Raw genomic sequence first — 57,671 nt, forward strand, 5'->3', positions numbered from 1 at the left:
TGCTGAATTCAAGTTTAACTGGAAAGGAGACAGTGGTTATTTAGCTAAAGGTTCATTCAACTACGATACAACAACTGCTCCCAACATTATTTCGGAAGCAGGTTTGGGAACTACGAAGAACTTGCAGTCGCTCTCAATTTCCTTCTTCGATCCGTTGAATAATCTCATAAATAGTTTAACTCCAGTGGTTAATGGTGTATCTAACTACAGTTTTTTGAGATTCAACTTTAATAACACTCAAGAGCAAATCTTTGGTCCATTTGATGTTGGCAAGGATGATAACCTTTCTGGTGACACGTGGCTCAATAATAATCTGGCACTCATAGATGAAGGTTTCAGTAATGAGGTTCTCACTAAAGAATTTGGTTTGAATAATAGAGATGCAGTAGGCACAAAACAAATACTAGATTTAAGTAACGATTCAGTTCAGGTATCCAAAGTACCCGAAGGAAGCATAATTATAGGTTTACTAGCAGTGTGTAGTTTGGGATTTACCCTCAAGCAGAAAAAAACTAATCCAATACGGCGTAAATTCCGCTACTATCTCAATTAATCAGTGGCTCAAAGAACTGGTTAAACCAATTCGTAATTCCGTTTTGTAACTGCGATTTTAATTAGGTATGAAAACTTACTGCCTGTAGAAGTATGGGAATTAAGCCCCTAAACTTTGTTACATTGAAGGATCAAGAAAAAAGCCGGAGGCGATCGCTATGCGATCAATCAGTGATGCACAAGCAATTATCTTAGATTTAGTGCAGCCGTTGGATAACCGACGAGATACAGAAGTTGTCGATTTATTAGCAGCCGATAGTCGAATTTTGGCAACACCTGTCACCAGTCCCCTAGATTTTCCCCATTGGGATAACTCGGCGATCGATGGGTATGCAGTCCAATACGAAGATGTGCAGGACTCTAGCGCCGAAAAACCAACCCTCTTGGAAATTGTTGAAGACATTCCGGCGGGGTATCAGCCCAAGTCTGCGATTGGGCCAGGACAAGCGGCGCGGATTTTCACAGGTGCCCTGATGCCAGTAGGTGCAGATACTGTCGTTATGCAAGAAAAGACACGCCGAGAACAAAACCGCGTTTTCATCTTGGCTGCGCCAAAACCGCAAGAGTTTGTCAGACATAAAGCATCTTTTTACCAAGCTGGGACACAACTATTACCAGCGGGTATTAAATTAAATGCCCCAGAAATTGCGGTGTTAGCAGCAGCACAATGTTCGCAATTAAATGTTTACCGTCGTCCGCGTGTGGCAATTTTTTCTACTGGTGACGAGTTGGTAACAGTTGATGAATCATTACAACCAGGGCAAATTGTTGATTCTAACCAGTATGCGCTGGCAGCTTTAGTCAGAGAAAGTGGGGCAAAACCATTAGTGTTAGGCATTGTCAAAGATGAACCAGTTGCCCTTGAGAAAGTCATGACTCATGCCATTGCGATCGCTGATATAGTTATTTCTTCCGGTGGTGTTTCAGTGGGAGATTATGACTATATAGACAAAATTCTCGAATCACTCAAAGCCAAAATCCACATTAGTGCTGTAGACATCAGGCCAGGTAAACCCCTCACTGTCGCCACACTCCCCGTTGTCCCTAATCCCCAACTTCCCTACTCCCTACTCCCCACTCAAAACTCAACACTCTACTTTGGTTTACCAGGAAATCCGGCATCTGTATTAGTAACTTTTTGGCGTTTTGTGCAGCCAGCCATCAAAAAACTTTCAGGAATTACTGGAGATTGGGAACCAGTCTTTCTGAAAGTGCGATCGCATCATGAATTGCGATCGGATGGTAAGTGTGAAACTTACCTTTGGGGTAGATTGCATTTAATTGATGGAGTTTACGAATTTCACAAAGCTGGTGGTAGTCACAGTTCTGGTAATTTAGTTAATTTAGCTCAAACCAATGCCTTAGCTGTTCTACCAGTGGGTAAAACATTAATTTCTCCCCAAGAAGAAGTGCAAGTTTTGCGGCTTGGGTAAAGGGGACAAGGGGACAAGGAGACAAGGAGATAAACAAAACTCCTAACTCAGCATGGGCTAAACGCCCCGCTATTCATGTACAGCACTCCTAACGCCTAACGCCCCATATCAAAATATCTGCTCAAAAGCCTCAATCAAACTGTTAACTTCGTCAAGGGTGTTGTAATGTACCATACTCACCCGAATGATTCCACCTTGGGACGCTAACCCTAAATATTCAATTAGCCGTTTAGCATAAAAGTCTCCGTAGCGAATTCCGATATGATGTTGGTCAACTTTTGCCGGAATAGTTGAGCTATTGATTCCATTTACGACAAAAGATATAGTTGGCACACGGAATTGGCGGTCAGCTTTTGATTGACCAATCACTCGCACGTTAGATTTGCTGTTGAGGTAATTCAGTAGGCGATCGCTAATCTTTTCTTCATGTATGCTAATTAAATCAAATGCTTGCACCATCTGATTTCTCAAATCAGGCGCAGTCTGATTGTCGTAGTGCAGTTGTGCTAACTCACTGAGATAATCACATAAACCCAACATGCCATAACTTAATTCAAAATTCACATTTCCTAGTTGGAATTTATAAGGTATATCTGTTTGTTCAATAAAATAATGGTTGAGACCAGGCAATTTTAATAAATGTTCTTCTTTTCCATAAAGTAAGGCATGATGTGGCCCATAGACTTTATAAAAACTTAAAGCATAGAAATCAACATCTAAATCTCGAACATCAACTAATCTGTGTGGTGCATAAGCTACGCCATCGACACAAATCATTGCACCGCGATCGTGTACAAAGGCAGCAATTTCTTTAATCGGATTAATAGTCCCTAGAACATTAGAAGCATGAGTTAAGGTTACTAATTTTGTCCGCTGACTCATTAATGGCTCTAAATCTGCTAAATCAAGTTCCAAGGTATCTGGGCGAATTTGCCACATTTTAACCTTTATTCCTTGTTTTTGCAGAGCAATCCAAGCACCAATATTAGCCTCATGGTCACAATTAGTAACAATAATCTCATCACCAGGTTTGAAGGTTTGACCCAAGCATATTGAGAGAACTTTCAACATCATTGTAGTAGATGGACCCATCACCACTTCTTTAGGAGAATTGGCGTTAATAAAAGTAGCTATTTCCCTAGTTGCTAAAGCTAATCGTTCTCCTGCAAGTTGGGAAACTCCATAAGAAGCTCCTAACTGAACATCAGAAGTCAAGAGAAATTCGCTAATTCTATCTACTACTTTTTTGAGAGTTTGCGATCCGCCAGCGTTATCAAAAAAAGTCCATTCACCAGCTAGGGCAGGAAAATATTGACGAACTTTATCAATATTAAGGAGCATGGTAGAAATCCTCTAAATAATGTTCTTTACCCTAGCCTACCTTTTAGCAAGTCGCCCAGAGAGCATCTATATCCTTTTTTATTTAACTGGCATATTATTTTGAGTTTGTAGTGTACCCCTCCAGGGAAGCAAGCTACGCGCAGCGTCTTGCAGAGAGGACTTTAGTCCTCAAAATCAGGGCTTCAGGCATTAGTACAAACTAAAAGTTTTAATTTTTTGTGACACTTGCGTAAGTCCTAACTTACTTAAGAGACCATTTATAAAGTAAATGTTAAGGGTAAATTAGGCTTTCTCAAACCCTCAAACTCCTAGACAACTAGGACACACTCTACTTAATATTTACTTTATAAATAGACTCTAAGCAATCAAGCTTTTTGATTAAAAACGCATTGGGTATGGGAAAAAGAAGATGGGGAAAAGGAATGTTTGATTGTTTAGGGACATCCAAAAATTAAATTATCCATTTTTCAGAGCGAAGACCATAATTGTATTCTTCCTCCTCTGCTCAAGAACAGCTTGCCAAAGAGATTGATTATTTTTTTATTTGGGAGTTCCTTATTGGCGTCGCTGTGTCTCTCACTCTCCCTTGCTTTTTTCTATTTGTGCCAGGTAATACCTTGTGAGTCGGCTATAGCCTCATCGTTTATCGCAATTCATTACTGTCATACAGTAATGAAATGAATTATACTTTTTGCGTTTTAAGTAACAAGTATTAGGCAGACAACTCTTGTATCCCTATCCATCCGCTAATTGATTGGCGTTGGCTTGCGTAGACAGTACTATTGCTACGTTCTGATTTTTGAGATGTTGTAAGTATTTTCCCTATGACAGCCTCTGCAAACGAACTAGATTCATTCCAATTATAAACAGGCATTTCTTGCCAGCAGTGGCGACAAAACCAGTAAGTTTGTCTACCGCGTACATGTTCTAAAAGTAAGCCAGAACAGCAAGGACAGTAATTCATATTTTTCAAATCCTGTTAATAAAAAGGTTATTGCAAATTAGAGCAGCCAGTTGACAACTCCCCGCTTACTTAAAACAAAGTGTTTATATTTTGACTATAGTGTCAGAATATGAGTAAGTTGTGAGGAAATTTAAAATACTTATTATTTTTATAATATTTATACATATTTATTGAGTAATGACCACAGGTTATTTAACTAAAATGAAGGCCTTGTCACAACCCAAAAAATATTCCATTGCTATATGCCCAATTTGTAATGATTCCCTCACAACTTCCTCAAAATGTTTTCCTAAATTGAGACTGTAGATAACACGTCGGCAAAATGGGGATAATCCTGCTGATGAATATTGTTAGGAAAATTAATCATGAATTAGCGATCGCTGGACAGATTACACTAAATCAGTTAGAACAAATCGCTGAGGAGGGTTATAAGTCTATACTTAACCTTCGTTTGTCCGACGAAATGGGTTTACTGCTTAATGAAAAGGAGAAAACCGAGCTTTTGGGATTATACTATTTGAACTTCCCGTTAAAAACTGAAGACATTAATTATCAAAATATGCTCCAAATATTTCAAGCTATTGTTGAGTTACCAAAACCGATTTTAATGCATTGTGATAATTCAATTCGTTCAGCCACAATAGTATTACTGTATATTGCCATCAAACAGGGTATGACATTTGAAAAGGCACTAGAAAAAGTTATTAATTTAGGGTTGATATAGCGATAAATTATGAGTCATAATTCAATCCAGTTCAGATAAGACCAAAACACTTGTAGAAATAGTGATAAATCGTTTCTCGACAACCAAAGGTAGAGAGCATGATTTTCGTATATTTAAAAAGACTGAAGTCAGGTTAGAAGAAAACAGTGAGTGTTTACGAGATAAAGGTTATCAAGGTATTTAAAAACTACATAGCAATAGTCGGATTCCCAAGAAAATGCCTCGAGGAGATAAATTAAGTTATCAGGATAAAAAGAGAAATCAAGAATTAGCCAGAATTTGAGTTTTGGATGACCATGTAAATCGTCATCTGAAGGTATTTAAAATTTTTGTCTCTTACTTAAATCGCCGAAAAAGATTTAGTTTAAGGTTTAATCTGATTGCTACTCTCTACAATTACGAGCTTTCTCTCCCCCAAATGAAATCTTCCTGAGCGACTTGTGCAAGAGGTCTAAAAACTTCCTGAATTAGTATGATTTTTCACATCATCTGGAAAAAGGGACAGGGTGTGGGGTTTAGACTTTCATAATTTCCCTTACACCCGGATATTGGAAATTAACAATAGACCTCTTGCAAAAGTGCTTTTTGCAAGAGGTGGGTTTGGGGAAAAGGTTAAAGGGGAAGCAATACTTTTCGGTTAAACCCAATAATCTCTCTTTTGGTCTGGGTAAAGGTTAAAGGGTAATGGGGAAAGGGAAATTCAAACCCTTCCCCTTTCCCCTTTCCCCCAAAACCCGAAAAGTATTGAAAGGGGAAGGGGAAAATACAAAACCTTTCCCCCTTTCCCCCGCCCCTTATCCCCTTCTTGGGAACCCACCTTCCCCTTTTCCCGACTTCTGCAAGAAGTCTAATTGTTTTGGTCAATCTTTTTTTTATTAGACTGATGCTGAAAAGCCTTGCAGTCGCTTCTTCGATGTCAAATGTGTTCTATATCAACTCCATTTCTTGCAATCCTTGGCGTAGTCTATTCGCCTCTTGGGGATTATACTTTTCATGAAGGGCAATCGCTTTTTTAAAAGCTGTTAAACTTTCTTGATGATTGCCAACTTTCAGCAAGACTACGCCTAAATTTTGATACGCTTCGGCATAGTTGGGATTTAAGCTGATTGCATTTTGATAACAAGCGATCGCATCTATAAATAAACCCAATGCTTTAAATGTCATCCCCAGATTATAATGTCCAAAAACAAAACTCGGATCAATTTTCAACGTTGCGGCGTAAGCAGTTTTTGCACCATTGAAATCTCCTGCTGCTTTGAGTAAGTTACCCAGATTGTTGTATGCTCCTAATTTGAGGATCGGATAAATTGGCAATTTAATGGCCGCTTGATAATGAGAAATAGCCTGTGGTAAATTTTTTAAGCGGCTGTAGGCAATACCCAAATGATAGTGGAGTTCATACAAAATATCGTAATTTTCGTCGTTACCTGGGTGAGTTTCACTCATCTGCTTTAATCCTCGTCTCAACAACTCCATCCCTTGGGAAATTTTGCCAGTTTCCACATACAATGCTCCTAATTTACTGCAAACATAGGGGTCATGAGGATGAGTAGCGAGAAATCCTTCCATTGCCGCTGCGGCTTTGGCATATTTGTTATTTTGAGCGATCGCACTTTTTTGATATCCTGAATGGAGAATTGCGACACCTGGTAAATAGCCTACCTGCCAATGTGGTTCTTTGGTTAAAATTGCTGACACGCTATCATCCACCAAGGCATGGTAAGGACGGTCAAAGCGAATATCTGGATGATTGCGGAATAATCTCGAAACGAGAGAATAGGGAGATTGTTCTGCGCCAACTTCCTCGCGGACAAGGTTGATTAACAGATATTCGTCTCTAGCGATCGCGTCTCGCAATAGCGGTATAATTCCTGGCGTGAGAGTTTCATCAGCATCTAAGACCAAAATCCAATCACCACTGACATATTTTAAAGCAGCATTTCGAGCAGCACTAAAGTCATCGCACCATTTAAAATGATGGACTTTTGCACCCAACTGTTGAGCAATATAGGGAGTGCGATCGATTGAGCCTGTATCTAACACTACCATTTCATCTACCACTTTGTTCACACTGCTCAAGCATTTAGGCAGTGTTGCAGCTTCGTTTTTCACAATCATGCACAGACTCAAACTCATAAGCTAATCGTCATTTAATTTACTGTCTTTAAAATTGGCAATTGGGAATTGGGTATGGGGTAAAACAGTTCCGTTAGCGGGGCGTTTAGCCCGTTCCGAGTTCCGAGTTATGACTCCCGTTCGCTCATTTTTTAATGAGTTAGGAAAAGTAGATAGTCAAAAGTATACCAAAGGACATATTCCTAAAAAGACTCCATTAGATATATGTTCGCACTGATGGCTACTGAACCCATAATCACAAACGAACGAGTCGATGATATACCTATACTTCTAACTCAAATAGAGCGTATGGGCGTACAATCTCTAATCGATAAACATTTTCCCAGACACGGAAATTAGCAAGATGTTGGCAAATACACGGCTAGAGATTAATCAGCAAAAAATTTCTTTAAGTCATCAAATACTTGGGAGTGAAGATGTATGAAGAAAACTCTAATCTCCGGCAAGATATTAACAAGTTAGAACGTATTAAACGCCAAATAAAACTTCGTTCTTTACCTGAATATGCACCTGACTACTTAGGTAGTATATATGAATCTGAAATTATTATTTGGGCTGGGGAATCTAAATACAGGATTTCTATATCTTTAGTATCTGAAGATGAACTTGATTGGTTAGCTACTGAACTAAATGACTGGTTAGGATTACCCATTGATAAAGCATAATTAAATTTAAGTTTGTATCTAAAAATTGAGAATTGCGAATTGTTATTACATCCCCTCTCCGCTGTGAAGAGGGGTTGGGGGTGAGGTTACGCCGGATAAATCCGCAAACGCCGATTTGGTTCTTCACCAAAGCTGTGCGACTTGAGTCGATAATGTTCTACCAACTCATGTTGCATTTTCCGAACTTGGGGAGAACGCGGTAATAACTCCACTGGCTGTCCCTTAGGAATTACAATTTGCTCTACAGCAAGTCTGGCTTCTTCGAGGGCGTCCATCTCGTCATCGCTAGCACTGTGCAAAAACAGTTCTAGTTCTCGGTCGTCGCCCATTTCTGGATCGTCGAGATTCAGCAACCGCCGCAAGCCACGGGTAATTTGCGGAATGGTGCTGGATTTAATCATGTGGATAGGCACATGACGGGCTTTGGCCATTTGGCGTAATTTGGCGTGGTTTTTGACGTGCGATCGCAGTGCTAAAATTGCGTCAGCACTATCTATATCTTTTGTCAATACCACAGGTAAAGTTAAGACGCTAATTACCTGTTCCAGTTGGTGGCGGCTGACGCCATAGGGATAAATATGCAGGGGCAAATCTTCGCCATTTGGTCCTGCGTGCCTAGTGGCACCCAAATCAATGGTTTCTGAATAATTGAAAGATTCATCCAACAAGCGGTCAAACTCGCTTCGCCCAGTCACCCGCTCCCGCTCTACGGGCAACTGGGGTAGTGCTACCATTTGTCCAGATGAACGCCAGCCATTAGACTGTCGCGCCGATCCGAAAGATTCTTCCCCTGTGGTTAGTTGTCCACCACGACCGTTAACAACAGCTAACTGCCGTGTAACAGCGATTTTGCCCTGGTCATCAACGGTTCTGGTTTGTGGGCTAGCCTGACGCCCCCGCAACAAATTATCTACTGTGTCAGCAACACTTTCGTGTATTGTCCAGCGTTGGCGTTCCAACATTTCCACAGCAATTTCAAAGGTAGGAGGGGCTTTACGCTCCAAAACAGTCTTTTGAGAGCCTCGGCGTCTGGCTTCGTCATCTCCCAGAGTCACAGCTTGGATACCCCCAACTAAATCAGCCAGGGTGGGGTTTTTAATCAGGTTTTCAATCTGATTACCGTGGGCAGTACCTACCAGCTGTACACCCCGTTCAGCAATGGTACGAGCCGCTAAAGCTTCCAGTTCTGTGCCAATTTCATCAATGATGATGACTTCTGGCATATGGTTTTCCACTGCTTCAATCATCACTTGATGCTGTTGATCTGGATGAGCTACTTGCATCCGCCGAGCGCGACCAATGGCGGGGTGAGCAACATCACCATCCCCAGCAATTTCGTTGGAGGTGTCAATAATTACTACTCGCTTGTTGAGATCGTCCGCCAAAACACGGGCAATTTCCCGTAACGCAGTAGTTTTGCCCACACCAGGACGCCCCAGCATGAGAATCGATTTACCCGTTTCTACCAAATCGCGGATCATGCCGATGGTTCCGAACACCGCCCGACCGACGCGACAGGTCAAGCCAATAATCTTGCCAGTGCGGTTGCGGATGGCGCTGATCCGATGCAAAGTTTGCTCAATTCCTGCCCGATTATCTCCGCCAAAGATTCCAACTCGTTGAATGCAATCATCTATCTGTTCTTGAGTAACGGGTGTTTCGCTCAGATACTCGGCTTGATTAGGAAAGCGAGCTTCTGGACGACGACCCAAATCTAAGACCACTTCCACCAAACTATCTAGTTTGGGATGACTCTCTAGTACTTGTCGCAGGTCTTGGGGCAAAATGTCTAATAACTTTTGGAGATCGTCTGTAATCGTCATGCTTTCTATGGTGACGGAAACAACGGTAAATCGATACTTTCAGCTTTTAATTGCTCTCAAATGCTCACGTAATGCTCAAATATCCTACTTTCGGTATTTGAGGATGATTTTTTGGTATATTTTCATGCTCATCAACCATACTTAACAAATGCTCATTTCCTCTTTCCTGACAACAGAATTGAGAGAGTAAACATACTTCTATCTTAGAGCGATTAACGCTTCTGCTGTGATTTGATCTGGGAAACAAGAGAATGGGCTAGCTCTACAGCTTGCCAAAGTAATACTTCATCTTCTTCTAGGCGAAGAGTCGCCTTAACAGTGGTGTTACTTACCTCCTTATTCTCTAACTGTTCGAGAATCGGTGACAGCAGTACACGGGCGTAGCTACCGTAGGCAATGCCGGAAATAGAGGAGGGGGGAGACAAGGGAGAAATTCCCTCTTGTCCCCCTTGTCCCCCTTGTCCCCCTCTCTTCAGCAATCCCATTGCCTTTAACTTGGCAGCAGTATAGCTATTCGTGCCGCCTGCTAACTGCACATATCCGGGTAATTTAGCTGCCAAAACTTTTTGCCCTAATTTCACTGCTGCTATTGTGGTGCCATCGCCAATATCACCGCTCATGGGGCGACCGTCGGTTTGCCAAATTAAAGCACTCTTGAGTGGGGTAATCAGGTCATACAGTGCTTTCAGGTAGTCAGTCATTCCCTCGCCATCGGGACAACTGATGGCTATTACCTTTAGTTCATCGACCCACGGTGAAATTGCTTGCCACAATCGTTCAAATTCTGCCAACCGCCCGACTTGTGTATGGATTTCTACGGCATCTACTCCCGTTGAGATTACCAATGGCGCGATCGCTCCCGGCGTTGACATATATGAACTTGTATAAATTATATCATATGGACAAACTGGTATACAACGACCACAGCCGTAGCATTTTTCCGCTATTACTCCTGAAAAGTCTTCTTTTATACTGTTAAACACGATTGCTTGTGCTGGACAAATCCTTTGGCAGGGTCTAGGGCAATCGGTAGGGCACTGTGTAGAATTAAATTCTGCTTTCCGAAAATGGGGATCTTCTCCATCATTCAAGCTGACCATCAAAAAGGGTAAGTTGCCTTTGTAGCCAAAGCCTCGCTTTTGGGCATCTTTAGTCAAATCTCTAGCTGCTTCTAGCCCTGCTTGAGCTGCTGCAATCACTGCTGGATCAGCTGCGACATCTATGCAGTCAGCACCCGCCAAAGTATAGGCTAAGGTTAAACTTCTGACTGCTGGGAGATGTTGGAAACTGGCTCCGCAGATGAGCTTGAACCAGTGACCTTGTTTGAGAGATTGTAAAGGAGCGAACAGATTGGTCACTTTTCTATTATGCGACTAAAAATAGTAGTCTGCGATCAATAAAATTGGGCAAGGGGCGTTAGGAGTGCTGTACATGAATAGCGGGGCGTTTAGCCCGTGCTGAGTTAGGAGTGAGGAGTTGTGTTTATTTCCTTGTCCCCTTGTTCCCCTCATCTCCCCTACCTTTCTTTCTTAGGAGGTCGATATACATGAGAGTCCATTCAATAACTGTATTTTTTGTCGAAGACTCTGCTGAAGACAGAGCTTTATATCGACGCTTGTTGGAGCGGGACGATCGCTACACTTACAATATTTACGAATTTGAGTCTGGGCATGAGGCGCTGCAAGGTTGTCAAGGACAAATACCGGATCTGATTTTGTTGGATTACCAATTGCCAGATTTAGATGGGCTGGAATTTCTCACTGAGTTACAAAGGCAAATCCCCGGCAATCAAATTCCAGTAATTATATTGACTGGGCAGGGGGACGAAACCATCGCTGTGGAAGCCATGAAAAGCGGGGCACAAGATTATTTAGTCAAGGGAAAACTGACTAGTAAAAGTTTGCGCCGAGTAGTTCATGGGGTAATCGAACGAATGCAGCTAATGCGGCAAATCGAACAACGGCAGGAACAACAACGCCTAGTAGGAGCGATCGCTCTGAATATTCGCCAATCTTTGAAGCTTCAAGATATCCTTGCCACTAGTGTTAAAGAAGTTCGCCAGTTACTCAAAGCCGATCGGGTAATAGTGTATCAAATCACACCTGAAATGAGTGGTAAGGTTGTGGCGGAGTCGGTGTTACCTCAATGGACACCAAGTTTAGGCCTGGAAATTGAAGATACCTGTTTTCAAGAAAGCCAGGCACAAGAATACCACCAAGGAAAAATTTGGACAGCGGCGAACATCTACGAAGTGGGTTTAAGTGACTGCCATATTCAAGTTTTAGAACAGTTTCAAGTAAAGGCGAATTTAGTTGTCCCTATTCTGGTAGAAAAGTCTGGAACTTCAGCACTTTCTCTATGGGGGCTTTTTATTGTGCATCAATGTTCTGCTCCCCGGGAATGGCAGACATTTGAGGTAGAATTGCTCAAACAACTGACACTTCAACAAGCGATCGCCATTCAACAAGCCCAACTCTACGACCATCTGCAAACTCTCAACACTCAGTTGGAAGCCAAAGTACAGGAACGCACTGCTGCACTACAGGAAAGCGATCGCCGATTTCGCGCTATCTTTAATAATACTTTCCAATTCACAGGTTTACTAACACCAAGTGGCATTCTTCTAGAAGCAAACCAAACTGCATTAAGTTTTGGTGGACTGAAGCTAGAAGATGTTGTCAATCGTCCCTTTTGGGAAGCACACTGGTGGACAATTTCATCGGAAACCCAAGAAAAATTAAAACAAGCGATCGCCCTTGCAGCCAAAGGGGAGTTTATCCGTTATGAAGTTGATGTTTTGGGGGCAAATAACCAAGTAGCAACAATCGATTTTTCCCTGCGTCCGCTGCAAAACGAAATCGGTCAAGTGGTTTTGTTGATTCCAGAAGGGCGAGATATCACTCAACGCAAACAAACAGAACTTGCCTTGCATGAGCGTGAGCTAATGTTGTCCTTGATTGGAGATAATCTGCCCAATGGCGCAGTTTATCGAGTAATTCGGGAACTGGATGGTAGCGATCGCTTTTCCTACCTGAGTGGGGGAATTGAAAGACTGATGGAAGTCAGGGTAGAAGATGCACTTAGAGATTCATCTCTGCTTTATCGTCAGTTTATCCCAGAAGATATCCCCCGCCTACAGGCAGCCGTTGAAGAGTCCCGCCTGAATTTGTCTGTGTTTGATATTCAACTGCGAATCCAAACGCCCAGGGGTAATCTGAAATGGTTCCATTTTCGTTCTACACCACGTCAATTGTCTGATGGGCGTGTGGCTTGGGATGGACTGGTAGTAGATGTTACCGACCTTAAGCGTACCGAAGAAACACTACGCAAGAGTCAAGCTTTGCTAGAAGAATCCCAGCGAGTTGCTCGCCTTGGCAATTGGGAATTTGAACTTGCTAGCGGCAAAATTACCTGGTCGAAGGGGCTTTTCGACCTCTTCAATCGAGAACCCGCACTTCTTGAGCCAAACTATGAAGAAAATCTCCAATTGTATCATCCTGAAGATGGGAAGAAATTGCACCAAGCTGTTGAGCGAGCGATCGCCACAGGTGAGTCCTATAAAGAGATTCTCCGTGTACCCCAGCCAGATGGTTCTCATCGCTACTTCGAGGGCATTGGACATGCAGAATTTAACGCCGATGGACAGGTGATTCGCCTTTATGGTACTGCCCAAGATGTGAACGAACGAGAAGTTGCCCTGGGCGATCGCCAAAAAGCGGAAGAAACCTTGCGCCAAAGTGAAGAACGTTGGCAATTAGCGATCGCCGGGACTAATGAAGCAATTTGGGATTGGGATATTTCTACGAATCAAACCTTCCGATCTGCACGTTGGTTCAGCATCTTAGGATACGAACCCAACGAAATTAGCGATCGCGATGATGAGTGGAGTAATCGCATTCACCCTGATGACTATACCAGAGTGATGGCTGCACAAGAAGCTTATTTGCTCCAGCAAGTTTCAGATTATAACGTTGAGTATCGTCTGCGGTATAAGGATGGCAGCTACCTATGGGTTAGATCCCGCGCCAAAGGTATTTGGAATGAGCAAGGAAATCCAGTGCGATTGGTGGGTTCACTTGCGGATATCACCGAATACAAACAAGCTCAGGAAAAACTCCGACAAAGTGAAGCACAGCTAGCCACGACTCAACAGATCGCCCATGTCGGCAGTTGGGAATGGAACTTAGAAACGAAAAAGCGTTGCTGGTCAAGGGAAACTTTTCGTATTTTTGGTCTAAATCCAACTCAAAGCGAACCGACCCAGCCAGAATTCCTCCAGATGGTTCACCCAGAGGATCGCGAACTGTTTCAAACCAATTTTGAACGCGCCATCGCTCAAGAAATTCCTTTCAATATTGAGTATCGAATTGTCCGACCAGATGGCTCAGTCCGTTACCTTGAGGCTAGAGCAGAGATAGCTTACAATCCTCAAGGACAAGCAGTTAAGCTGTTGGGATCTATTCTAGATATTACAGAACGCAAACAAACTGAATTAGAAATCACCAAAAGCCGCGACCTGCTAGAAGCTGTTTATAATGAGTCTGCTGACGCGCTGTTTTTGGTGGATATAGAAACATTACTCACCACTGAATGTAATGAACGAGCAGTGAAGCTATTTGCAGCCTCTAACAAAGCTGAACTGATTAATATCGAAGTTCATACACTGCAAAAACAACACTTCACTCTTGATGAGTTAGACTCCATAACCGAAGAAATTAAACAGCAAGGGTTTTGGAGTCGAGAAATTGAATATGTCACCAAGCAAGGGAATTCCTTTTGGGGAAATATTGCCGCCAAACAAATTACGGTTGCTGGCAATGTGATGAATTTAGTACGAGTCACAGATATTACTGCGCGTAAACATGTTGAAGAAGAGAGTCAACGGGCAGAAATAGCCCTGCGAAAAAGTGAAGAAAGATTACAATTAGCACTTGAAGCATCTGGGGATGGTTTGTGGGATTGGAATATTCTCACTGGAGAGGTGTATTACAGCCCCCGCTATTTAGAAATGCTCGGATACGGGCTTGATGAACTTCCCCAGGATTTGAGTACTTGGAACCGATTAGTTCATCCAGAGGATCTGCGTTGGGTAGAGCAAAATTTAGCAGAACACTTAAAGGATAGTTCAGTACCTTACAAATTTGACTATCGACTCCAAACTAAATCGGGCGAATATAAATGGATTGCCAACTACGGTAAAGTTGTTATGCGAGATGAAGAGGGTAACCCTCTGCGGATGACTGGTACTCATCGGGATATCAGCGATGTCTACGATGAGCTTCGCTTACGCAAGCAAGCCGAAGCAGCTTTAGCCAAAAGTGAAGAACAACTGAGACTAACGTTGGAATTTAACTATATCGGTACTTGGGACTGGAATATTCAAACAGGTGAAGTTATCTGGAACGACAACCATTTTCGCTTGCTGGGGTTGGAGCCAGAAAGATCAACAGAGAAGTATCTACTATGGTGTAATTCTATTCATCCAGAGGATGTTGACCGAGTTGAACAGGCTTTATTCAACGCCCTAGCAGAGCATATTAATTATGAAGCTGAATATCGTGTAATTTACCCCGATCGCAGTATTCACTGGCTGACTGGCAAAGGACGCGGTGTTTATAACGAAGCAGGGGAAGCTATACGAATGTTAGGTGTAATTATTGATATCAGCGTTCAGAAACAAGCAGAGGCAGCCCTGCGAGAAAGTGAAGCCCGGTTCCAAGCATTTATGAATAACAGCCCGGTGCTGGCCTGGATCACCGATCCAGAGGGGCGTGTACTTTACTTAAACCAAACATACTTGCGAACATTTAACTTACGACCCGAACAGGTGATCGGCCAATCCATTTATCAACTCTACCCAGCTGAAATTGCTCAGAAGCATTTCGATCACATTCACACAGTTATACAGACAAATCAGGTACTTGAGCTAATCGAAGTTGCTCCCCGACCAGACGGTAGCATTGGTGAGTTCTTGGTATATAAGTTTCCCATTCTGGGATTGTCTGCACAAAAGTTAGTTGGTAGGGTGGCGATTGATATCACAGAACGGAAAATTCTGGAGCGAGAACTGGCTCATAAACAACAGTTATTAGATGCTTTTATCAGCAGCGCACCCGTTGGTCTGACTGTACTCGATCGCCAACTGCGTTTCACATTGATTAATCAAGCATTAGCAGAGATGAATGGGATTCCGGCAGCAGCACATATTGGTCAGACTGTATGGGAAATTATCCCTAATTTGGCGCCACAGCTAGAACCTGCCTTTCAACATGTTTTAACCACAGGTAAACCGATTCTGGATTTGGAAATCAGCGGCGAAACTGCCAAATTCCCTGGTGTGAAAAGGACTTGGTTAGCTTCCTATTTTCCCATTCAGTCTGAAACCGAGCAACCAATTGGCATCGGTATTGTAATTGTGGAAATAAGCGATCGCAAACGCGCCGAACAAATGCTAGAACTGCAAGCAGTAATTACCCGAAACATGGCTGAGGGACTTTGCCTGGTTAGAGCCACTGATGCCATTATTGTCTACGCCAATCCTAAATTCGAGCAGATGTTTGGCTATGATACTGGTGAATTAATTGGTCAGCATGTATCGATTGTGAATTATGGCGATCGACATACTACACCTGAAGATGTAAATCAGGCGATTAGGAATGCTGTTTTACAACATGGTGAAGCCACTTATGAAGTTCATAATGTTAAGAAAGATGGCACTCCCTTTTGGTGTAGTGCAATTTGTTCTGTCTTTGAACATCCTGAGTATGGCAGCGTCTTTGTCGCTGTCCAACAAGATATAACTGAGCAAAAGCAAGCAAAGGAAAAAATCAAAGCTTCCCTCAAAGAAAAAGAAGTATTACTCAAAGAAATTCACCATCGTGTGAAGAATAATTTAGGAATTGTCAGCAGTTTGCTACAAATGCAGTGCAGACGTACACAAGATCCTCAGGTAACTGCAATTCTGCGCGATAGCCAAAACCGCATTGCTTCTATCGCCCTAGTTCACGAAAAGTTATATCGCTCTGAAGACCTCGCTGATATAGATTTTGCTCAATACATCCCAGATTTAACAACTCATTTATTTGATTCTTATAACGTCAGTTCCAGCCAAATTCAACTAAAGATTCAAGTTGATAATGCTAACCTCGACATTGAGGCTGCTATTCCTTGTGGTTTGATTATCAATGAACTGATTTCTAATGCTTTGAAATATGCCTTTCCTGATAATCGTGGAGGAGAAATTGAGGTTAAGTTTTATCAAGAATCAGAGTGTACCTTGATACTCATTATTCGAGATAATGGTATCGGGTTACCGGAAAATTTTGATACCAAGAAAGCTAAAACGCTCGGTATAACTCTTGTCCAGGGTTTAGTCAAACAGCTGAGGGGAAAGCTGGAAATTCATTGTCACCAGGGAACACAATTCAAAATTAGTTTTACAAACAGCCGGACATAAACATGATGAACACCCCATCAAACACATCGACGAAAGAAACAGTTAGAGTCCTAATTGTTGAAGATGAATATATTCTTGCTATTAACTTACAAGAAAACTTAGAGTCTCTGGGATACACTGTTTTAGATATTGCCGATTCCGGACAAATGGCTATTGAAAAAGCAACTGAGTTGCTCCCTAACTTGATTCTGATGGATATTCGGTTACGGGGTGAAATGGACGGTATTCAGGCAGGAGAGCAAATTTGGCTTCGTTTGCAAATTCCTATTATCTACGTTACAGGCCACTCAGATAAGAGTACTGTGGAGCGGGCAACGCTCACATCCCCCTTTGGATATATTCTTAAACCCATCAAAGAGCAAGAACTCTATGTTGCCATACAAACAGCACTCAATCGCTACAATCGCGAGCAATTTTTGACTTCTGTGCTTCGAGGTATGGGTGATGGGGTGATTGTAGTAGATACTGAATTACATGTTAAATACATCAATCAGGTAGCTGAAGCTCTGACAGGGTGGCAATGGGATGAAGCCAAAGACAAAATGTTAACTGAAATCATTCAACTCATTGACGAACAAACTCAGATGACTGTAGAAAATCCAATTATCGCCGCCCTCCAACAAAAAACTGTTATCTATTTAGGCAGTCGTGTCTTACTCGTTAGTAAAAACGGGACAACTGTTCCAGTAGCTGATAGTGCCACTGTCCTAAGAAATAATCAGGGTCGAATTACAGGAGCCGTACTAGTTTTTCGGGATGACACGCGACGACGGCTAATTGAAGAACGCAATATCGCTACTGAACGTGCTAAACAATTAGAAATTCAAGTGGCAGAACTAGAAAAATTAAACAAATTAAAGGAAGATTTTTTACTAACTACCTCTCATGAAATGCGAACGCCATTGTCAAACATCAAAATGGCAATCAGTGTGCTAGAAAATATTTTAGATCGGCAGCCCGTTTTAAATGCAGATACACTTGTTAACTCTGAGATTGCCGGTCGTTATCTAAGCATTATGCGTGACCAATGCGAACAAGAATTAGATTTGGTAGACGATTTGCTGCATCTGCGAATGATTGATGCAGATGCGTATCCATTGGAATTAACTTTAATTCAACTCCAAAACTGGCTTCCTCATATTGTCGAGGCTTTTGAAGCACGTGTTCAAGATAAACAACAGATGTTGCAAATTAGCATCCCTCCAGATTTACCACCTTTAGTTTCAGACTTGGCTAGCCTAACTGAAATTATCTCAGAGTTACTCAATAATGCTTGTAAATACACTCCTACTAATGAACAGATTAGGATAAGTATCGAGATCGTTCATATCACAAAAAATCTCATAAATAAAGATACTGAATCTAGCCAAGCAAATAATCTTCAAATTCCCTTTTTTCAAATCACAATTAGCAACTCTGGGGTTGAAATTTCTCCAGAAGAACAATCTAGAATATTTGACCCGTTTTACCAGATTTCAAAAAATAGGAGACAAGAACAATCTCAAGTCTTTGACCAGATTTATCAGGTTGGCCAGAGAGATCGCCGCCAATATGGTGGCACAGGATTAGGCTTAGCATTGGTTAAGAGATTAGTACAATATCTCCAAGGCACTATTGAAGTTACTAGTTATCAGGGCTGGACAAGTTTCATAGTTCAACTGCCCTGGAGCTTCTCAAAGTAATTACCAAATATCTGACACAACCAATTAATCAACTGTTAAACTCAAAGTGTGGTGAAAATTCAAACACTCAACAGTAATTTAATGTGATTTTGATCTGACTTTTCACGGTATGTGGAAAACCTCTCTCTAAATCTCTCTCCTACAAGGAGAGAGACTTTGAATTTTCCCCCTTCCCGTTTCCGGAAGAGCAGGGTGGTTTCATACAAACAGAGAAAAACTAAAATTGGGTTTCAAAGCCTCTCCCCCGTGGGGGAGAGGTTTGGAGAGAGGGAAAAAGGCTGGAGACAAAACGAGAAATCAAGACTTATGTATTTTTCTTTTTTCGTATGAAACCACCCTGCTTCCCGAAACCGGAAGGGGGCTAGGAGGTTAGGTCAATCGTTAGCTTTTCCACATGAGGTGAAAAGTCAGCTCTACAGCATGGTCTATTTGTCGCATTCTTTTTTCAAATTGATATCACTTTCAATTAACGCTCAGATTGTTTGATGGGAATTTCGATCGCAAATTCTGCTCCTTGTCCAATAACTGAGTTACAGGTGATTTTTCCTTGGTGTTTTTGGACAATGATTTGATAGCTAATGGACAATCCTAACCCGCTACCTTTGCCCACTGGTTTTGTAGTAAAAAATGGATCAAATAAACGCCCTAGCAATGACTCTTCTATTCCAACGCCATTATCGGCGATCGCAATTTTGACCATATTCGAGTCTACCATCTCTGTGCAAATCCGAATTTGGGGCATGGGGCATGGGTCATTTCCATCATCCCCTTGTTCTCTTATTCCACCATCTCTCCATTCCGGATTACCCCTTATCCCCACTCCATTTTCTAAAGCATCAATCGCATTATTCAACAAATGCATAAATACTTGATTTAGTTCACTTGCATAACAGGTAACTGGAGGTAAGTTACCATAATCTTTAACTACAACAATTGCCAAGCGATCTACTGTTTCCTTCAATCGATGCTGTAACATTACTAAGCTGTTTTCAATACCTTCATGGATATTTACCTGTTTCATGTCGGATTCATCGTGTCGAGAAAAATTTTGTAGTGCCAGTACTATTTCCCGAATGCGATTAGAACCTCTATACATTGCACCTATTAAATTTTGCAGATCGTTAATCACAAAATTTAGGTCTATGTCTTTGGCTATTTGCTGAATTTTTACTGTGGGTTTTGAATATTCTTGTTGATAGACCTCAATTATATTTACTAGGTCTTGGACATATTGACCAGCATATTGGAGATTCCCATAAATAAAACTGATCGGGTTATTAATTTCATGAGCAATTCCAGCTACTAACTGTCCCAATGCTACCATTTTTTCGTTTTGAATTTGTTGAACTTGAACCGCTTTTAAATTGTCAAGAGCCTGTTGAAGTAAAAAGTTTTTTTCTTGTAGTTTAACTTGCAGCAAACGTAAATTAATCTGATTTTCAATTCGCAACACAACTTCTGCTCCATGAAAAGGCTTGGCAATATAATCTACACCGCCAACATCAAAAGCTTTTGCCTTATCTACAACATCATCAAGGGCACTAATAAAAATCACTGGAATTTCGCAAGTTTTATCGTCAGCTTTGAGTTGTTGACAAACTTGATAGCCATCCATACCTGGCATATTGATATCGAGCAAAATAACATCTGGCAAAACCATTTGACAAGCAGTCAGTGCCATTTTTCCATTTAAGGCTTTGCGAACTTCAAAGCCTTGTGCAGTCAACATTGCCGACAAAAGTCGCAAATTATCTGGGGTATCATCTACCACCAAAATATTTCTTTTATGATGGTTAGTTTGATTTAAATCCATTATTTATGAAAAACTATGTTTATGAGGATTAAGGATAGTAAATGCTGATTTGAAATCACCCTGACAATATTGCTCAATTTCGCCGAAATAGTTATATTTATAGTTTAACTTTCACAGTACTTGGAGAGTTTTACAGAAAATGAAAGCTATGACCCAGTTAGGAAACTTGCGAAGCTAAAAGCCCAGTTACAGCAGTATACTAGATAGCACGCACAAAGGATCTAAGCGAAAGTCAATAATAAAGTTTTTCTGAGGTGGTATTTGATAACTACCATTGAGGTAATGCGGCAAGTAACTTCATAACTAGTTGTTCTTCTATGGGTTTCGAGAAAAGATATCCTTGAGCAAAATTACAGTTTAGACTTTTCAGTTGGGCTAACTGTTCTTCGGTTTCGACGCCTTCAGCGATCGCACTCATTCCCATTGAGTTGGCAATACCAATCATCGCTGGTACTAAGCCCATATTTTCTTGGTTTTCCTGCATCCGTTTGACGAATGACTGGTCAATTTTCAGTGCATCTAAAGGAAAACTATGCAAGTAACTTAAAGAAGAATATCCTGTACCAAAGTCATCCATAATTAATTTTATTTTACGCTGCTTTAGTTCTTGAAGAATTATTTTAATTGCATGAGTATTTTCCATAATTACACTTTCTGTAATTTCTAATTGTAAGTATTCTGGATTTATTTTGTTTTCATAAATTATTCGATCAATTTGTTCTACAAAATTGGGCTGTGAAAATAATCTTGCACTCAAATTTACACTAATAGTTAAGGGTTCTGGTATTACTGGATGATGTTGCCAGATGCTTAGTTGATGGCAAGCTGATTGTAATACCCACGTATTAATGGTATTAATCAAACCTGTTTCTTCTGCCACCGGAATAAATTCAATCGGAGAAACTAAACCGCGAATCGGATGTTGCCAGCGTACCAAGGCTTCAAAACCAGAAATTCTACCTGTGGTTAGCGAAACAATTGGTTGATAGTAAACGAGGAATTCTTGTCTTTCAACAGCCCTTCGCAAGTCATTTTCTAACTCTAAAATCTGAATGGCTTGCTGATGCATCACTGGGTCAAAAACGTGATATTTTGCTCTTCCTTGAGCTTTAGCGCGATACATTGCCGTATCAGCATCACGTAGTAAATACTCTGGACGGTCGTAATCTTTATTGCCCCAACTAATACCAATACTGGCATTCATAAATACCTCGTATCTTGACAGTTTAAAAGCAAGTGATAGCTGTTGGAGAATGCGTTCGGCAACCTGGATTGCTATATTGATATCTGTGATATTTTCTAAAAGAATGCCAAATTCGTCGCCGCCTAATCGTGCTAGGGTATCAATAGGTATCAGACATGCTTGCAGTCTGCGGGCAATGGCTATCAGCAATTCGTCTCCTACTAAATGGCCCAGTGAATCATTGATAACTTTGAAGCGATCGCAATCTAAAAAAAGTACGGCAAACTGATAACTAGATTCTTGTTTAGCACGAGTTAGAGCATTTTTTAGTTGCCTGATAAACAAAACTCGGTTTGGTAACCCAGTCAGTGAATCATGCAGTGCTATATCTAAAATTTGACTTTGTAATTTCTGGCGGTAAGCAATTTCTTGATGGAGTTTTTGCAGAGCATTTTCTAGCTCCCAAGTACGTTCTTTGACCCGATGTTCTAAATCTACGTTTAGTTTCAATATTTCTAAGCGCGCCGATCTCAACGCTAGTTGATTTTGCACCCGCACTAAAACTTCTTGAAACTCAAAAGGTTTAGTGATGTAGTCTACCCCACCGACTCTAAAGGCTTTAACTTTGTCAAAAACATCATCCAAAGCGCTAATAAAAATTACCGGAATATCGGCTGTTAGCTCCCAAGCTTTTAACGTTTGACAAATTTCATAGCCATCTACTTCTGGCATCATAATATCGAGCAAAATCAAGTCAGGTAATACTGCTTGAGTTGCTGTCAATGCCATTTGCCAGTTCAAGGCTTTACGAACGTTATACCCTTCCCTTGTCAATATTGAAGATAAAACCCGCAGGTTATCTGCCATATCGTCAACGATCAAAATATCTTTTTTATAAGGGTCTAAATGCTCGTAATTCATTCTATGTTTGTTCTAGTTAATTCCATGATTTTCTCAAACTGATAGTTATTTGCTAAATCCCTGAAAATTTGGATCGCTGGACCCTTATCTGATGGAATTTGCGTGAGTAATTGTAAAATCATCTCATCACTACAACTGGCTGCGGCATAGTGTATCTTTTGGAGCCATTCAGGCGGCATCTGGGATAAATGGCTCAGGAGTTCAGTAACACTGCTAAACATCTGTGTAGATTGATCGACAACTCCTATGTTTGTGGTTTCTATTCGGCTGGTATACTTTACACCTAAATGTTCACTCAGTTTTTCTAATAATACTTCTTGGGTGAATGGCTTGCGAATAAAATCATCACACCCAATGGATAAAGTTTTCTGACGTTCTTCCTCAAAGGCGCTAGCGGTCAGTGCAATAATAATGGTGTATTGATTGGAGCAGTCTTCGGTTTTTCCAGGGAAGTTATAATGGGGAGCTAGGACTGTTAGCATTGGATCGCTAAAAGATCGATTTGCCGTAGCAAAGGGCTGACTCGCACTCAAGTGAGTAGGAAGTAGTGTTTGACTTTGCGAACTGGCCTCAGTTGATAAAGGTTCTTCCCTATAGACCGATTCTTGAGATTTAATAATTCTTGTAGCTTCGTAACCATCCATAACAGGCATTCGCATATCCATGAAAATCAAGTGTGGTTGCCAAGATTCCCAAGTTGCAACTGCTTCCATACCATCTGTAGCTTCCCTGACTTGAAAGCCCATAGATGTAAGAATTTTAACTAGTAACAGACGGCTTTCTTTGGAGTCATCAACTACTAAAATCCGGTATGGTTTTTGAGTAGCTGCTAAGGCGATAATTTGGTATTTATTTTGGTTTGTGGGTATTTCTGTGGGACAAGCTAGAGCAATCTGAACATCAAAGGCAAATGTACTCCCTATACCAGGAGTGGTGCTGACAGTAATATCTCCCCCCATTAGTTGCACGTATTTGCGGCTAATGGCTAAGCCCAGTCCCGTCCCTTGTTGGGATTTTCGGCCAATTTCAGTCTGCTCAAAAGCCTCAAATAGCAAGTCAATTTCTTCTGGAGCAATACCACAACCTGTATCTTGGATCTCAAAGATTAGGGATTGGGCGGATGCAGCTGGCGCAAAGAAAGAACTCTCTGTGTCCTCTTCGCCAGTTCCTAGTCTTACCCGTAATGTCACATTTCCAGTATCAGTAAATTTGATGGCATTTCCTAAGAGGTTGAGCAATACTTGACGCAGTTTATTTTCGTCTGTTGCTACATATTGAGGAAGGTCTTGTCCATATTCAAATAGTAGTTTTAGGTTTTTAGATGTAGCATGTAAATTCAACATTTCTTCTAAGTTCTTCAATAAATGAATTAAGTCAAAGCTACTCAAATTTAATCTGATTCTACCAGCTTCAATTTTGGACATTTCTAAAATGTCGTTAATTAAATTGAGTAGGTGTTCGCCAGCACGATTAATAATTGTCAAGTTTTTCTGATGTTCGCTAGATAATGAATAATCTCGGCTCATGACTTGCGTAAAACCGAGAATGGCATTGAGTGGGGTACGTAATTCATGGCTCATGTTAGCGAGGAATTCGCTTTTGGCGAGGTTTGCGGCGGCACTTCGTGCTGCTTCCCGAACAGCTGCTTGTTGCTCCTGTGCAGCTATTTTTTGCGATTCAATCAGTTCTTCTTGGGTGATTTGTAATTGCTCAATAACTTGCTGAAATTCGTCAGTACGTTTTTTGACTTGAGCTTCTAAGATGAGATTATATTCTGCTAATAACTTTTCTGCTTGTTTGCGTTGACTAATCTCAAAAAATGTGGCGATCGCAAAAGCAAGATTTCCTGATTCATCATAGATTGGTTTCCCTAAAACTTCAATGGCAATAATCTTGTCGCAACGGCGAATTTCCATATTATCAATTCTGCTACTTTCGCCTTGCAATGCCCTGAAAATAGGCATCCGATCCCTAGGATAAAGTTCATCTGTGCCGGCAAGATAAGCCTGATATACCTCTGACAATTGTTCTGCAGGAATTTCAGATCTTGTCGCTTTACCAAGAATTTCCTGACCAATTTTATTTGTGTAATAAGGGTTACCTTGAGCATCTATAATAAATACACCCACGGGCATAGCTTCTAAAAATTGAGTCAGCCGACTCTGACTTTCAGATAGCGCCTCATTTAAAACTTGCATTTCGGCATTCTTTCCTGCCAACACACTAAAGGATACCTCGAGTTGCTTGGCCATAGTTTCAAATGACTTAGCTAGTTCTCCTAGCTCATCAGAGCGGTGAATTTCTGGTATTTGCTCCCATTCACCTTTAGCAATTTTCTTCGCCAATCTGTTTAATAGCAGAATCGGCTTAATTACCCAACGAGCGGTCAAAATCCCAATTTCTGTAGCTACTAAAAAAGCAATTATGCAGAGTATGATAGTGGTGCGAGTATTGGCATTAATCTGCTCCATAAATTCCCTTTCTGGGATGACTGCTACAATTAGCCAATCCAAACCCAAATCATCCTTCCAAGTTTTTACCTGCACAAAATAATCTATTCCATTGGTGGTAAAGGTTAGCTGTTTTTTCCCTGCAATAAACCCAAGACTACCAAAGTGTTTAATCAACGACTGTGTGGTGAATCTAATTAAAGAATTTTTACTATCTAATGCTGATAAACGTTTTCCTTTACCATTAACGATGGTATAGGGTGGATCGCTAGTAGAAGAAGCTACTATTAATCCAGAACGCTCTAAAATAAAAGTTTTACCTGATTCTCTAATCTTTAACTTGGCTAAAAAAGTGCTGATTTGTGACAAGAGTAAATCAACACTAATTACTCCAACAAATTTGCGATTTTTATCGTAAACAGGATAACTGGAAGATATGGATAAAATTTCTGGTTTATCTTCCCATTGATAAATTTTACTCCAAACTGGTTTGCCTATATTCACTGCATCTGCATACCAAGCTTCTACGCGAGGATCGTAACTTTTGACTTCTTGCAAATGGCGGCGATTTCCTCGATTATCTGTAGTATAGACATAAAGTTTCCCTACACTATGCTTTTCGCTAACTTCATTAATCAAGAGGTTGCCATTATCTAGACGTTCAACACCGATAAATTCACCTTTGGGATTGGCAAAGCTGTTGTAGCCAATATTAAAAACCTGCATTTGTTTCCAAAAGTATTTTCCGGTGGTTTGAAAGTCAGCAAGCTTAAGCAAATTTAGCTCAATTGCATCTAAATTAATTTGATTTATTTGCTTCGGAGTTGTTAAATAGTTATCAAGATGCTGTTCAATGCGATCGCAAATTTCATTTTCTAATTGAGCAGCAAGCTCTTTTACCGCTTTTTGTCCATTTTCATAGGAAAGATAGCCCACAAGTCCTACCGCGCCAAAAATTTGCAATATGAAGGGCACAATCAGAACATAGCTAAGGGGCATCTTGGCATACACTTTGCCAACTAAGCGATTTAGATATTTGACGGGCTGAAGTTTGGATAACATTGTTTTTTGATTCTTCCCCAGCTTTTACTGGGGGAAATTTTGCCATATTAGCTACATTCCTTATGATGACAACTACGGTGTGTCATAGAATCAGCTATGACATCTTTTATATACTAAAGTATAAAGAAACACAAAATCTTTATTTTATATACTTGTGTCATTGGGTGAGTTCCTCCAACATCTAATTTTCAGACTTGACGATTACACCTTAATTTGTTGAATTTTGTCTGGGAATGTATCAATAGATTACATTATTTGGGAAAAACCGAAATTTAACCAATAAGCTACAGTATGCCATTCTAAAATTCAGGTTGCCATTAGCACCCAATCCTAAATTTAATTTTTAATTACTGATGTCTTGATTTTCCGATCTTAAAAGCTCTCGGTGTGTGCAAAAATTTAGATTATAACTAAAACAATTTTTAAATTTTCATGTAAATACACAGTAAAGATCAAAAAAATAAAAAAATTTACTTTGTATTTTTTATTGTGACAAAATATTAATTTTGTTGTGGAAATATCTCCACTTCATCGCCGATTTGTAAAATTTTTCCGGCTGATGATGCAGGTAATTGTGTATTCACACTTAATCTGTAAAAGTGCTGAAAACGTGATGAAGCAACGTATTCTGGTAACGTTGCTTGTCGCTGCTTCACAAATATTTTTTGAAAGTTTAGATAACCTTCGCCCAAAAAAGAATCACGTGTTGGAACTATACAACGCTGACATGGTTTAACTCCAAAAAACTGCACATCTCCTACTCGAAAGGAGACTAAATCAGTTTGTTCGCCAAATAGCCGATCTTCCCAAAATGGTGGTACACCATCAATCTCAATGTTTGCACGCATTCGGCGACGTATTTCATCTACACTTAAGCCAGGAAACCAAGAAGCGACTTCTGCCAAGGTTGCTGTACTAATTACTGTTGGGCCAGGTGAGTCTGTATCGTCAGGAAAGCCCATCAGAGAGTTTTGTCTGAATGTAACAGCAAACCCAAAAAAATCACTCAAAGTTGCTTCAAGTGCTTGTTGTTGTTGATGCAAATTAAAAACTTGTTGTGAGTTGCTAGGGGGGATTTCCAGGGAGATCGTTCCATCCGATCGCCCAGACGTGTTTGGGTAAGACGCGCGCAGTAAATGAATTTTGGCATGACGTTTGCTATTGACAAATCTACCCTGTTGATCAAAGATAGCAAACTCGCGGTCATGCTCTAGTGCGCCGGTGGCAAGAACTCTGGCACTTTCAACTTCAACACCATCCAGTGACTTAACCGGATAAAGTAAAATTTTAGCTAGGTAAGGCATCATAGCAATTTTAGGACTTAGACAAAATATCCTGCTTGCCTATTTTTCACTATTTTGTTGGAGTTGGGAAGGAAAGTTTATACTCTAATTGTAAAAGGCGATCGCCTAGGATAAAGTGAGCCGATCGCGCGGTTGTTAATGAAAAGCGATCGAGGTGAGAGTAGAAGTTGGTTTACCCAACTGATTATCAATAGTTTTTTTTGCTCGTTCTAAAGCTTGACGTAAAACTCTTTGACCAACTCTAGAAACTAACCTGACTGTTGACCATATCATTCCCCTCGCTCGTGGCGGTTAAAACGATATCAGCAATCTACAAACACTCTGTTTCACCTGCAATCAGCAAAAAACCGACAACATTGAGCCCCAGTTTAGACGCCATTTTGAATTTATATGGATGCAATACGTTCATGAGGCGCACAACTAGCTGTGCGCCCCTGCTGTTATGTCAACTGATTTGAAATCATACTGACATCAACGGCTAACTTTTTACCCAACTTGAGCAACTGTCGGCACTGATGAGTATCTTCTTCATTGCCGAGGGTGGTGTTGCACAAAGGTATTATTTGACTGTGCAGAGAACTAAAATATAGTTCTTGGGATCTATGTAGAGAAATATGTATGTTTAATTGATCCCCGACATCAATCAACCGCTCCAAGAGTTGGATCTCTGCATTAAAGCTACCATTAGCATCATGCAATAATTGCCAAAGCGATCGCGCAATTAATTGTTCTAACATCTGTTTGCCGTCGGGAATATTCAGCTGACAACGCAGATGTTTGGCTTCGGTGGCGATCGCCTCTAATTCTACTATGTGATTCCAACTCTTTTGGGGATCGCTGATATCTTGCTCAAGCGATCGCAATGTCATCAAACAGCGATGCCCTAAAGCTATTTCCGCTGCTACCTGCAATTCTTGAGGTACTGCAATTTCATCTCGATGAAACGCCATCAACACACCATAATTATCACGGTAGGCTTGGGTATAAAGCTGTCCTAAACGCGTCAGTGTTTCTTGACTCAAAAGGCGCATAATCCGGTGGCGTTCTTCAGCAAAGAGATTTTCTAGGCTGAAAGTATCTTCCCCAAATAACTGCGTCATCGCCAAGATCGTATGAGCCGCACTCGCTTGTTGCAGTGCGCCAAACAGCTTTTCTTTTAATTGGCTGTAGTCACGCCGCCCGGTAAATTGTTGAATGCAGCAGTGAAAATCCCAGCCTCCCAAATGCAGAACCGCAAATACCAAATGTTCGCTTTCCCAAGTAATTTCTGATACCAGCTTTAAATTACCCACAGCCAGAGTTAGCGATCCCATGCGTTGCAGTTGGTAATCTAACTCATTGGCCGCGTAGCAATAAACTCGTTTTTGGGAAGGATGATGGTGTTTGTCACCAGCATCTTTTCCAGATAGGGAATTGCGCGTCTCTGCTGGTTTGTGATTCGTAAACAGGGAACTAATGGCGTAATGGGCTGCTACTTGCTTAAAACCAACTTGGGCCGTTAGCACTAATTGTCGATAAATTTCCGCACCATGTTTGAAGCTATCCACATTACTGGGTGCTAAGCCCAGATGTTTGAGGAAGCCTTTTTCTAACTGCACACCAGCTACTTCCCCCGCCAATTCCAAAGCACGGGCGGCGTAGCGGAGAATCTGTGTCCCCTCTGGACGAGAAATTTCTTCAAAAAACCAGCCACAGCTAGTAAACATCAACAAAGCATGACGTTGCATTTCCAACAAGCGTAAAGCGTCTACTTGTTCGGCGGCTGTGAGTTTGTGGGTTTGATGGCGGGAGAGAAAACGGTTGACATTGGCAGAAGAGCGATCGCGCATCACTTGAATATATTCATCTCGTGCTTGCCAGGGATCGCGGAATAACTCTCTACCATGTTCTTCATACACCTCAATTAGCTGATCCCGCAGCCAATTTAAAGCATCCCGCAACGGACGACGCCATTTTTGATGCCAAACGCCACCTTCTCCACCACAACCGCAGTCATCCTGCCATCTGTCTACACCGTGAGCGCAACTCCAGGCTGTGACTGACTTTAATTCCACTTCCCAACTAGGAGAATTTAAGCTCAAGTAGTGGGCGAAGTTCGTCACCGTCCAACCATGTTGAGGAAATTCTTTTGTAAAGGCGTAGGCTAAAGTTTTCTCAGTTCCTTTTTTGTGATGTCCAAAGGTTTCCCCATCTGTCGCCACAGAAATCAACTGTGCTAAACGATGATCCCCACGTACCGCCGAACCGATACGTCCAGCAAAGCGATTGGAATTATAAACGACATCACTAAAGCCCATGTCCCGCGATATGGGACCATCGTAGAAAAAGATATCAATGTAGGGTAATCCTTCGCTACTCTCATCTTTGGGGCTATCGGGGATCGTACTCAGAGGTGAAGTTGAAGTGTCTAGTGTTGGCTTCAAATAACAACGGTAGGGACGGGTAGCATCAATCTGACTACCGCCGACTTCAATCCATTCGGGATTCGGATGATCTGGAGTCTGAGAGGGACGACAACGCAACGCTTGAGAAGGTGCAAGGATTACAAAGCGAATACCTTCAGCAACCAAAGCTTCTAAGGTGGCATAATCCACACCTGTTTCTGCTAGCCAGATGCCTTCGGGATCGCGGCCAAAACGAGAACGGAAGTCTTCTTTACCCCAGCGAATTTGGGTATATTTGTCCCGTTCGTTTGCCAGAGGCATGATGATGTGATTGTATACTTGCGCGATCGCATTGCCATGACCATGCAAACGTTGACTACTGTTAGCATCAGCCTCCAAAATCCGCTGATAAACCTCCACATCGTAGCGTTCTAGCCACGACATCAGCGTTGGACCAATATTAAAACTGAAATGCTCATAATTATTGACGATCTCCACCACTTCGCCTCGGTCATTTAAGACTCTGGCAAAAGCATTCGGGCGATAGCATTCCCAATGAATCCGCTCATTCCAGTCATGGAAAGGTGCAGCGCTCGGTTGGCGTTCAATTGCGTCCAGATAAGGGTTTTCCCTTGGTGGCTGGTAAAAATGACCATGCACCGTCACATAAACACCATTAGCCTTTCTCAGGGGATCGGTCTCGTGAGCGTTCTGGGAATCTGAATGTAATGTTAACGTTGAGCCAGAGCTAACTGGCATTTCAGCAGCAGAAGTCATGTATATTTATCCAAAACAAAAACTTGCAGTTGCACCGATAAACATTGTGCATAAACCTTTCTACAATGGCTTTGACACAAAATCCGGTATAAACGACAACTATGGAAATACAACGAAATTTTTGAGAAAGCTGTTTTAGTATAGTGGGAAATCTGCGTTATTGCACAGCCCTTTCCTGGAAGGCTTGAAGTAATTGCCCATTCTACAACGCCTGAGTTACAGGTTTTCTCGTTGGCAGCGCCAATGAAAAATTTAATTGTCTTTTAATATATTAAAACCCATTTTTCGTGTAAAATTCTGAATCCACTTCATACTTTTGCAACAGAAAATTACGAAAACTTCTTAGATGGCAATATTATTTTACATAAAATCCGCAGTAGTGAACTGAAAACAGTAAAAATTCTGAATTAGTCTATAGACGGTTGAGAGTATCCTATGGAAGTGCCGAATACTGGGTTATAGAGGTAATTCATCAATTGCTCCTACAACTCTCCGATAAGATACCCTAAATTCAAGACAAGAAATGTCAACTAAAAACATTATTCTTCTGGTTTTATTACTGTTTATCCCGGTTTCTGTAGCAGCCCACTTTCTGGAATGGGGAGAATTGATAGTTTTCATTACAGCCGGATTAGCGATTTTGCCCTTAGCGGCTTGGATGGGGACAGCCACAGAAGAAATTGCTGTAGTTGTGGGACCATCATTGGGGGGCTTGTTAAACGCCACCTTTGGCAATGCGACGGAACTAATCATAGCCCTAGTAGCACTAAACGCTGGATTAATAGATGTAGTCAAAGCCAGTATCACGGGATCGATTATTAGTAACTTACTACTGGTGATGGGTTTTTCCATGCTTTTAGGAGGACTGCGCTACAAAGAACAGACATTTCAGCCAATTGTGGCGCGGGTGAATGCGGCTTCGATGAATTTGGCGGTAATTGCCATTTTGATGCCAACGGCGATGAATTATACCTCTGAAGGAATTAACGAACAAACACTGCAAAATCTTTCTATTGCTGTTGCGGTAGTATTAATCCTGGTTTATGCCTTAACGCTGCTATTTTCGATGAAAACCCACTCTTATTTATATGATGTGGGTGTAGCGGAGACAGAAGAAGAGGAAATCCCTCATACGAAACCAAATATGATGTTATGGGTTGGCGTACTGCTAGTATGTACTGTGCTAGTGGCCATTGAGTCAGAAATGTTAGTTGATTCTCTGGAAGTAGCTACATCTCAACTAGGTTTGACGGCGCTATTTACCGGAGTGATTTTGGTTCCTATAGTGGGTAACGCGGCTGAACATGCCACAGCAGTCACCGTAGCGATGAAAGATAAAATGGATCTTTCCCTTTCGGTAGCAGTGGGCTCAAGTATGCAAATTGCCCTGTTTGTCGCCCCAGTGTTAGTTATCGCCGGGCGAATATTGGGTCAACCAATGGATTTGGATTTCAAACCTTTTGAATTAGTCGCTGTGGTTGTGTCAGTGTTGATTGCCAACAGTATTAGTTCTGATGGTAAGTCTAATTGGCTTGAAGGCACCTTATTATTAGCTGCTTATACAGTGTTGGGGTTCGCTTTTTACTTCCATCCTGTGATGGAAAGCATGGGTTAGGTAACTTACAGCGCGATCGCCCTCAGTTTAACTCAAAGCGATCGCTCTTGATTATGGATAATGACATGTTTTATTACATTCCTTAGCGTGTCAATGAAGAAATTTTAGAAAAGATTAAAACAGCAGCATTTTGCAGTCCTCCACTACCAGAGGGAATAAAGGTGTCAATGAAAGCTCCAGTCTGGGCATCGTAGCGTAAAATGCTATTGTTGCCAAAGCTACCAACATAGAGGTTACCATCGTATCCACCAAACATCACACCAACTGGGCATTGTAGGCCACCACTACCAGGGGGAATAAAGGCATCAATAAAGGTTCCAGTCTGACCATCGTAGCGCAAGACACTATCAGTGTTTTCACTGCCAACATAGAGGTTTCCATCTGGTCCAAAAGTTAAAACAGAAGGAATAGATAGTCCACCACTACCAGAGGCTACAAAAGCATCAATGAAAGCTCCGGTCTCACCGTCATAGCGGAGAATGCTGTTGTTGACCCTACTGCTCACATAGAGATTATTGTCTGGGCCAAAAACTAAACCAGAGGGTTGGTTTAGTTCACCCCTATCAGAAGGGACAAACGTATCAACGAAATCTCCAGTTTGGCCATCATAGCGGAGAACACTATTACTGTTCATGCTGCTGACGTAGAGGTGATTATCTGGCCCAAAAACCAAACCAGTAGGGGTATTTAGTCCACCACTATTAGAGGATACAAAGGCATCAATAAAAACTCCACTCTGACCATCATAGCGAAGGACACTACTATCACCAAAGCTACTTACGACATAAAGGTTATTATCTGGCCCCAAGGTTAAGCCCACAGGGGTGGACAACCCGCCACTGCTACTGGGAACAAAGATGTCGATGAAATTTCCAGTCTTTTGATCGTAGCGTAAAATACTTTTGTTACCAAAACCACCAACAAGTAAATATTCTGGAGACTGTACAGAAGTTAAAGAAGTCATAGAATGTATCTCACTTTTTCAGTAATCAGCTAAATATTTGTACTGATAACAAGATTTTATTGGGCACAGTATTTGCGGAAGACAAGGGTAACATTGTGTCCACCAAATCCCAGGGAATTAGATATTGCTACCTCCATTGGTAAAGTCGTTGCGACATGAGGTGAATACTGAAGGTCACACAACGGGTCTGGATTATCAAGGTTAGTAGTTGGTGGAACCTGGTCGTGGTAAACAGCCAAGGCTGTAGCAACAGCCTCAATGCCACCAGCAGCACCGAGTAAATGACCAGTCATTGATTTGGTAGAACTAATGACTGTGTTGTAAGCGTGTTCGCCTAAAGCGGTTTTGATCGCCTGAGTTTCTACTGAATCGTTGATGGCTGTACTTGTGCCATGAGCGTTAACATAGCTAACTTGCTCAGGATACACATTGCCATCTTTGAGGGCAAGACGTATTGCTCGGCTAGCTCCTTCGCCCATTACGCTAGGAGTAGTCATGTGGTAGGCATCACAAGTCATTCCATAGCCAACAATCTCTGCGTAAATATGAGATCCTCGCTTCAGGGCGTGCTGGAGTTCTTCTAGTAACAATATGCCGGCTCCTTCACCGAGAACAAAGCCATCCCGATCGCGATCGAAAGGACGACTGGCGCGGGCTGGATCGTGATTACGTCTGGAGAGGGCGCCAGCAGCAGAAAAGCCTCCTACAGTCATTGGCGTAATGGCAGCTTCAGTTCCACCACACAACATTGCTTGTGCATAACCTTGCTGAATCAGGCGAAATGCATCGCCGATCGCATTGGCGCCAGCGGCACAGGCTGTAACTGGACAAGAATTAGGCCCTTTTGCACCAACTGCGATCGCTGTTTGTCCAGCTGCCATATTGGGAATAAACAGAGGGATTGTAAACGGTGAGATTCGTTGAGGCCCCTTAGTTAACAACACTTCGTTTTGTTCTTCTAACCAGTCTATACCTCCTAAACCACAGCCAATGATTACACCAACCTGCTCACAATTGAGGTCAGTAATTGCAAAATTAGCATCAGTAAGCGCTTGCCGACTGGCACCAATAGCAAATTGAGTAAAGCGGACAGTACGTTTTGCCTCTTTTTTATCCAGGTAATCTAGTGGATCAAAACCCTCAACTTCAGCAGCAATTTGTGTTTTGTAATTACTGCTATCAAACTGTGTAATATGGCTAATGCCATTTTTTCCAGCCAGTAGACCGTTCCAAAATTCAAGTGCTGTGTTGCCCACTGGAGTAATTGCACCGATCCCTGTTACTACTACCCGCTTCTTTTCGATTAAACCTCCATGTTCCATATTTCGTTCGTTCTCCTATAAACGACAAACTAGTAATTCGCTATTCCGAGAAAAGTTAAATTTAACTATTATTAATTTTGAGTGGAAATTCTAATTCCTGGCTTGCCATCTACCAAGGTTAGAAGTAAACCACATTTACCCTGTAAATCAGAATTCCAATAATAAATGGGAACTCCAGAGCTACAGGGAAAATCTCTAACTGTTTGTGGTAAATCGTTAAAAGTAATATTTTTCTTTACTAAACTGGCTGTTGAAAGAGCTTCGGCTAGAATAAACACCGAGCCGATTTCACTCAGTCTTCTACTTTCAAGTGAAATAATATTTCCCAGCTGAAGTTGATGTAATTCTAAATCTGAAAGCTGCAATCCTAAAAGTTTAATATATTTTTGAATTTCCTCTGTCTCTACAACTTGGTGTGTTTCTTGTATTTCCGACATATCTTGTAAGCCTCTAAGAGAAAAATATTAGTTCGTGTCGTTGATAAATCTTTCTTGCCAACTTCAAAGGCCTGCCCAAAAACTTGAAATTTATAGATTCACTCATATTGTCAAATGAACCTTTGGATACTTATCACTCTAGAATAGACAAGTTATGCAGTTCCAGAAAAAAAATTTTAGATCAACAGATTGAATAGTCTCTTTAATATTGATGTCGGTAAAAAAATAGTCACTACGCGTGCAAATCAAATTAGCGAACTCTCCGCAAAGTTACCCGAAACTTCTAGTTAGAGACTATTTATAAAGTAAATTTCAAGTAGGGTGTGTTATGGCTTGAACCTAACGCACCGTATTATGTGGTAGTGCGTCAGGCGCTTAAATTATCCTTTTTATAACCAATAAATAACGAGATATATGCCTAATACACCCTACTGCTCTGACAAGGCTAAAATCTTCTATTAGATTTTGTCGGTTGGGTCGTTCGCGTCAGATCGCGCAGCGAAGAATGAGACCCAACACCCCTATTAATGTTGGGCTACCCTGCAGGAAGCAAGCACTGATGACTGATGACTGATGACTGAAAACCCGTCAACAGTCAACGACCATCAAGAGTGTTTATATATTTTAGACGGGCATCAGCTTATCTGCAAAGTCAACTCGATGTCAAGATAAAAAAGGATATTTTGCATAAAAGGTAAATGTAACTCTGATGAGTACTTAGCTATTCAAAACCTGGTTTCTCATAGCTTAAATACAGAAACCATGTTTGGAGTTGGTGATTATCTTAATAACCCAAGTTGCTTTTGATGCTATTCAAATAAGCAACAATTGTTACCTTTGTAATCACAAAACAAACAGGTTCACTTTGTGTTGGCAGAAAAAGCCTTTCCATAGATTTTAGACGAATTCTATTGCTTGTATATTGAAGTTTTTAACAGTTTAAAAATACAGGAGATTACTTATGAGTGACCAAGAAATATTTAACAGAATCCAAGCTGTAATTGCAGAGGAGCTGGCTAGTGAAAAACAAAAAATAACGCTCAATGCTAATTTGATTAAAGATTTAGGAGTAGATTATTTAGATTTATTGGCAGTGTTACAAGCATTAGAAGATGTTTTTGCGATCAAAATTCCTAAAAATGATGTAGAGCAATTTGTAACAGTGCAGCAAGTCGTTAATTACATGGGTCAGAAAGTTGTTATTTGAGTTTTACTTATGATCGATAAAGACACTAAATTGGCATTTGTTCAATTGACGGGTGTAGGTAAAGCGATACCTGACCAAGTTTTAACTAACGATCATCTAGCAACCTTGGTAGCTACTTCTGACGAATGGATTTCAAGCCGAACAGGAATTAAGCAGCGAAGAGTACTGGCACCTGGGCAATCTCTGACTAAATTAGCAACGATCGCAGCTCATAATGCCTTGCAACAGGCGGGACGTTCAGCTTTAGATGTAGATCTTTTAATCTTGGCAACTTCCACTCCAGAGGACTTATTTGGTGGAGCAACGCGAGTACAACAGGAATTGGGGGCGGCTCGTGCAGTCGCTTTTGACTTGACAGCTGCTTGTTCCGGCTTTATTTTTGCCCTAGCTACTGCCAGCCAGTATATTCAAACGGGCAAATACCAGACTGTATTGGTTATCGGAGCAGATGCATTATCTCGTTGGACTGATTGGACAGATCGGACAACCTGTGTCTTGTTTGGAGATGCTGCTGGGGCTGTAGTTCTGGAATCAGCCGCCACACCGGGATTAATTGGGTTTGAGTTACGCTCTGATGGGATAGGATCTGAAGATTTAGCGATCGCTTCTCAAACAGAGCCAATTCCATTGACAACAGGGATAGCTGCTAGCCGCGCTCACTTCTCAACCCTGGCGATGAATGGATCGCAGGTATACCGTTTTGCTGTTGCGGCTGTTCCCGATCTCATCCAAAAAACTCTTCTTCAGCATGATATTTCGCCAGAACAGGTGAAGGGTTATTTTCTTCATCAAGCCAACCAACGCATTCTTGACGCCGTTGCTCAACGATTGAATATTCCTAGCGAGCGAGTGGCAACTAATGTTGCTCGTTATGGTAATACCTCAAGTGCTTCAATACCATTGGTTTTAGAAGAATGGAGCAGTAGCGATCGTTTACAACCTGAAGACTTAATTGTTCTCGCCGGATTTGGTGCTGGCTTGAGTTGGGGAGCAATGGTTGCTCGCTGGGGTAGATTTTGATGTTCCTGCGCTAAACCTTTTTAAATTCTTTCTTTGTGTCCTACTCTGCGGGAAGCCACTCCGTGTATATGCGTCCTTTTCCCAAGGGGAGACACTAATGCAAATGCGGTTCGTTTTTCTTTGTTGTACTTAAATATGGTTTAGCGCATCTTCATACAGAATTGGTATTACTTATATTTATTGCATAAATGCCATAGCAACAAGTGATAGATATTAAAGCTACAAGGAAAGAATAAACCTCTTGTACTCTTGGCATTAGTGAACTGCTAAAAATTGTAAATTCGGCTGTGAATGACAAAAGCCGAAAAACAAAATGCAATCAATCTAGCTTGAAGTTTCAAGGAAGCATTAAATGTCTACATATTTAAATTATCCTGAACAAAAAATGCAGAATTTCGCCACTTTAGTAGAACTTCTTCAATACAGAGCAAAGCATCAAGGTAACCAAAAAGCTTATATTTTTCTACAGGATGGAGAAGTAGAAACAGATTACTTGACTTACGAACAGCTAGATAAACAAGCAAGAGCAATTGCTACCGAACTACAGTCCTTGAATGCAGTCGGTGAACGAGCTTTACTACTGTATTATCCAGGTTTAGAGTTTATTTCAGCTTTTTTTGGGTGTTTATATGCTGGGGCGATCGCAGTTCCGGCTTATCCACCCCGCCGCAATCAAAAAATGTCGCGGTTACAGTCAATTATCTCTGATTCCCAATCAGCGATCGCCCTCACATCAACTTCTTTATTGGCAGATATTAAGACTCGCCTGAGTGAAGAAACAGAATCAGCGGCAATGGATTTGTTAGCCACAGATAGTATTACCAAAGATTTGGCCTCTGATTGGCAAAAACCAGAAATTAGCAGCGATACTTTAGCTTTTCTCCAATACACTTCAGGTTCAACTTCAACGCCGAAAGGCGTAATGGTAAGCCACGGTAATTTACTGCATACATTGGCGGATCTTCATATTGGTTGGAACCACACACCAGAAAGTGTGATGGTAAGTTGGCTACCCACTTTCCATGACTTAGGACTGATTTATGGAGTGCTAGAACCGTTACGCTTTGGGTTTCCCTGTTATTTGATGCCTCCTGCTTCCTTTCTCCAAAAACCTCTGCGTTGGCTAGAAGCAATCTCGCGTTATGGTGGCACTCATAGCGCTGCACCTAACTTTGCTTACGATCTATGCGTAGATAAAATTTCTGAGGAGCAAAAGGCAAAGTTAGACTTGAGTACCTGGAAAATGGGGCTGAATGCTGCCGAACCTATTTCACCTCAAACACTTGAGCGATTTATTAAAGCATTTGCAGTTTCTGGTTTTAACGCAGATACTCTCTGCCCAGGATACGGTCTTGCCGAAACTACACTTAAAGTCTCTACAGTTCATTGTGACAAGCCAACTGTTCTGTTTCATGTCTCTGCTACAGATTTTGAACACCATCGTGTGGTTACAGTTTCCCCTGATTCGGAAAATTGTCAAACCTGGGTTGGTTGTGGTGAAGTCGCTTTAGATACAAAAATTGTCATTGCTAACCCTGAGCTACTAACTCATTGCGCCCCCGATGAAGTGGGTGAAATTTGGCTTGCAGGTAGCTGTGTAGCCCAAGGTTACTGGAATCGTCCTCAAGTTACAGAAGAAACATTCCACGCTTATTTAGCTGACACTGGGGAAGGGCCTTTCTTACGAACTGGAGATTTGGGCTTTTTAATCGATGGGCAACTGTGCGTTACTGGACGACTCAAAGATTTGATTATTATCGGTGGTAAAAACCACTATCCCCAAGACATTGAACGCACAGTTGAAGCTTGTCACCCAGCATTAAAACCAAACTGTGGTGCAGCATTTTCTGTAACCGTTGGCTCTGAAGAACGTCTGGTAATTGCTCAAGAAGTAGAACGCAGTCACTTACGAAAGCTCAATGTTACAGAAGTGATGAACGCGATTCGGAAAGCAGTATCAGAACAACACGAACTGCAAGTTTATGCAATTGTCTTGCTGAAAACTGCAAGTATCCCGAAAACTTCTAGTGGTAAGATTCAGCGCCGAGCTTGTCAAGCTGGTTTTTTGGCAAATACTCTAGATGTGGTGGAATCTTGGCAGGAAAATGCAGCGCCACAATTACCAACAAATAAACAGCCAGCAAATATTAGCCAAAGCAAGCCTGTTGTTGCCCAACCGAGAAATCAACAGAAGTTGCAAGCAGCAGAAGAGATTGAAAACTGGCTAGTAGCGAGGATTGCCGAAAGACTGGGAATCAGCGCCCAAGAGATTGACATTCAGCAACCCCTAGTTGAATATGGCTTGAGTTCCTTAGCGGCTGTAGGTATTTCTGGTGAATTACAAGAATTGCTGGGACGCTCACTGTCTCCAACGCTGTTATATGATTATTCGACTATTGAAACCCTCGCTTTATATTTAGGTGGTGTAGATACAAAAATTAATCAACCACAGACTAATCAATTACCTACAGATAAAGAAGCGATCGCTATTATTGGTTTAGGCTGTCGTTTTCCTGGCAGCAAAGATATACCGAGCTTTTTGGAGTTATTGCGTAATGGTACTGATGCCATTACCCAAGTATCATCCTCACGCTGGGACAACAGTATATTATCAAACCAAGTTCATACTACTTGGGGTGGTTTCATCGAACAAGTCGACCAGTTCGACCCACAATTTTTTGGAATTTCTCCCCGTGAAGCTGAGTTAATGGACCCCCAACAACGGTTACTGTTAGAGGTAAGTTGGGAAGCTTTAGAAAACGCTGGACGTGCCCGCGAACAAATTGCTGGGACTCCAACTGGGGTCTTCATTGGTATCAGCACTAATGATTATTCTCGATTGCTATCTAAATATTCCAATCCCACAGATGCTTACACTGGTACTGGCAATGCTTTTAGCATCGCGGCTAACCGCCTATCCTATCTGCTAGATTTACGAGGCCCCAGTTGGGCAGTAGATACAGCCTGTTCTTCCTCTCTGGTGGCGCTGCACCAAGCTTGCCAAAGTCTGCGTCAAGGGGAATGTAATTTGGCTTTAGCTGGTGGGGTAAATTTAGTCCTGACTCCTGATTTAAATATCACTTTCTCCAACGCCGGCATGTTATCGGCTGATGGACGTTGCAAAACTTTTGATACTAGCGCTAACGGTTATGTACGTGGAGAAGGTTGTGGTGTCATCGTTCTCAAGCGCCTCTCAGATGCCGTTCGGGACGGAGACAATATTCTCGCTGTGGTTCGAGGTTCAGCAGTTAACCAAGATGGTCACAGCAATGGACTGACTGCACCTAATGGCTTGGCGCAACAGGCTGTAATTCGTCAAGCGCTGCAAAATGCCAAAGTGCAACCTGCACAAATCAGCTATGTAGAAGCTCATGGGACTGGTACCTCTTTGGGAGATCCTATTGAGTTCAATTCTCTGGCTACAGTCTTGATGGAAGACCGAACTCCACAACAGCCGTGCTTTATTGGCTCAGTCAAAACTAATATTGGTCACTTAGAAGCGGCTGCGGGAATTGCTGGTTTGATTAAGGTGACACTTGCGTTACAGCATAAAGAAATTTTCCCTCATTTACATCTGACAACAGTTAATCCTTTAATTGCCACAGAAGGAACACCATTAGCGATTCCGACGCAACTGCAACCCTGGAACCTTAATAAAGAGCGGCGTTTAGCTGGTATTAGTTCCTTTGGTTTTGGTGGTACTAATGCTCATATTATCTTGGAGGAATATCAAGCTCCTGCCCCAGTTGAATCGAAAGTTAAACGTCCCCAACATATTTGGACTATCTCTGCAAAAAGTGAAACAGCTTTACGGGAACTGGCACAAAGACATTCCGCTTATCTACAGCTACATCCTGAGACATCCTTGGCAGATAACTGTTACACGGTCAATACTGGAAGGTCGCAATTTGACTTGCGCCTCGCTGCTGTTGCAGAATCTACTGAGCAATTACATACACAATTAGCTGCTTTTGCTACTGGAAATCAAACTGCTAATTTGTTAACTGGACAAGTCGATAAAAGCCAGCGGGCGAAAATAGCATTTCTCTTTACTGGTCAAGGCGCACAGTATATTGGTATGGGTCGTGAACTTTACGATACCCAACCCACATTTAGAAGTATTGTGGACGAATGCGATCGCCTTTTGCATCCCCACCTTGGCAAGTCCATCCGAGAAATCTTATATCCAGTAACAGAAAATTCTCTCTTAGATGAAACTGTCTACACCCAACCTGCTTTATTTGTTCTAGAATACGCCCTTGCCAAATTGTGGCAATCTTGGGGAATTACTCCAAAAGCCTTGATGGGTCATAGTTTGGGTGAATATGTTGCAGCTTGTATAGCTGGAGTCTTTAGTTTAGAGGATGCTTTAAAACTCATTGCCTCTAGAGCAAGTTTGATGCAAGGTTTGCCGCAAGATGGAGAGATGGTTGCCGTGTTCGCCTCTGAGGCACAAGTAACAGCAGTTATTGAACCTTATGCACAAGAAATAGCGATCGCATCCGTTAATGGTACAACTAATATTGTCATCTCCGGCAAACGGGAAGCAATAAATCAAGCGATCGCTCTTTTCCAAGCCCAAGGCATCAAGAGCAAGAACTTACGTGTTTCTCATGCTTTCCACTCACCTTTGATGGAGCCGATATTAGCTGAGTTTCAACAGATAGCTAGTCAAGTTAGTTACTCTCTGCCGCAAATTAACATTATTTCCAATGTTACTGGCGAAATTGCCACCGCAGAAATTGCCACTCCCGAATACTGGTGTCGCCATTTACGGCAAGCAGTCAGATTTGCTGACGGGATGAAGACTTTAGAACAACAAGGTTACAATGTCTTTGTGGAAATTGGACCAAAACCAACTTTATTGGCAATGGGTCGCCACTGTCTACCCGAAGCATCTGGAACTTGGTTAGCAAGTCTGCGTCCAGGGCAATCAGATTGGCAAATTCTTCTCCAAAGCTTGGGAGAACTCTATGTGCGCGGTGTCGCTATTAACTGGTTCAGCTTTGATGGAGATTATTCTCGGCGACTGCTACAACTGCCAACTTATCCCTTCCAAAGACAACGCTATTGGGTAGACTCGCTAGATACAGCACGCCCAACTCAGGTAGAAACTGCTTTTAAAGATTGGCTCTACCAAGTGGAATGGCAACCCCAACCCCGCACAGTTGTAGAATTAACAGCAACTCCAATAGAATCTCGCGGATATTGGTTAATATTCACTGACAAAAACAGTGGGGTGAGTTCAGCACTCACAACTTTGTTAGAAAAACGCCAAGAAACTTGTATTCAAGTTTTTGCTGGTGCAGTCTATGAAACTACCAAAGCCGGAAACTGGACGATTAACCCAACCCAACCAACAGACTTTCAACGCTTATTGCAGGAAGTACAAGAAAGTAATCATCTGCCATTGCGTGGGATTGTCCACTGTTGGAGTCTTGATAGTACAGCCGTAGCAAAAACCACAATTGATTCCCTCCAAGCCGACCAAATCAAAAATTGTGGCAGCATCCTCTATCTAGTACAGGCATTAATTGCAGCTAAAATTAGTTCCTCACCACGGTTGTGGTTAGTTACCCAAAATGCACAACCTGTAGAATTATCTACCAACGCCCTTGCAGTAGCTCAAGCACCAGTATTAGGACTTGGGAAAGTAGTAGCCTTAGAACATCCAGAAATTTGGGGAGGAACGATCGATTTACCTCCAACCAACTCAACTGAAGCCGCTAGCTACTGTTTAGAAGCCCTGCTGCAACCAGAATCGGAAAAGGCGATCGCTTTCCGTAATGGACAACGCTATCTCCCTCGCTTGGTGCGGAGTGAAAGCGCATTAGCCCAGACAAAATCTCTCAAAATCCAGTCTGACGCTACTTATTTAATCACAGGTGGCTTTGGTGGTTTAGGACTCCAACTAGCAGAATGGATTGTCAACCAAGGCGCAAAGCACCTCGTATTACTAGGACGCAAAGCCCCTTCATCAGCAGCAATGCAACAAATTAATGCATTACGCGAAGCTGGTGCTGAGATTATTGCAGCCCAAGCTGATATATCTCAAGTCAAGGATTTGCAAAAAATCTTAGTAGACATTGGCCAGAAATTACCACCACTCAAGGGGATCGTTCACCTCGCAGGAATTCTCGATGATGGGACATTGCTAAAACAAGATTGGCAACGTTTCGCCAAAGTAATGGCTCCCAAAGTTGCAGGTGCATGGAATTTACACTCTCAAACGCAAAATTTACCTTTAGATTTCTTCATTCTGTACTCATCTATTGCTTCCTTACTCGGTTCTCCTGGTCAAGGAAATTACTCAGCAGCTAACACTTTCTTAGATACACTAGCCCATTATCGGCAGTCACAAGGTTTGCCAGCAATGAGTATTAACTGGAGTCCTTGGGCTGAGGCTGGAATGGCGGCGAATTTAGGTGGTAGTGCTGAAGAACGTTGGACGGATGTAGGAATTAACGTTGTTTCAATGCAACAAGGATTACAAGTCTTTGAACAATTGCTGAATCAAACAACTGCCCAAATTGGTGTATTACCCATCAATTGGTCGAAGTTCCTGGAGCAATTTCCAACTAATGCCAAACCGCAATTTTTATCTCAGGTAATTTCAGGAAATACCAGCATTCAGACTGAAGATAAATCTATAGTCGAAAAACATCAAATTTTAGAACAATTGCAAGCAGCACCTCCCAAACGTCGCCACACTATCTTAGTGGAATATATCCAAAAAGAAGTCGCAACTGTTCTCAAATTCAGCTCCTCTCGATTACCAGATTTACATATAGGATTCTTTGAATTGGGCATGGATTCTCTGATGACTATCGAATTAAAAAATCGACTGCAAAACTTTACTGGACATTCCTTCGGTTCCACATTAACCTATGAATATCCGACAATTAATAGCCTTGCCGAGTATCTTCTCAACCAAGTTTTATCCTTTGAAACTGCTGTAGTTCTTGAAAGCAGCACCCAACAAGAAACACAAGAGCATCAAATGTTGGCAGAAATAGAACAACTATCGCTCGATGAATTAGAAGCCTTAGTCAATGCAGAATTAGCAGCCTTGGTGAAGTGAAATAAAATGACTAACATTAATGATAAGTTAGACCAACTGTCTCCTCTACAACGTGCAGTTTACGCCCTCAAAGAAACCCGCTCTCAACTCGATGCCCTACAACGCCAACAATCAGAACCGATCGCGATTATTGGTATGGGTTGCCGATTTCCAGGCGGAGCCGAAGACTTAGAAACTTTCTGGCAAATCCTTTATCATGGGGTCGATGCCATTCAAGAAGTACCAAAAGAACGCTGGGATATAGACGCTTACTATGACCCAAACCCGGATGCTCCCGGCAAAATGCATACTCGTCAAGGTGGATTTTTGAGCAACGGGGTAGACAAATTCGATGCTGGATTCTTTGGACTTGCGCCCCGCGAAGCCATTGATATGGACCCCCAACAACGGATATTACTAGAAGTCAGTTGGGAAGCTCTAGAACGCGCTGGATACGCATCTCCAAAGCTCAACGGTAGTTCAACTGGGGTATTTATTGGGGTAACGAATATTGATTATGCTCAACGAGCGGTGTTTGCCGATACCAATAGTATTGATATTTACACGGCAACTGGTAATACTCCAAATGCGATCGCTGGGCGTTTGTCATACCTCCTCGGCTTGCAAGGCCCAAGTATGGCGATTGACACCGCCTGTTCATCCTCTTTAGTTGCAGTGCATTTAGCTTGCCAAAGCTTACGCACAGGAGATTGTCGGATGGCTTTGGCGGGTGGAGTTAACTTGATACTTTCACCTGATGTCACTGTTGCGATCGCCAAATTACGAGCCTTAGCAGCTGACGGACGTTGCAAAACCTTTGATGCTGCTGCCGATGGTTACGGACGAGGTGAAGGGTGTGGCACGATCGTCTTGAAGCGGCTCTCAGATGCCATTGCCGATAATGACAATATCCTAGCTTTGATTCGAGGAACAGCTGTTAACCAAGATGGCCGCAGTAGTGGGTTGACAGTTCCCAACGGATTAGCTCAACAGGCCGTTGTGCGTTCTGCTCTAGCTAATGCCAAAGTAGAACCATCTCAAATTAGTTATGTAGAAACCCACGGCACAGGAACGCCCTTAGGAGATCCCATAGAATTAAAGGCCTTAGCAGCTGCTTTAGGCGAGGGGCGTTCCGAACAGCAACCCCTAATGGTTGGTTCGGTCAAAACTAATATTGGGCACTTAGAAGCTGCCGCAGGTATAGCTGGTTTAATTAAAGTAGTGCTAGCAATGCAGCATCAAATTCTGCCACCTCATCTGCATTTGGCAGAACTGAATCCCCATATTGTAACTGCCAAACTACCCATCAAAATTCCCACTAGTCCTACTCCGTGGAGTGGAGAAGAAAAACGGCTAGCAGGTGTCAGTTCCTTTGGATTTAGTGGCACTAATGCCCATTTAGTTTTAGAAGAAGCCCCAATTCAGGAATTACCCTCTGGAGAAATTGAACGTCCCGTGCATCTGCTGACACTTTCAGCGAAAACTGATACAGCGCTAGTTTCCTTAGCAGAACGCTTTCAACAGTACCTAGAATCTCAGCCGACAATATCTTTAGCCGATATGTGCTTTACTTTGGGTATTGGGCGATCGCACTTTGAACACCGTCTTGCCTTAGTTGCAGACTCAACCCAGCAGCTACGCCAACAAATCGCTAACATTATTGCCCAAAAGCAACACACTCAAGTCACCAATGAACTGTCTCTAAATACTAGTAAACCTAAAATAGCATTTCTGTTCACCGGACAAGGTTCTCAGTACGTAGACATGGGTCGCCAACTCTACGAAACCCAACCTACTTTCCGCAATGCTTTAAATCGTTGCGATGAGTTGCTCCGCCCCTATTTAGAACATTCACTATTGTCAGTGATTTACCCTGAACCTGGCAATAAGTCTTCACTGCTTGATGAAACTATCTATACACAACCTGCACTATTTGCCATAGAATATGCTCTTGCCGAATTATGGCGATCGTGGGGTATAGAACCAACTGTAGTTATGGGTCACAGTGTCGGCGAATACGTTGCGGCTTGCGTCGCCGAAGTTTTCAGCTTAGAAGATGGACTAAAATTGATTGCTCAACGGGCGAAGCTGATGCAAAGCTTACCATCAGGTGGCAAAATGGTAGCCATCTTCGCTGATGAAGCTCGCATCATTGCAGCAATCAAACCTTATACTCAGCAGGTTTCCATTGCTGCCACCAACGGTCCAGAAAATATAGTGATTTCCGGTCAAGCCGATGCAGTTGAAACTATAGTTCAAGAATTAGAATTAGCAGGAATTGAGTGTCGCCCGTTGAATGTTTCCCACGCCTTTCACTCAGCCTTAATGAAGCCGATATTAGATACATTCGAGCGCTTGGCACAAGAAGTCAAATATTCAACTCCGCAATTACCAATAATTTCTAACTTAACTGGCAAACTAGTTACTGGCCAAGAGATTACCTCAGCAGCATACTGGCGAAATCATATCAACGAGACCGTCAGATTCTCTGAAAGCATCCAAAGTCTTCACGAACAAGGCTATGAATTGTTTGTAGAAATTGGTCCTCATCCAGTTTTGAGTGGCATGGGAAAACGCTGTTTACCGACAGCAGCAGGTACTTGGCTCCATTCCTTAAAAAGAGAACAAAATGATTGGCAACAAATCCTTCAAAGTGTATCTATACTTTATGAAAAAGGTGTAGAAGTAGACTGGTGTGGATTTGATCGGGACTATCAACGACACCGGTTGTCTTTGCCCACTTATCCTTTTGAACGCCAAAGTTACTGGAAGAAAACCAAAGATGAAAAAGTTTCACAAGTCAAACAGGTAATTCAACAAGTACCTCAGCCCCCTAACCAAACAAGCAAACATAAAACTTCTTTCCGAGAAATTGTCCAAAGTGCTGTTAGTCCCTTATCTCAAGAACAAATTCTTGCTAGAGAACCTGGAGATCGCCAACTAATGTTGGAAGCATACCTACTAGATAGACTGGCAAAAGCTTTGCAACTTCCAGTCTCTAAACTAGGTAGCCAGCAGTCCTTAGCTTCACTAGTTGATTCACTGATTATCATTGAACTCAAAAAACAAATTGAAACTGACTTACAGGTTGTTGTTTCAACAGCGACATTCTTTGAGGCAACTAGTATCTCACATCTGGCAACTTTCATCTTAGATCAGATCAGCCCAATATCCTTAACGTCATTCTCTAATCTTGAATACATAGATCAGGAGATATTAGTGCAGGTACTCAGTGAGCTAGAAAGACTTTCAGATGACGAAGTACAAAACATACTGACTGATACCGTCAATGTCAACAATAACTAAAAGCTGAGTTCAACAGAACTCATTCTCCCTAATACTCCTCAGTTAAGAATATTTGTAGGTTGGGTTGAGCATAAGCGTTACCCAACCTATACATTTCTCTTAAGTAAGTCGGCGCATCGGCTCACTTAATTGAAATTGTAACCACCTTTGTCTTCAGACTTTTTAACTAAAAAATTTAAGTTTTTGCATAAAACCCAAATAACAGGGTGATAAGTATTAGAGCTACAAACAAAGCAATTAAGTTGAGGCATAACAGCCTAATTAACCGAACTAGTAAATATCATATAAGGTATTTTCAATGACTGATATCTCTACACGTATTGCTAACCTGTCTCCAGCTAAACAAGCTCTTCTGAAGTTGCAAATGCAACAGCAGAAAGGATTAATCAATTTCGTATCCAGTTTTCACAAAGGTACTTCTTTCACATCAGATAATCACAGTAATAAGTTATCTGCATTAGAACTCTCAAGTGCTTACTTACAATTTCAAAAATGGAGTAAAAAGTCAGAGAATAATCATCTCCTACGAATCGAAAAACATTTGGTTCACAAAGACTATGAACAAAATGTGCTGATTGCTCGCATCCAAAAGCTTTATGATGATGTGATTGTCGGTGAAGCAACTCAAGATATCTCTCATCCTTTCTTCTACGAACACCCCAAAGACCACGTTCCAGGACTATACATTCTTGAACTAACTCGGCAATTTGTAACTGCTTTATCACACCTTCACTATAAAGTTCCTCTCAGTACATCTTTTATCCTCAATGAGATGCATACCAAATTTCATCAATTTGCAGAAACATCTCAACCTCTATTTGTAGCCACAAAAATCAGTGGGAAAGTTTATACAGATGATAGAATCATGAAAATGAATAGTGATGTATTACTTATTCAAAGTGGTGAAGTTATTGCTGAAGTTAAAGGCAATTTCCAAATTTTTGAAGCTAATAGCTATCAGAAGATTAGGAGCAATAATTTTTCATAAATACAATAATTTTCGTGGAGATGACGATGACAATGTTAACTTTCATATTGCCGAAAACAAGCCATCAATCATCCTCTAATTAACTTTATTTTTGGATTTCGCCAAAGACACGCAAACATCATTAGTTAACTTTTTAGATCAAACCATGACACAACAAACAGACTGCTGTATTGTAGGTGGTGGACCAGGAGGAGCTACTTTAGCGCTTCTTTTAGCTCGCAAAGGAATCTCTGTTACACTGCTTGAAGCACAGAAAAATTTTGAGCGAGACTTCCGTGGAGATTCATTGCACTCAGTTGTTATGGAACTTATGGATGAACTAGGTTTATCCGAGCGTTTACTTCAGTTAAAGCACACCAAACTTGACTCCATTACTATTAAGGATAGCAAGGGTTTCAATACAGTTACTAACTTTAAGCATCTGAATACCCAGTATCCCTACATCACTCTCATCCCTAATCAGCAATTCATTGAGTTTATTATTGATGAGGCAAAACGTTATCCAAACTTTCAGTTAGTCATGGGTGCTAAAGTACAAAAGCTGATTGAAGAGGATGGTATAATCCGTGGTGTTGCTTACTATGAGCAAGACGGTTGGCAAGAGGTACGAGCAAAGCTAACTGTGGGTGCAGATGGTCGTTCTTCCCGTATTCGTAGTTTAGCTAACTTTGAACCAATCAAAGCATCAACACCGGTAGATGTAGTTTGGTTTCGCCTTCCCCGCCGAGCAGATGAACCCCAAGGTGTGCTTCTTCGCACGGGCGAAGGTGGTATTATTGGGATGGCTGATCGCTCGGAATACTGGCAGATTAGTTATATTATCCCCAAAGGTAGCTATCCGAAGTTACGATCTCTAGGTATAAAAGCAATGCAAGATTCTGTTGTTAAACTTGTACCTGAGTTAGCAGATCGCATTGAACTTTTACAAGATTGGAATCAATTTGCCCTACTCTCTGTTGAGGCAAGTCGCCTCGAGCGTTGGTTCCGTCCTGGCTTACTTTTAATTGGTGATGCTGCTCACGTGATGTCACCTTTTGGTGGTGTTGGGATTAGTTATGCAATCCAAGACGCTATTGCAGCTGCAAATGTACTGAGTAAACCGCTCCAGGCTGGTCAAGTTAATATTCAACAATTAGCTGCTGTACAGCGCCAGCGCGATTTGCCAACGCGGCTGATTCAGAAGTATCAAGCTTTAGTTCAAAATCAACTGTTGACAGCAGCAAACGATCGCAAACCTTCACAATTACCCCGCTTAATCTCCCGCTTGCCAATCCTTCGGGATCTTCCTGCCAAACTGATTGCTTTTGGTTTGTGGCCTGCACGTTTGCAAAACTAAATCTACAACTATTATTTGGCAGATTTAGATCGTATGAACAATCAAAATCTACTGAAATGTCTTGCTTGAGTACACAAGTCAATCAGGTCTAATAAATATTAATGAGGAAGTCAATCAAATGACGAAGCAACAAGTAGTATTAGTTACCGGAAGCAGCAATGGATTTGGTTCTTTAATCGCTGAGACTTTGGCTCGACAAGGACATCAAGTTTTTGCTTCAATGCGAGATATTAACGATCGCAATCAAGCTAAACGTGATGAAATACAAGACAAAGCAAAGCGAGAAAACTTATCGCTACAGGTAATTGAACTTGATGTCACAGATGATGCTTCTGTAGAAGAGGGTGTAAAAACTGTAGTTGAGCAGACAGGGCGAATTGACGTACTTGTAAATAATGCAGGAATTATGTACTTGGGTATTACTGAGGCATTTACTCCTGAACAGGCGTATCGACAAATGGATACTAACTTCTTTGGAGTAGTTCGCACAAATCGCGCGGTTCTGCCATATATGCGTCAACAAGGTAGTGGATTACTTATCCACATTAGCTCTCTAGGCGGCGGTTTAGTTTTCCCATTTAACGCTCTCTATTGCGCCAGTAAGGCTGCACTTGAGACGTTAGCTGAAGCATATAACTACGAACTGTTTGGTTTAGGTATTGACTCAGTGATTATCGAACCAGGCCCATTTCAAACTGGATTAATCAAAAGTCAAGAAGATCCACAAGATCGGGAAGTATCGGCTCAATATGGGCCTCTTGCACAGGTTGCTACACAAATTATCCAGGGTTTTGAGCAATCTGTAGCCCGTCAAGAGTTACAAGATCCTCAAATCGTTGGTGATATTGTGGCGAAATTAGTGGCAATGCCCAGTGGTTCCCGTCCACTACGCACTATTGCAGGAGCGATTGATTTTGGTCTAGCTCCACTGAACGAAGCTAAAAAACAAGCTCAATACTCCTTACTGCAAGCTTGGGGATTGACCCAACTAGCAGAACCATCTACGCTCTCAGTCGTGCATTCTTAAAAATTTCCTAGCACTGAATCAATGAAAGTTTTTATGGAACACAAGTTCTATGCAACTATGGTGCAGACTGATATCTCTTCATAAATTCCTAACTGAGAGACTGGAATTTGGGAAAGCAAAGAAAATATCAAGTTTTCGCTAGTCTCCTGTTTTGCCCGTTTAACACAGCAAAAGTTCAAATTTTCGCAACTCAACTATTTAGTACATTTTAGTACATTAAGGAGTAATATATGCAAGCTGTTGTAATTCCCCAATTTGGTGGTCCTGAAGTTCTGGAAGTTCGTGAATTACCAAATCCTCAACCAGGTCCAGGTCAAGTATCCATTGATGTTGCTTATGCTGGCGTCAACTACGCTGAAATCATCTTTCGTCGTGGGGTTCCAGGACTACCATTGCCGTTTGTTCCTGGGATTGAAGTAGCTGGATATGTGCGTGAATTAGGTCCCGATGTGCAAAATCTGCGTGTTGGTCAACCTGTTGCTGCACTTACAATTATTGCCGGTGGTGGTTATGCTGAGATAGCGATCGCACAAGCATCCCTTGTCTTTCCACTAGATGATTTGGACGGAAATATTGATTTGGCTACCGCCGCCGCCTTGCCATCAAATGTTACCACAGCATTTTTACTACTTTCTTCTGTTGCTAAACTCCATCCTGGGGAGTCTGTACTAGTACATGCAGCAGCAGGTGGAGTTGGCAGTGTTTTAGGCCAAATGGCTCGCTACTTAGGTGCAGGTAAAGTTGTTGGTACAGTGGGTAGCCCAGACAAAATTGATTATGCTAAGTCACTAGGTTATGACCAAGTTTTGCTTCGTGATGAAATTACGGATGCACGAGCAATAACTGGTCTACCTGGTTTCGACATCATCCTAGATCAAGTTGGTGGCGTTACTCGTACTCAAAGTCTAGAGTTGCTTAATCAACTTGGTCGGCTGGTTGCTATGGGTAATGCCAGCAATGCCGAGGATGTACAAATATCTGCCAATCTTTTGTGGTTCACAGGTAAAGCGATTCTCGGCTTCAATTTGCGGGCAATGAGCATAGAGTTTCCAGAGCGTGTTAAGACAGCTGCACGGCAAGCTTTACAACTAGTCGCAAGTGGCAAAGTGCGCGTAGATGTTACTGATGTACTATCACTTGAGCAAGCAGTTGAGGCACATCAGCGAATTGAGCAGAGGCTCACAACAGGCAAGCTTGTGCTGCGAGTTAAAGGCTAGAGATTAAATTCTAGGCAACATCCATAAAACTGGGGCAATCTGCTAATTGATTGTCCCAATATCTAGATATGTTTAGGAGTTAAATGTGCGCTTAACAGGTATTTTTCTCGATTTTGATGGTGTAATATCAACTAATTCTGTCGGTCTGATGCATAAATGGGTATATGAATATATTAACAAATTTACTTCTGGACCCATAAGAGAAAGAACAATCAAAGAAATTGCCAAATTGACTACTACTTTTCCTCCAAAAGCTGTTTTAGAACTTGTCTTTCAATCTTTCGGAATCCCTATTGATGTCAAACAAGTACAACAGTTAATGCATAAAGAAATTAGTGATTCTGTTGTGATTGATCCAGGATTTAGCCGACTGCTCAATTTTTGTTACCAGAACGATATACAAGTAAAAATTATCTCCCAAAGAAGTTCAACATCTGGGGCATTTAATCAACTAGATCGTGTTCCAGGTTTAGATGCTTCAATGATATGTTCAACTCAGGGAATGTCAAAAGCCAATCCTGCTTGTTACATCGAAATCGGTAGTAATCTCCAACTTGATTTAGAAGACTGGATAATAGTGGATGACTCTCCCTATGCTTTAAGAGCAGCAAAGATAGCAAATTTGAAAACAGGTTTAATGGTCACTCCAACTTTCAATATAGATGACTATCTAGAGTATGAAGACCTGATTGACCTTCAGATCTCTTCCTTGGATAATCTGATTCAGATTGCAAAACCTAAACATTTATCTAGTCTTCATGCTTGAGCAAGCAACAAGATTTTGCCACGCGAAAAGTAATTTTTTAAAGGATAAATATCATGGAAGCAACAACTGTCAAATTGAATTTAAACATGGATACAATAAGTACTGACAGAAAAGCTGATACACAGGAAATACAAAAGTTAGTTGGAGCATTTTTGAATGCATTTCTCACAAATGATGCTGCACTAGTTGAGAAAGAACTACCTGATGATTTTCTCGGCATAGTACCAGATGGTCGGGTTATTAATAAAGCATTGGAAATCGAAAACGTGAAAAGCGTAGCTCTTGAATCTTTAAATACCGATCGAGTTCAAATATATTGGTATGGAGATACAGTAGCTATCATTAACTTCTGCCTATCAATCAAATTGAAGGGACAAGATGCGGTAGAAGTGCGAGATTCCCATGTATACATGAAACGAGATGGGCGCTGGCAAATGATTATGGGTCATGCAACTCCCATATTGCAACCGTGGGTACTGTCATCATAAAAGTGTGGTAATTATCAAAGGTTATAAACATCCTTTGATTTATCCCAAATATAGTGCAAAGCAGTTAATGGATAGATGTCAGGAGTCAACATTTTATTCCTGACTTCTTTTACTACCGAAAGTATTGCGAGATGATATTTAGACTAGATTCTGCAAAAAAACCAGCCAATCAAATAAACCATAACCCTGTTTCTCTAACCATTAGACGTAGTATACCAACTAAAGGCATTGTCCACCACATTAGCTGAGCTTTAGCTTTGGGCTGCTTTCCGGGCAAATTCTCTAAGATTTATACGTAAGTAAATATTAGAAAATCTTTACAAACACTCAGTAAAGCGTACATTCAAGGAATAATAAATAAAAAGACCACTAAGCCAAGTTCATTTATTCACACTTATGTCAATTCGGAATTTTTATAAAACTAGCCTTAGTTTGGCAGCTATTACCATTGGTGGAATCACTATAGGCGGATTAACTGTGCTACCAGCACAAGCAGGCCTGTTAGTCAGCAACATTACTGGTAATAACGTCTTAGAATATGATGAAATCACAGGTGATTTTATTAGAACTTTTGTCCCTACAGGAAGTGGAGGGTTAACTAACCCCAATGGCTTGCTCTTAGCCCCAAATGGTAATGTGTTGGTCAGCAGTTGGGGTAATGGTAGTGTCCAAGAGTATAACGGGAAAACAGGAGCATTTGTCAGAACTGTTGTCTCTCCTGGCAGTGGTGGACTAGCTAATCCTATTGGTATGTTCTTTGGTCGCAATGGCAATTTATTTGTCAACAGTTTTGGTACTAACAGCATCCTGGAATATAACAATACAACAGGTGCATTTTTGGGTACATTCATTGGCCCTGATAGCGGTGGGTTAAGTCGTCCCGTCACTTCAATCTTTGGACCCAATGGCAACCTGTTTGTTAGTAGCTTTGGAAATGGTAGTGTTTTAGAGTACAACGGACTGACAGGCGCATTCCTTCGAGATTTTGTCCCCTCTGGTAGTGGTGGGTTAAATCTGACTGAAGCTATCAGCTTTGGTCCAAATGGAAACCTGTTTGTGAACAGTTCGGGTTCTAGTGCATTTAGCGATCGCGTGGGACTCAGTGCTGTCTTAGAATATGATGGTAATACAGGGGCATTTCTCAGAACTGTTGTCCCCCCTGGTAGCGGAGGGCTAAGTAGTCCCACTGGTTTGCTGTTTAATCCTGAAGGCAAACTTTTGATTAGCAGCTTTACTACTGCTAATGTCTTAGAATATGATGGCGCAACAGGAGAATTTGTCAAAACCTTCATTTCTCCTGGTAGTAATGGCTTAGTTAATCCCACACAAATTTTGTTACTACCAACCTCAGTTCCTGAACCTAATTCTGCCTTTGGTATAGTGGTGTTGGGTGTTTTCGGTTCTGTTTGGGTATTAAAGCGTAATAAAAAAGTTATGAAAACCCCTGCAAGTGGTAGTATTCACAATAGCTTCACAGGTGGATTTTCCATAAGATAACACCATATTCTGGCTCGATAATCAATTATTAGATTTAATTTGGGCAACTCAATCCAAATAATGCGGTGAAACTTCACCATGCCCAATTCATTGAAATAAACCGCACCAAATTATATGTTCAATACCCTTAGGAATTATGCATTGACAGAGTGATAAAATACTGAATTGAAACTATGTATCAAATCCGAAAAAATAGCTGATTACCAGAAAAAGTTGTCTGTTTAACAATTCAAAATTCGCTCATTCAACATATTTTCAGCGAATTTCGTAGAGTGCGTTATGGACGTTTGTTCTTAATGCACTTTCATTGTGTAAACCTAGAATCTATCCCACTATTTAGCATAGTGGTGCATCCATAGCGGAAAAACGCTACGAACTTATACCATTTTACGAAAAACCTGAGAAAAGCTGATAGAATCTGAGTGATAATGGGGTGCGGGTGCAATTGCAATACGGTTCGGATAAGCATTTTTCACAATCGAGTGTGGTCTGGGAAAAGTGTAAGGGGTAAAGGGGAAAGGATGTATTCAAAACATGAATCCCTTTAACCTTTCCCCTTTAACCGAACCGTATTGGGTGCGATTGGACTTTACAGCAGATGGTAAAAATGCTTGAGTCAAGCCCAAAGTCAAAAATTTCTTGCTGGAGTTTCTGAGCAGTATTTGTGAAGTCCAGCGATATCAAAACTTTTGGGAGCCAGTGCTGTTTTTAGTTATTCCACGATCGCACTTATTTTAAACGAGCTTGCATAAGTTCTCAAGAACTTCCTGATAAATCACGTGTCATCAGTACTACTTAGATGACGACGTGAAAGTTGTGCATATAGCATAACCAATTATCAGAACTGCCTGGATAGGAACCAAACATTTATAAGGAGTAACCCGTGAAGAATTATGGTGTCTTGAAAGGAACAGCCGTTGAATACAAGCGAGATGACGACAACGATCCTCACTCTGAACTCTTAATGAAGGTTCAAGGAGTGAGTTTTCGCATTGCAATCAACGTGCGATCGAGTCGTGGTCCAGTCGAAAACAGGCTGATCGAATATTTGATTATACATGACATTAAGCATCCGATTGTTGACCGTGCGCGTGAACTACCCGAAGGTTGGAATAACCTGAAAGATGGTGTAAAGGATGATGCTGCGATCGACTATATCCGTAGTAACATCTTCCGTGCGACGGATATGAAACCGATCACAGATCTTGCACCCGGTCCGAACAACGACCTCTTTGAGTTCGTAGAGGATCTCCTCCAACGTGCCATTAACGAGGAAGGTGCTGTGGTTTACGCATTCGGCGAGCGTTGGGGTCCTGAACAAGACAAAAAAGACCAATACTTTGATTTTTTGCCTGGTAACGGAGTCCACCTGATTCATATGAACCAGGGTGGTGCCGGTGATGGGAAGAATACTTACAGTGATGGCGCCCTCATTATCGACTTTCCTAAATCGGGCAGAGCATCAGCGCTCTTTCTGAAATTCCAGAATCAAGTTTGGCATACTGATGATAAAGATGCTACACCAATCGATAATGCTCCGGCGGTTCCTGTGGTCACAATCCCAGACACCGGTAATATCGATCCTTGGCCTGTAGTCCCAGCGGATTCGCCATATCGCCTCGCACGCATCATTGCTGCGATGGTAAATCCTCGTAACGATGACGCCGGACGCGAATTCGTGACGATTCTTAATACTTCTGACCAAACTTTAGACTTAACTAACTGGAGGATTCTCGATCAACAGGACAAGGCTGATACTATTTCCGGTTCGCTTGAGCCAGGGGAAGCAAACATTTTCCGACTGAGTGGAAGCGGAGCGCAACTGTCGAACAAGGGGGGGACAATAACACTTATAAACTCCCAAGGACTGAAGGTTGATGGTGTTGCATACACCAAGGCTGCTGCCAAAGCTGAGGGTAGGCCAATCGTCTTTTCGTGATTACCGATTGACAACTTTAGCTTCGTTTAAACCCGAATTTCTCACTCATCGGGTGGGAGGTCCTGCGTTGCATAAAGCGATCGCTTAAAGCACCCATTCTCAATTCCCTCCCAATACTTTTCGGTTAAACCCAATAATCTCTTTTTTGGTCTGGGGAAAGGTTAAAGGGCAATGGGGAAAGTGAAATTACAAACCCTTTCCCTTTCCCCTTTCCCCCTTAACCGAAAAGTATTGAATTCCCTCCCACACTCCCTGCATTTATCACTTGTGATAAATGCAGGTTAAACCCCTTGCAGTCGGTGATAAAACTGGCTCATAAGAATCTAATGAGCCATTGCCGAGCAATTTTCTGCAAATAAAAAAAGGAGAGTGGCATACTCTCCTAATGTAATATGAGTGAGTGAAAATTTATTTTTTTAGTGATGAAATCTTGCTTGACGTTCACGCAATTCACGAGCGTGTTGTTCGCGAGCTTGACGTTCCCGAGCTTGACGTTCGCGCAATTCCCGAGCTTGACGTTCCCGGAATTCACGAGCTTGACGCTCACGTAATTCACGAGCGCGTTGTTCGCGGACTTGACGTTCGTGTTGAACTTTACTGTTATTAAAAGCTACAGTATTACGATTAAAATTATCATGGTCAGATTTTAATTCAGCAGCATTAGCATTTTGAGAAAAAGCAGCAGTTGAAGCAGCTGCTAATAAGGCTCCAAGAAGAATAGATTTAAAGCGGTTCATATATCCTTGAATCTCCGTTGCATGACTGGATTTGTATATCCTTAATTTAATCGGAATAATCAGGCACGCACCTGT

General features: G+C 41.7%; 34 protein-coding genes and 1 pseudogene (1 of these 35 running past the window's edge). 20 read left to right on the forward strand and 15 right to left on the reverse strand.

What is annotated here, in order from left to right:
* Together ACFG4S_RS03920 and glp are read left to right on the forward strand one after the other, a co-directional pair.
* On the forward strand, positions 1-553 hold the 3' portion of the coding sequence (locus tag ACFG4S_RS03920; RefSeq protein ID WP_392533561.1) for a PEP-CTERM sorting domain-containing protein. The gene continues 95 nt to the left of window position 1, outside the view; the window shows 553 of its 648 coding nt (coding positions 96-648); its start codon lies beyond the left edge, outside the window; the stop codon is at positions 551-553.
* Between the two features lie 157 nt (positions 554-710).
* Entirely contained in the window at positions 711-1,985 is a 1,275-nt protein-coding gene (glp, locus tag ACFG4S_RS03925; RefSeq protein ID WP_392533562.1) for a gephyrin-like molybdotransferase Glp, read from the forward strand.
* A 108-nt stretch (positions 1,986-2,093) separates the two neighbouring features.
* Here the strand turns inward: glp and ACFG4S_RS03930 are convergent, their stop codons facing one another.
* Both ACFG4S_RS03930 and ACFG4S_RS03935 read right to left on the reverse strand, forming a co-directional pair.
* Positions 2,094-3,326 carry a cysteine desulfurase-like protein gene (locus ACFG4S_RS03930; protein WP_392533563.1) on the reverse strand — a complete coding sequence of 411 codons (1,233 nt, stop codon included), beginning with the start codon at positions 3,324-3,326 and terminating at the stop codon, positions 2,094-2,096.
* Positions 3,327-4,038: 712 nt separating this feature from the next.
* On the reverse strand, positions 4,039-4,290 hold the full coding sequence (locus tag ACFG4S_RS03935; RefSeq protein WP_392533564.1) for a hypothetical protein: 252 nt from the start codon (positions 4,288-4,290) through the stop codon (positions 4,039-4,041).
* 340 nt (positions 4,291-4,630) lie between these two features.
* Here ACFG4S_RS03935 and ACFG4S_RS03940 point away from each other — a divergent pair, with 340 nt between their 5' ends.
* Positions 4,631-5,014, forward strand: coding sequence for a beta-lactamase hydrolase domain-containing protein (locus tag ACFG4S_RS03940; protein WP_392533565.1), 384 nt, complete (start codon positions 4,631-4,633; stop codon positions 5,012-5,014).
* Between the two features lie 927 nt (positions 5,015-5,941).
* Here the strand turns inward: ACFG4S_RS03940 and ACFG4S_RS03945 are convergent.
* On the reverse strand, positions 5,942-7,132 hold the full coding sequence (locus ACFG4S_RS03945) for a tetratricopeptide repeat protein (protein WP_392533566.1): 1,191 nt from the start codon (positions 7,130-7,132) through the stop codon (positions 5,942-5,944).
* A 434-nt stretch (positions 7,133-7,566) separates the two neighbouring features.
* Between ACFG4S_RS03945 and ACFG4S_RS03950 the strand changes: the two genes are divergently transcribed.
* Positions 7,567-7,815, forward strand: coding sequence for a hypothetical protein (locus tag ACFG4S_RS03950; RefSeq protein ID WP_392533567.1), 249 nt, complete (start codon positions 7,567-7,569; stop codon positions 7,813-7,815).
* Between the two features lie 86 nt (positions 7,816-7,901).
* Here ACFG4S_RS03950 and ACFG4S_RS03955 read toward each other — a convergent pair whose 3' ends face one another.
* Together ACFG4S_RS03955 and ldpA are read right to left on the reverse strand one after the other, a co-directional pair.
* On the reverse strand, positions 7,902-9,638 hold the full coding sequence (locus ACFG4S_RS03955) for a R3H domain-containing nucleic acid-binding protein (protein WP_392533568.1): 1,737 nt from the start codon (positions 9,636-9,638) through the stop codon (positions 7,902-7,904).
* Between the two features lie 212 nt (positions 9,639-9,850).
* A complete protein-coding gene (gene ldpA / locus ACFG4S_RS03960; protein ID WP_392533569.1) occupies positions 9,851-10,996 on the reverse strand; it encodes a circadian clock protein LdpA in 1,146 nt (381 codons plus the stop codon).
* A gap of 188 nt (positions 10,997-11,184) precedes the next feature.
* Between ldpA and ACFG4S_RS03965 the strand changes: the two genes are divergently transcribed.
* Complete coding sequence (locus tag ACFG4S_RS03965; protein WP_392533570.1) at positions 11,185-17,094, forward strand: PAS domain-containing protein; 5,910 nt, start codon at positions 11,185-11,187, stop codon at positions 17,092-17,094.
* A 2-nt stretch (positions 17,095-17,096) separates the two neighbouring features.
* Positions 17,097-18,776, forward strand: coding sequence for an ATP-binding protein (locus tag ACFG4S_RS03970; RefSeq protein WP_392533571.1), 1,680 nt, complete (start codon positions 17,097-17,099; stop codon positions 18,774-18,776).
* Positions 18,777-19,242: 466 nt separating this feature from the next.
* Here ACFG4S_RS03970 and ACFG4S_RS03975 read toward each other — a convergent pair whose 3' ends face one another.
* The 5 genes from ACFG4S_RS03975 to ACFG4S_RS03995 form a co-directional block, all read right to left on the reverse strand.
* A complete protein-coding gene (locus ACFG4S_RS03975; protein ID WP_392533572.1) occupies positions 19,243-20,589 on the reverse strand; it encodes a response regulator in 1,347 nt (448 codons plus the stop codon).
* 268 nt (positions 20,590-20,857) lie between these two features.
* Positions 20,858-22,693, reverse strand: coding sequence for an EAL domain-containing protein (locus tag ACFG4S_RS03980; protein WP_392533573.1), 1,836 nt, complete (start codon positions 22,691-22,693; stop codon positions 20,858-20,860).
* Positions 22,690-26,205, reverse strand: a complete 3,516-nt coding sequence (locus ACFG4S_RS03985; protein WP_392533574.1) for an ATP-binding protein — start codon at positions 26,203-26,205, stop codon at positions 22,690-22,692. The genes ACFG4S_RS03980 and ACFG4S_RS03985 overlap by 4 nt, the downstream gene beginning before the upstream one ends.
* A 500-nt stretch (positions 26,206-26,705) precedes the next feature.
* On the reverse strand, positions 26,706-27,509 hold the full coding sequence (locus ACFG4S_RS03990) for an MOSC domain-containing protein (protein WP_392535903.1): 804 nt from the start codon (positions 27,507-27,509) through the stop codon (positions 26,706-26,708).
* 135 nt (positions 27,510-27,644) lie between these two features.
* Entirely contained in the window at positions 27,645-27,782 is a 138-nt protein-coding gene (locus tag ACFG4S_RS03995; RefSeq protein WP_392536156.1) for a hypothetical protein, read from the reverse strand.
* Between ACFG4S_RS03995 and ACFG4S_RS04000 the strand changes: the two are divergent.
* A pseudogene (locus tag ACFG4S_RS04000) lies at positions 27,754-27,933 on the forward strand (HNH endonuclease); the annotation flags it as partial. The gene ACFG4S_RS03995 and the pseudogene ACFG4S_RS04000 overlap by 29 nt on opposite strands.
* Positions 27,934-27,949: 16 nt before the next feature.
* Here the strand turns inward: ACFG4S_RS04000 and ACFG4S_RS04005 are convergent.
* On the reverse strand, positions 27,950-30,670 hold the full coding sequence (locus ACFG4S_RS04005; protein ID WP_392533575.1) for a DUF3536 domain-containing protein: 2,721 nt from the start codon (positions 30,668-30,670) through the stop codon (positions 27,950-27,952).
* 523 nt (positions 30,671-31,193) lie between these two features.
* On the opposite strand from ACFG4S_RS04005, the gene cax reads away from it, so the two are divergent.
* Positions 31,194-32,285: a calcium/proton exchanger gene (gene cax / locus ACFG4S_RS04010; protein WP_392533576.1), complete on the forward strand. Its 1,092-nt coding sequence runs from the start codon at positions 31,194-31,196 to the stop codon at positions 32,283-32,285.
* Positions 32,286-32,367: 82 nt separating this feature from the next.
* Here cax and ACFG4S_RS04015 read toward each other — a convergent pair whose 3' ends face one another.
* From ACFG4S_RS04015 to ACFG4S_RS04025, 3 genes are all read right to left on the reverse strand, one after another.
* Positions 32,368-33,249, reverse strand: coding sequence for a hypothetical protein (locus ACFG4S_RS04015; RefSeq protein ID WP_392533577.1), 882 nt, complete (start codon positions 33,247-33,249; stop codon positions 32,368-32,370).
* A gap of 56 nt (positions 33,250-33,305) precedes the next feature.
* Positions 33,306-34,571, reverse strand: coding sequence for a beta-ketoacyl-ACP synthase II (fabF, locus tag ACFG4S_RS04020; RefSeq protein ID WP_392533578.1), 1,266 nt, complete (start codon positions 34,569-34,571; stop codon positions 33,306-33,308).
* Positions 34,572-34,642: 71 nt separating this feature from the next.
* On the reverse strand, positions 34,643-35,008 hold the full coding sequence (locus ACFG4S_RS04025; RefSeq protein WP_392533579.1) for a hypothetical protein: 366 nt from the start codon (positions 35,006-35,008) through the stop codon (positions 34,643-34,645).
* 961 nt (positions 35,009-35,969) lie between these two features.
* On the opposite strand from ACFG4S_RS04025, the gene ACFG4S_RS04030 reads away from it, so the two are divergent.
* From ACFG4S_RS04030 to ACFG4S_RS04085, 12 genes are all read left to right on the forward strand, one after another.
* The gene (locus ACFG4S_RS04030; RefSeq protein ID WP_392533580.1) at positions 35,970-36,215 is read left to right on the forward strand and encodes an acyl carrier protein; all 246 of its coding nucleotides are present in this window, start codon (positions 35,970-35,972) and stop codon (positions 36,213-36,215) included.
* Positions 36,216-36,224: 9 nt separating this feature from the next.
* Positions 36,225-37,235, forward strand: coding sequence for a beta-ketoacyl-ACP synthase III (locus ACFG4S_RS04035; RefSeq protein ID WP_392533581.1), 1,011 nt, complete (start codon positions 36,225-36,227; stop codon positions 37,233-37,235).
* Positions 37,236-37,587: 352 nt separating this feature from the next.
* Positions 37,588-44,316, forward strand: a complete 6,729-nt coding sequence (locus tag ACFG4S_RS04040) for an SDR family NAD(P)-dependent oxidoreductase (protein WP_392533582.1) — start codon at positions 37,588-37,590, stop codon at positions 44,314-44,316.
* 6 nt (positions 44,317-44,322) lie between these two features.
* The gene (locus ACFG4S_RS04045) at positions 44,323-47,601 is read left to right on the forward strand and encodes a beta-ketoacyl synthase N-terminal-like domain-containing protein (RefSeq protein ID WP_392533583.1); all 3,279 of its coding nucleotides are present in this window, start codon (positions 44,323-44,325) and stop codon (positions 47,599-47,601) included.
* A 298-nt stretch (positions 47,602-47,899) separates the two neighbouring features.
* Positions 47,900-48,589 carry an AfsA-related hotdog domain-containing protein gene (locus ACFG4S_RS04050; protein ID WP_392533584.1) on the forward strand — a complete coding sequence of 230 codons (690 nt, stop codon included), beginning with the start codon at positions 47,900-47,902 and terminating at the stop codon, positions 48,587-48,589.
* 145 nt (positions 48,590-48,734) lie between these two features.
* Positions 48,735-49,925 carry an FAD-dependent oxidoreductase gene (locus ACFG4S_RS04055; protein WP_392533585.1) on the forward strand — a complete coding sequence of 397 codons (1,191 nt, stop codon included), beginning with the start codon at positions 48,735-48,737 and terminating at the stop codon, positions 49,923-49,925.
* A gap of 118 nt (positions 49,926-50,043) precedes the next feature.
* Positions 50,044-50,952 carry an SDR family oxidoreductase gene (locus ACFG4S_RS04060; protein ID WP_392533586.1) on the forward strand — a complete coding sequence of 303 codons (909 nt, stop codon included), beginning with the start codon at positions 50,044-50,046 and terminating at the stop codon, positions 50,950-50,952.
* A gap of 230 nt (positions 50,953-51,182) precedes the next feature.
* A complete protein-coding gene (locus tag ACFG4S_RS04065; RefSeq protein ID WP_392533587.1) occupies positions 51,183-52,169 on the forward strand; it encodes a zinc-binding alcohol dehydrogenase family protein in 987 nt (328 codons plus the stop codon).
* A gap of 85 nt (positions 52,170-52,254) precedes the next feature.
* Entirely contained in the window at positions 52,255-52,935 is a 681-nt protein-coding gene (locus ACFG4S_RS04070) for an HAD hydrolase-like protein (protein WP_392533588.1), read from the forward strand.
* A 53-nt stretch (positions 52,936-52,988) separates the two neighbouring features.
* Entirely contained in the window at positions 52,989-53,423 is a 435-nt protein-coding gene (locus tag ACFG4S_RS04075; RefSeq protein ID WP_392533589.1) for a nuclear transport factor 2 family protein, read from the forward strand.
* A 396-nt stretch (positions 53,424-53,819) separates the two neighbouring features.
* Positions 53,820-54,920: a hypothetical protein gene (locus ACFG4S_RS04080; protein WP_392533590.1), complete on the forward strand. Its 1,101-nt coding sequence runs from the start codon at positions 53,820-53,822 to the stop codon at positions 54,918-54,920.
* Between the two features lie 883 nt (positions 54,921-55,803).
* Positions 55,804-56,859: a DUF2278 family protein gene (locus ACFG4S_RS04085; protein ID WP_392533591.1), complete on the forward strand. Its 1,056-nt coding sequence runs from the start codon at positions 55,804-55,806 to the stop codon at positions 56,857-56,859.
* A gap of 416 nt (positions 56,860-57,275) precedes the next feature.
* Here the strand turns inward: ACFG4S_RS04085 and ACFG4S_RS04090 are convergent, their stop codons facing one another.
* Positions 57,276-57,596 (reverse strand): hypothetical protein, encoded by a 321-nt coding sequence (locus tag ACFG4S_RS04090; protein ID WP_392533592.1) that lies wholly within the window; start codon positions 57,594-57,596, stop codon positions 57,276-57,278.
* Between the last annotated feature and the right edge of the window lie 75 nt (positions 57,597-57,671).

This window comes from Nostoc sp. C117, from assembly GCF_043099735.1.
Lineage (GTDB): Bacteria > Cyanobacteriota > Cyanobacteriia > Cyanobacteriales > Nostocaceae > Nostoc.

Bases quoted from the DNA above. Each gene is read 5' to 3' on its own strand.
- ACFG4S_RS03970 (WP_392533571.1), top strand. From the start codon at position 17,097: ATGATGAACACCCCATCAAACACATCGACGAAAGAAACAGTTAGAGTC.
- ACFG4S_RS03935 (WP_392533564.1), bottom strand. From the start codon at position 4,290: ATGAATTACTGTCCTTGCTGTTCTGGCTTACTTTTAGAACATGTACGC.
- ACFG4S_RS04080 (WP_392533590.1), top strand. From the start codon at position 53,820: ATGTCAATTCGGAATTTTTATAAAACTAGCCTTAGTTTGGCAGCTATT.
- ACFG4S_RS03945 (WP_392533566.1), bottom strand. From the start codon at position 7,132: ATGATTGTGAAAAACGAAGCTGCAACACTGCCTAAATGCTTGAGCAGT.
- ACFG4S_RS04055 (WP_392533585.1), top strand. From the start codon at position 48,735: ATGACACAACAAACAGACTGCTGTATTGTAGGTGGTGGACCAGGAGGA.
- ACFG4S_RS04040 (WP_392533582.1), top strand. From the start codon at position 37,588: ATGTCTACATATTTAAATTATCCTGAACAAAAAATGCAGAATTTCGCC.
- ACFG4S_RS04065 (WP_392533587.1), top strand. From the start codon at position 51,183: ATGCAAGCTGTTGTAATTCCCCAATTTGGTGGTCCTGAAGTTCTGGAA.
- ACFG4S_RS04060 (WP_392533586.1), top strand. From the start codon at position 50,044: ATGACGAAGCAACAAGTAGTATTAGTTACCGGAAGCAGCAATGGATTT.
- ACFG4S_RS03990 (WP_392535903.1), bottom strand. From the start codon at position 27,509: ATGCCTTACCTAGCTAAAATTTTACTTTATCCGGTTAAGTCACTGGAT.
- ACFG4S_RS04015 (WP_392533577.1), bottom strand. From the start codon at position 33,249: ATGACTTCTTTAACTTCTGTACAGTCTCCAGAATATTTACTTGTTGGT.
- ACFG4S_RS03985 (WP_392533574.1), bottom strand. From the start codon at position 26,205: ATGTTATCCAAACTTCAGCCCGTCAAATATCTAAATCGCTTAGTTGGC.
- ACFG4S_RS03950 (WP_392533567.1), top strand. From the start codon at position 7,567: ATGTATGAAGAAAACTCTAATCTCCGGCAAGATATTAACAAGTTAGAA.
- ACFG4S_RS03940 (WP_392533565.1), top strand. From the start codon at position 4,631: ATGAATATTGTTAGGAAAATTAATCATGAATTAGCGATCGCTGGACAG.
- ACFG4S_RS03980 (WP_392533573.1), bottom strand. From the start codon at position 22,693: ATGAATTACGAGCATTTAGACCCTTATAAAAAAGATATTTTGATCGTT.
- fabF (WP_392533578.1), bottom strand. From the start codon at position 34,571: ATGGAACATGGAGGTTTAATCGAAAAGAAGCGGGTAGTAGTAACAGGG.
- ACFG4S_RS04050 (WP_392533584.1), top strand. From the start codon at position 47,900: ATGACTGATATCTCTACACGTATTGCTAACCTGTCTCCAGCTAAACAA.
- ACFG4S_RS04045 (WP_392533583.1), top strand. From the start codon at position 44,323: ATGACTAACATTAATGATAAGTTAGACCAACTGTCTCCTCTACAACGT.
- ACFG4S_RS03955 (WP_392533568.1), bottom strand. From the start codon at position 9,638: ATGACGATTACAGACGATCTCCAAAAGTTATTAGACATTTTGCCCCAA.
- ACFG4S_RS04005 (WP_392533575.1), bottom strand. From the start codon at position 30,670: ATGACTTCTGCTGCTGAAATGCCAGTTAGCTCTGGCTCAACGTTAACA.
- ACFG4S_RS04090 (WP_392533592.1), bottom strand. From the start codon at position 57,596: ATGAACCGCTTTAAATCTATTCTTCTTGGAGCCTTATTAGCAGCTGCT.
- ACFG4S_RS03930 (WP_392533563.1), bottom strand. From the start codon at position 3,326: ATGCTCCTTAATATTGATAAAGTTCGTCAATATTTTCCTGCCCTAGCT.
- ACFG4S_RS03995 (WP_392536156.1), bottom strand. From the start codon at position 27,782: ATGATATGGTCAACAGTCAGGTTAGTTTCTAGAGTTGGTCAAAGAGTT.
- cax (WP_392533576.1), top strand. From the start codon at position 31,194: ATGTCAACTAAAAACATTATTCTTCTGGTTTTATTACTGTTTATCCCG.
- glp (WP_392533562.1), top strand. From the start codon at position 711: ATGCGATCAATCAGTGATGCACAAGCAATTATCTTAGATTTAGTGCAG.
- ACFG4S_RS03975 (WP_392533572.1), bottom strand. From the start codon at position 20,589: ATGGATTTAAATCAAACTAACCATCATAAAAGAAATATTTTGGTGGTA.
- ACFG4S_RS04035 (WP_392533581.1), top strand. From the start codon at position 36,225: ATGATCGATAAAGACACTAAATTGGCATTTGTTCAATTGACGGGTGTA.
- ACFG4S_RS03965 (WP_392533570.1), top strand. From the start codon at position 11,185: ATGAGAGTCCATTCAATAACTGTATTTTTTGTCGAAGACTCTGCTGAA.
- ACFG4S_RS04030 (WP_392533580.1), top strand. From the start codon at position 35,970: ATGAGTGACCAAGAAATATTTAACAGAATCCAAGCTGTAATTGCAGAG.
- ACFG4S_RS04075 (WP_392533589.1), top strand. From the start codon at position 52,989: ATGGAAGCAACAACTGTCAAATTGAATTTAAACATGGATACAATAAGT.
- ACFG4S_RS04025 (WP_392533579.1), bottom strand. From the start codon at position 35,008: ATGTCGGAAATACAAGAAACACACCAAGTTGTAGAGACAGAGGAAATT.